General features: G+C 75.7%; 4 protein-coding genes. All 4 read left to right on the top strand.

Features of this window, described 5'->3' with window-relative positions; all coding sequences use genetic code 11:
- Nucleotides 1-33 precede the first annotated feature (33 nt).
- A complete protein-coding gene (locus tag ACFWIC_RS35010; protein WP_380520973.1) occupies nt 34-6,690 on the top strand; it encodes an SDR family NAD(P)-dependent oxidoreductase in 6,657 nt (2,218 codons plus the stop codon).
- A gap of 145 nt (nt 6,691-6,835) precedes the next feature.
- The gene (locus ACFWIC_RS35005; protein WP_380520971.1) at nt 6,836-21,565 is read left to right on the top strand and encodes a type I polyketide synthase; all 14,730 of its coding nucleotides are present in this window, start codon (nt 6,836-6,838) and stop codon (nt 21,563-21,565) included.
- Between the two features lie 29 nt (nt 21,566-21,594).
- Nucleotides 21,595-41,928: an SDR family NAD(P)-dependent oxidoreductase gene (locus ACFWIC_RS35000; protein ID WP_380520969.1), complete on the top strand. Its 20,334-nt coding sequence runs from the start codon at nt 21,595-21,597 to the stop codon at nt 41,926-41,928.
- Nucleotides 41,929-42,007: 79 nt separating this feature from the next.
- Nucleotides 42,008-43,781 (top strand): type I polyketide synthase (locus ACFWIC_RS34995; RefSeq protein ID WP_380520968.1); only part of this gene is annotated, 1,774 nt, incomplete at its 3' end.

Here is a 43,781-nt window from a genome sequence, read left to right as displayed (position 1 = left end):
GTGGCGCTGGAGCAGTGCGCTCCGGACGCGGGGGTGTGGGGGACGCTGCGCCGGGGCGAGGACGGCCCGGCCGGGCAGATCCGCGCGCTCGGCGACGCCTGGACGCGGGGCGTCCGCGTCGACTGGTCCCCGTGGTTCTCCGGCCTGCGCCCGCTGCCCGACCTGCCGACCTACCCCTTCCAGCGCCGCCGGCACTGGCTGACGCCCGAGGAGCAGCGCCGCGACCAGGGCGGCGACCCGGAGTTCTGGAACGCCGTCGAGGGCGGCGCCGAGTCGCTCGCCGACGAACTCGGCCTGACCGCCGACGCCGTCGAACCGGTGCTCGACGGGCTGGCGTCCTGGCGGGCGCGCCGGAAGCTGGCGTCCACGATCGACGGTTGGCGGTACGCGGTCGGCTGGGTCCCGCTGCCCGTCCCCACCCCCACCCCCGCCTCCGCGCCCGCCTCCGGACCGGGGCGCCCCGAGGGCCGGTGGCTGCTCGTCAGGCCCGAGGGCGTCGACACCCCCGTGCCGGACGGCCTCCTCCCGGACGCCGACGTGCTGGTCCTGGACGCCGCCGCCGACCGGGCCGCGATGGCCGCCGCCCTGCCCTCCGGGCCGTACGACGGCGTGGTGTCGCTGCTGGCCCTCGACGAGAGGCCGGTGCCGGACCACCCCCTGGTCGCACGCGCCGTCGCCGGCTCGCTGACGCTGCTCCAGGCACTCGGCGACGCCGGGATCGACGCCCCCGCCTGGGTCCTCACCCGGGGCGCGGTCGGCGTCGGCGGCGCCCCGCTCAGCCTCGCCCAGGCCGAGGTCTGGGGCCTGGGCCGGATCGCCGGGCTCGAACTGCCCGGCCGCTGGGGCGGACTGGTCGACCTGCCCGAGACGCCGGACGCCCGCTCCGAGGAGATCCTCGCCGCCGTCCTCGCCGGCGCCCTGGGCGCGGAGGACCAGCTCGCGATCCGCGCCGACGGACTGTGGACCCGCCGGATCACCCCGGCGCCGGCCCGCCGGGGCGGGGAGGGCTGGCGGCCCCGGGGCACCGTCCTGGTCACCGGCGGCACCGGCGCGCTCGGCTCCCGGATCGCCCGATGGGCCGCCGCGAACGGCGCCGAACGGATCGTCCTGACCAGCCGGCGCGGCCCCGGGGCGCCCGGCGCCGCCCGGCTGGGCGACGACCTGGCCGCGCTCTGCCCCGAGGTCCGGATCGTCGCGTGCGACCTGGCCGACCGGGCCTCCGTCGAGGCGCTGCTGGCCGAGGCCGGCCCCGTCGACGCCGTCGTGCACGCGGCCGGGACCGGCGCGAACGTGCCGTTCGACGAGACCGACGTCGCCCTCGTCGAGCGCCTGCTCGCGGGGAAGGTCGCCGGCGCCGTCCACCTCGACGCCCTGGTCGGCGACGTGGACGCGTTCGTCACCTTCTCGTCCATGTCCGGCGTCTGGGGCAGTCAGGCGCACGCCGCCTACGCGGCCGCCAACGCCGCCCTGGACGCGCTCGCCGAGCAGCGGCGGGCCCGCGGCGGCAGGATGACCGCCGTCGCCTGGGGCTCGTGGGACGAGGCCGGGATGGCCTCGGCCGAGGTCGGGGCCCAGCTGCGCCGGCGCGGCATCGTCCAGATGGCGCCGGAACTCGCGATCGAGGCGCTGCGCCGCGCGGTCGCCCAGGACGACACCACGATCTGCGTGGCCGACGTCGACTGGCCGCGCTTCACCGAACTCTTCACCGCCGAGCGGCCCCGGCCGCTGATCGGCGACATCCCCGCCGTCCGGGACGCGCTGGCGCAGGCGGCGGAGCCCACCGGGGACGGGTCAGGTCTCGCCGCCCGCCTGGCGGGCCTGCCCGTCGCCGAGCAGGAACGGATCGTCCTCGCCTGCGTCCGGTCCGGCGCCGCCGCCGTGCTCGGCCACCCCTCCGTCGACGACATCGCACCCCGCAGGCCGTTCCGCGAGCTGGGCTTCGACTCGCTGACCGCCGTCGACCTGCGCAACCGGCTGCGCGCCGAGACCGGCCTGCCGTTGTCGGCCACGGTCGTCTTCGACCACCCGAACGCCGCCGCGCTGGCCGCGCACCTGCTGGCCCGGGCCGGCGGCACCGCCGCCCCCGCACCCGCCGTCGCCGTCACCACGGCCGACCGGGGCGAGCCCCTGGCGATCACCGCGATGAGCTGCCGCTTCCCGGGCGGCGTCGGCTCGCCGGAGGACCTGTGGCGACTGGTGACCGACGGCGTCGACGCGATGTCACCGTTCCCCACCGACCGCGGCTGGTACCTCGGGGACCTGGTCAACGCGGACTCGGCGGTGCGCGGCACCACCTACACCAGCGAGGGCGGGTTCCTCGACGACGTCGCCGGCTTCGACGCCCGCCTGTTCGGGATCACGCCGCGCGAGGCCGTCGCGATGGACCCGCAGCAGCGGCTGCTGCTGGAGTGCGCCTGGGAGGCCCTGGAACGCGGCGGCCTGGACCCGCTGGGCCTGCACGGCACCCGGACCGGCATGTTCGCCGGAACGAACGGCTCGGACTACCTGTGGTCGATGGGCGTCTTCCCCAGCGAGCTGGAGGGCCACCTCGGCACCGGCAACGCGGCCAGCGTCCTGTCCGGGCGGGTCTCGTACACGTTCGGCCTCGAAGGCCCCGCGATGACCGTCGACACCGGCTGCTCCTCGTCGCTGGTCGCGCTGCACCTGGCCGGGCAGGCGCTGCGGGCCGGTGAGTGCGACCTCGCGCTGGTGGGCGGCGTCACGGTCATGTCGACGCCCGGCCCGTTCGTCGAGTTCAGCCGGAAGGGCGGGCTGGCCGGCGACGGCCGCTGCAAGTCCTTCGCCGCCGCCGCGGACGGCACCGGCTGGGGCGAGGGCGTCGGCGTGCTGGTGGTCGAGCGGCTCTCGGACGCGCAGCGACTGGGTCACCCGGTCCTCGCCGTGGTCCGGGGCAGCGCGGTCAACCAGGACGGTGCGTCCAACGGCCTGACCGCGCCGAGCGGCCCCTCCCAGCAGAAGGTCATCCTCCGGGCGCTGGCCGACGCGCGCCTCGAACCCGCCGACATCGACGCGGTCGAGGCGCACGGGACGGGCACCACGCTGGGCGACCCGATCGAGGCCAACGCGCTGCTGGCCACCTACGGAGCCGGCCGCACCGGCGACCCGCTCTGGCTCGGGTCGGTGAAGTCGAACATCGGCCACACCCAGGCGGCGGCCGGCATGGCCGGGCTGATGAAGACGGTGATGGCGATGCGGCACGGCGTGCTGCCGAAGACGCTGCACGTCGACGAGCCCTCCCCGCACATCGACTGGGCGCTGGGCGGCGTCGAGCTGCTCACCGAGGCCCGCCCCTGGCCGAGGACCGGCCGGCCGCGCCGGGCCGGGGTGTCAGCGTTCGGCGTCAGCGGGACGAACTCGCACGTCATCCTCGAAGAAGCACCGGAGGCGTCCCGGCCCCGGCCCGAGGCCGGGACGCAGCCCGAGCCGAAGTCCGAGCCGAAGTCCGGGTCGCAGTCCGGGTCGCAGGGGGAGCCCGAGCCGGGCCGGCCGGTACCGCTGCCGCTGTCCGGCGCCGACGACGGCGCGGTCCGCGCCCAGGCCCTGGCGCTGCGGGACGTCCTCACCGCCGGGGCTTCCCCGGCCGACGTCGGAGCGACGCTGGTGGGCCGGGCGGCGCTCCCGGTGCGGGCGGTGGCGTGGGACGCGGAGGGTCTGGAGGCGGTGGCCGCGGGTCTGGGCCCGGTCGCCGGGTCGCCGTCGGGCAGCTCGGACGTGGTGTTCGTGTATCCGGGTCAGGGTGGTCAGTGGCTGGGTATGGCGGTGGGGCTGCTGGAGTCGCGAGCGTTCGCGGATCGTCTGCGGGAGTGTGATGCGGCGCTGTTGCCGTTGACGGGGTTCTCGGTGGAGGCGGTGCTGCGGGGCGGGGACGACTGGTTGGCGCGGGTGGAGGTGGTGCAGCCGGTGCTGTGGGCGGTGGGTGTCGCCCTCACGGCGTGGTGGGAGTCGTACGGCGTGGTGCCCGCCGCGGTGGTGGGTCACTCGCAGGGTGAGGTGGTCGCCGCGGTGGTGGCGGGGGCGCTCACGATCGAGGACGGGGCGCGGGTGGTCGCGGCGCGTTCCGGGGCGCTGGTCGGACTGGACGGGCACGGCGGCATGGCCTCCGTCGGCGCCACGCCCGACGACGTCGCGGACTGGCTGGCGGGCCCGGAGTGGGCCGGCCTGGTGGTGGCCGCCGTGAACTCCCCGTCGCAGGTGGTGGTGGCGGGCGAGCGGCCGCTCGTCGAGGCGTTCGTGCCCTGGTGCGAGAGCCGCGCAGTCCGGGCCCGGCTGGTCGGCGTCGGGTACGCGTCGCACTCGCCGCAGGTGGAGCCCGCGCGTGAGGCCGTGTCGGCCGCACTGGGCGAGGTGCGCGGCGCGGCCCCGCGCATCCCGTGGTACTCGACGGTGACGGGGGAGCAGGTCACCGAACCGGTGGACGCCGCCTACTGGTGGTCGAACCTGCGGGAACAGGTCCGCTTCGCGCCGGTCGTGGAGAAGCTGGCGGCGAACGGCTTCCGGCTGTTCGCCGAGGTCTCCGGGCACCCGGTGCTCACCATGGCCCTGGAGCAGTGCGCCCCCGACGCCGGGATCTGGGGGACGCTCCGCCGGGGCGAGGACGGCCCGGCCGGGCGGATCCGCGCACTCGGCGAGGCGTGGGTCCGCGGGATCGAGGTCGACTGGCGGGCCTGGCCCACCGACGGCCGCCGCCTGCCCGACCTGCCCACCTACCCCTTCCAGCACCGCCGCTACTGGCTCTCGCCGGACCACGCGGGCGAGCCCCTCACCCGGGACACCGGCCTGCGCCACACCGTCGGCTGGGCCCCCGTGACGCCCGGCGCCGGTGCCCGGCTCACCGGCCGCTGGCTGGTCGTCGCACCCGCCGTACCCCACCCGCTCGTGGCGGCCGTCACGGCGCACCTGGCCTCGGCCGGTGCGGACGTGGTGACCGCCGGCGCGGGCGACGACGTCCCGCCCGGCGGGACCGCGGGCGTCGTGTCCCTGCTGGCGCTCGACGAGCGCCCGCATCCCGACCACCCGGCCGTACCGCGCGGCCTCGCGGACACCGTCTCCCTGGTGCAGATGCTGGACGGCGTGGACGCCCCGCTGTGGATCGTCACCAGCGGCGCCGTCGCCGTCGGCGGCGAACCGGTGCGCAGCCTCGCGCAGGCCCAGGTCTGGGGCCTCGGCCGGGTCGCCGCACTCGAACACCCCGGCCGGTGGGGCGGCCTGGTCGACCTGCCCGAGGCCGGCGCCGACGGGCTCACCGCGACGGGCCCCGCCGCCGACGGGCTCGCCGCGCTCCTCGCCACGACGGGCGGCGAGGACCAGATCGCGCTCCGCGACGGGCAGCCCTGGGGCCGCCGCCTGCGGCCCGCCCCGGCGACGGCCGAAGCCGGCTGGCGTCCGCGCGGAACCGTCCTGATCACCGGCGGCACCGGCGCACTGGGCGGGCACACCGCCCGCTGGGCCGTCCGCAACGGCGCGACCGGCGTGGTCCTGGCCGGGCTCCGGGGCCCGGACGCCCCCGGAGCCGAAGCCCTTCGCGCGGAACTCGCCGAGACCGGCGCGCAGGTGACCGTCGTCGCCTGCGACCTCACCGTCCGGGAGCAGGTGGACTCGCTCGTCGCCGGCCTCCCCGCCGACCTCAGCGCCGTCGTGCACGCGGCGGGCGTCGCCCAGGACACCCCCGTCGCCGACCTGACAGCGGCCGAGACCGCGGCCGTGACGGGCGCCCGCGTCACCGGGGCGCTCCTCCTGGACGAGCTCCTGGCCGGCACCGAGCTGGACGCGTTCGTCGTCTTCACGTCCGTGGCCGGCGTCTGGGGCACCGCCCGGCACCCCGCCTACGCGGCCGCCGACGCCTTCCTCGACGCGTTCGCCGACCGGCGCCGCGCCCAGGGCCGGCCGGCCACGGCCGTCGCCTGGTCACCGTGGGCGGGCGGCGGGATCGCCGCCACGGCGGCGGCGGACGGCTCGCTGCTCCGGCTCGGCATCCGGCCGCTGGACCCCGGCCGGGCGGTGGCCGAACTGGCCGCCGCACCGGCGTCGCTGGTCGTCGCGGACGTCGACTGGGCCCGGTTCCTGCCGGCGTTCGGCCTGGCCCGGACCGGCCGCCTCCTGAGCGAGCTGGAGGCCGCCGCCGACCGCGGCCCGGACCGGCCCGAGGACACCGACGCCGCCGCCGCGCTCCGCGACCGCCTGGCCGCCCTGCCGCCCGAGGACGCCGAGCGCGAACTGGTCGACCTGCTGTGGGGACACATCGCGGCCGTCATCGGCATTTCCCGCGCCGACAGGATTCCGCCGGACCGTGCTTTCCGGGAAATCGGATTCGACTCGGTCACGGCCGTCGAGCTGCGCAACCGGGTGAATGCGTCGACCGGGTTGCGGTGCCCGGCGACACTGGTCTTCGACCATCCCACGCCCGCCGCACTCGCGGCGTATCTGCGAATTCACATGGTTCCGGACAATTCCCGTTCGGTCCTCGACGAACTCGACGGCATAGAGCAGCGGCTCACCGGATCCACCCCGGACACGATCACCGGGACCAAGCTGCGGATCAAACTCCGTTCGCTGCTGTCCCTGCTGGACGCGGGGGGTTCCGAGGCGTCCGCGGCGGCGCCGGGGACGCCCTCCGGGGATTCCGACGACGACCTGCTGAAGTTCATCGACTCGCAGCTCGGACGGGCCTGAGCGGGCAGGCCCCTAGGGGAGCGCTAGGGGTTCCGGGTGGCAATCCGGAGCTCCTAGCCTCAGCGTCGGGCTGCTTTTCGAGGCCTTCGATTTCGGACGTCGCTCGATTCGACGTGCGTTCGGTCATCCGCAGAGGTGAAGCTGAATGGCAACTGAGGAAACCCTTCGCGATTACCTCAAGTTGGTGAGCGCGGACCTGGCCCAGACCCGCCGGCGCCTCACCGAGCTGGAATCCGCGGAACAGGAGCCGATCGCCGTCGTGGCGATGGGGTGCCGGTACCCCGGCGGGGTGTCCTCCCCCGAGGACCTCTGGGCCTTGGTGGACGAGGGCCGGGACGCCGTCTCCGGGTTTCCCACGGACCGGGGCTGGGAGGGCTGGTTCGCCCCGGCCGCGGCGGCCGAGGACGACGTCCGCACCGGCGGTTTCCTCCACGACGCCGGCGACTTCGACCCCGCGTTCTTCGGGATCAGCCCGCGCGAGGCGCTGGCGATGGACCCGCAGCAGCGGGTCCTGCTCGAAGTGGCCTGGGAGACCTTCGAGAACGCCCGGATCGACCCGGCGACGCTGCGCGGCACCCAGGCCGGCGTCTTCGTCGGCGGCAGCTACCTGGGGTACAGCTCGTACGTCGAGGACCTGCCCGACGGCGTCCTCGGCCACCTGCTCACCGGCACCGCCCCGGCCGTCCTCTCCGGCCGGCTGGCCTACACGTTCGGCCTGGAGGGCCCGGCCGTCACCATCGACACCGCCTGCTCCTCCTCGCTGGTCGCCCTGCACCTGGCCTGTCGCGCCCTGCGCAGCCGGGAGTGCTCGATCGCACTCACCGGCGGCGTGGCGGTCATGTCGACCCCGGACTCCTTCGGCCAGTTCGCCAAGCAGGGCGGTCTCGCCGCCGACGGCCGGTGCAAGTCCTTCGCGGAGGGCGCGGACGGCACCGGCTGGGGCGAGGGCGTCGGCATGCTGCTGGTCGAGCGCCTCTCGGACGCGCAGCGCCTGGGGCACCCCGTCCTCGCGGTGATCCGGGGCAGCGCGGTCAACCAGGACGGCGCGTCCAACGGCCTGACCGCGCCGAACGGTGGCGCCCAGCAGCGCGCCATCCTCCAGGCCCTGGTGTCGGCCGGTCTCTCCCCGGCCGACGTGGACGCGGTGGAGGCGCACGGCACGGGGACCCGGCTGGGCGACCCGATCGAGGCCCAGGCGCTGCTGGCGACGTACGGCCAGGACCGGGCCGGCGGCGAGCCGCTCCGCCTGGGGTCGCTGAAGTCGAACATCGGGCACACGCAGGCGGCGGCCGGTGTCGCCGGGATCATCAAGATGGTGCAGTCGATGCGGCACGGGGTCCTTCCCCGGACGCTGCACGTGGACGCGCCGTCGTCCCAGGTCGATTGGTCGGCCGGGTCGGTGGAGCTGCTGACGGAGGCACGGCCCTGGCCGGCGGGCGAGCGGCCCCGCCGTGCCGGTGTGTCGTCCTTCGGGATCAGCGGGACCAACGCGCACGTGATCGTGGAGGAGGCACCCGCGCCGGTGCCGGCGGGCGAGCCGGTGGCGGCGACCCCGCTGCCGGTGGTGCCGCTGGTGGTGACCGCACGCTCCGCCGATTCGCTGGAGGCCCAGGTCCGGCGGGTGCGGGCGCTGACCGCGGATCCGTCGGACATCGGGGTGGCCCTGACCGCGCGGCCGGTGCAGGAGCAGCGGGCCGTGCTGCTGGGCGACGCGGTGGTGCGGGGCACGGCGGTCGAGGGCCGGCTGGCGGTGGTGTTCACCGGTCAGGGGTCGCAGCGGGTTGGCATGGGTCGCGGGTTGTCGGAGGCGTTCCCGGTGTTCGCGACCGCCTATGACGAGGCGTGCGAGGCGCTGGGGCTGAGGCTGCACGGGCTGGACGCGGAGTCGCTGGACCGGACGGGTTCGGCGCAGCCGGCGATCTTCGCGGTGGAGGTGGCGCTGCTGGCGCTGGTCCGTTCGTGGGGTGTGACGCCGGATGTCGTGGCGGGTCACTCGGTGGGTGAGATCACGGCCGCCCACGCTGCCGGGGTTCTTTCCCTGGCGGATGCGGCGAAGCTGGTGGCGGCGCGGGGCCGGTTGATGCAGGCGCTGCCGTCGGGTGGCGCGATGCTGGCCGTCGGGGCGTCGGAGGCCGAGGTGTGCGGGGCGTTCCCGGACATCGACCTCGCGGCGGTCAACGGCCCGGCCGCGGTGGTCGTGTCGGGCGCCGAGGACGAGATCGTGCGGATCGCCGGACTCGCTGCCGAGCGGGGTTGGAAGACGTCGAGGCTGCGGACGAGTCACGCGTTCCACTCCCGGCTGATGGAGCCGATGCTGGCGGAGTTCCGGGCCGTGGTGAGCGGTCTGGCCTTCCACGACCCGGTGCTTCCCGCCGTCTCGACGGTGACGGGCGAGGCCGTGACGCCCGGTCAGTGGTCGGACCCGGAGTACTGGGTCGACCAGGTCCGCCGCCCGGTCCGCTTCGCCGACGCCGTCACCGCCCTCGACGCGGACCGGGTCCTCGAACTCGGCCCCGACGGCGTCCTGACCGCGCTGATCGCCCGCGAGAGCGGCCCCGACACGGTCGCTGTCGCCGCCCTGCGCCGCGACCGCGACGAGGCCACCACGCTGCTCACCGCCGTCGCCGAATTGTTCGTCCACGGGCAGCCCGTCACCTGGCGGGTCCTCTTCGACGGCACCGGCGCCCGCCCGACCGACCTGCCCACCTACCCCTTCTCCCACCAGCGGTACTGGCTCCGTCCGACCCCCCGCGAGGCCGTCGCAGCGACGGACGCGGACGCCGGCTTCTGGGCCGCGATCGACTCCGCCGACCTCAGCGTCGTCGCCAACGAGCTGCGCATCGACGCCGAGGCCCACCGGGAGACACTCGGCGCGCTCGTCCCGGCGCTCTCCTCCTGGCGCCGCCGCAAGCAGCAGCGGGACGTGGCCGACGGCTGGTGCTACCGGGAGACCTGGACGGCGCTGCCCGACCCGACCTCCCGGCCCCTCACCGGCACCTGGGTCCTGGTCGCGCCCGCCGCCACCGATGCCGCCGCCACCGATGCCGCCGACGGCGTCGAGGAGGTCCTCACCCGGGCCGGCGCCGCCGTCGTGACCGTCCCCGCCGCCGACCGGGCCACGCTCGCGGCCCGGCTGCGCGAGCTCGACGGCGTCACCGGCGTCGTCTCGCTGCTCGCGCTGGGCGACGCCTCGGAGACGGCCGACGAGGACGGCGTCCCCGCGGCGCTGTCCGGCACGCTCGCCCTCGCCCAGGCCGTCGAGGACGCCGCCGTCACCGCCCCCCTGTGGATCCTCACCCGCGGCGCGGTCAGCACCGGGCCCGACGACCGCGTCACCGGTGTCGCCCGGGTCGAGACCTGGGCGCTGGGCCGGGTGGTCGGCCTGGAGTACCCGGACCGCTGGGGCGGCCTGCTGGACCTCCCCGACACCCTCGACCCGCGCGCCGCCGACCGGCTCGTCACGGTCCTCGCCGGCGGCCTCGACGCCGAGGACCAGATCGCGATCCGCCCGGCCGGCCTGTTCGTCCGCCGCCTCGCGCACGCCGCGGCCGGGCCCGACGAGGGCTGGCAGCCGCGCGGCACCGTCCTCGTCACCGGCGGCACCGGCGCGCTCGGCGGTCAGGTGGCCCGCTGGGCCGCCGCCCAGGGCGCCGCCCACCTCGTCCTCGCCGGCCGGCGCGGGCCTGACGCGCCCGGTGCCCACGAGCTGGCCGACGAGATCCGCGCCACCGGCGCGCGCGTCACCCTCGTCGCCACCGACCTGGCCGACCGCGCCGCGGTCGCCGCCCTCCTCGACCTCGCCGGCGCCGACCCGCAGGCCCCGCTCACCGCGGTCGTCCACGCCGCGGGCATCGCGCACGGCGCGCCCCTGGCCGACCTCGACGCGGCCGCGCTCGCCCCGGTGCTCGCCGGGAAGACCGCCGGGGCCCTGCACCTCGACGAACTCCTCGGCGACACGGAGCTCGACGCGTTCGTCCTGTTCTCCTCGATCGCCGCCACCTGGGGCAGCGGCTGGGGCGGCGCCTACGCGGCCGCCAACGCCGGCCTCGACGCCCTGGCGCTGCGCCGCCGGGCCCGCGGCCTGGCCGCCACCTCGCTCGCCTGGGGCCCGTGGGCCGAGGCGGGCATGGCCACCGAGGGCGACACCGGCGCCGCGCTGAGCCGGCGCGGACTGGCCCCGATGGCCCCCGACCTGGCGATCGACGTCCTGCGGCGGGCCGCCGCAGGAGTCGCGCCGCTGCTCACCGTCGCCGACGTCGACTGGGCGTCCTTCGTCGAGACGTTCGCCGCCGCCCGCCGCCGGCCCCTGCTGGAGGACCTGCCGGAGGTCGCCGGCCTGGCCGGCGACGTGCCGGTGGCCGAGACGGGCTGGCGCTCCCGGCTGGCCGACCTGCCCCCGGCGCAGCGCGAGGCCGCCCTGGTGGACCTGGTCCGGGGCCACGCCGCGCACGTCCTGGGCTACCCGTCCGCCGACGCGATCGCGGTCAAGCGCCCGTTCCGCGAGCTGGGCTTCGACTCGCTCACCGCGGTCGAGCTCCGCAACGCGCTGGCCGCCGAGACCGGGCTGCGCCTCTCCCCGACCCTCGCGTTCGACTACCCGACGCCGCTGGCGCTCGCCCGGTACCTCCGCGAGGAGGTCTCCGGCGTCGAGGCCGCCCCGGCGGTCGCCGCGTCGGTGGCCGTACCCGCCGACGACGACCCGATCGTGCTCACCGCGATGGCCTGCCGCTTCCCCGGCGGCGTCGGCACGCCCGACGAGCTGTGGGACCTGGTCGCGGCGGAGACCGACGCGATCGGCCCGTTCCCGGCCGACCGCGGGTGGGACCTCGACGGCCTCTACGACCCCGACGCCGACCGGGCCGACCGGTCGGGCACCTCCTACACCGTCAACGGCGGCTTCGTCCGCGACGCCGACCGCTTCGACCCGGGCCTGTTCGGCATCAGCCCGCGCGAGGCCCTCGCGATGGACCCCCAGCAGCGGCTGCTGCTGGAGACCGCGTGGGAGACGTTCGAACGGGCCGGCCTCGACCCGCTCGCGCTCCGCGGCCGACAGGTCGGCGTCTTCGTCGGCACCACCCACCAGGGGTACGTCTCCCTGCTGGAGGAGAGCGCCGAGGACCTGAGCGGGTACCTCGGCACCGGCAGCGCCGGCAGCGTCGCCTCCGGGCGGATCGCCTACACCTTCGGCCTCGAAGGGCCGGCCGTCTCCGTCGACACCGCCTGCTCGTCCTCGCTGGTCGCCCTGCACCTCGCCGCGCAGGCACTCCGCCAGGGCGAGTGCGGCATGGCACTGGTCGGCGGCGTGACGATCATGGCCACCCCCGGCACGTTCACCGAGTTCTCCCGCCAGCGCGGGCTGGCCACCGACGGCCGGTGCAAGTCCTTCGCCGCCGCCGCCGACGGCACCGGCTGGGCCGAGGGCGTCGGCATGCTGCTCGTCGAGCGGCTGTCCTCGGCGAGGGCCGCCGGGCGCGAGGTGCTGGCCGTCGTGCGCGGCAGTGCGGTCAACCAGGACGGCGCCTCGAACGGCCTCACCGCCCCCAACGGCCCGTCCCAGCAGCGCGTCATCCGCCAGGCCCTGGCGAACGCCGGCCTGACGCCGCAGGACGTCGACGCCGTCGAGGCGCACGGCACCGGGACGACACTCGGCGACCCGATCGAGGCCCAGGCGCTGCTGGCCACCTACGGCCAGGAGCGGGACGGCGAGCCGCTCTGGCTCGGCTCGGTGAAGTCCAACATCGGCCACACCCAGTCCGCCGCCGGTGCGGCCGGCATCATCAAGATGGTCCTCGCCATGCGGCACGGGCGGCTGCCCAGGACGCTGCACGTCGACGCGCCGACCCCGCAGGCCGACTGGAGCTCCGGCGCCGTCGCGCTGCTGACCGAGGCCCGGCCCTGGGCCGCCGGGCCGAAGCCCCGCCGGGCGGGCGTGTCCGCGTTCGGCGTCAGCGGCACCAACGCCCACGTCATCCTGGAGGAGCCGCCCGCCGTCGTCGAGCAGGACGAACGCCCGCGCGGCCGCAGCACGCTGCCGGTGCTGCCGGTCGTCGTCTCCGCGGCCACCGAGGCCGGCCTCGACGCGCAGACCGAACGCCTCCGCGACTGGCTCGACTCCCGCCCGGACACCGACCTCCTCGACCTCGCCCGGACCACCGCGGGCCGGGCCGCACTCACCCACCGGGCCGCCTACCTGGCGCCCAACCGGGCCCAGCTGCTCCGCGCGCTCAAGCGGCGGGAGACCGCGGCCCGGGGTGAGGCGGGCGACGGCAGGCTCGCCCTGCTCTTCACCGGCCAGGGCGCGCAGCGCCTCGCCATGGGCGAACAGCTCTACGCGGCCTTCCCGGTCTTCGCGACCGCGTTCGACGACGTCTGCGCGCACCTCGACCCGCTGCTCGACGAGCCGCTGCGGCTGGTCGTCTTCGCCGACCCGGACGCGCTCGACCGGACCGCGTACGCGCAGCCCGCCCTGTTCGCGGTCGAGACGGCGCTGCTGGCCCTGCTCCGGCACTGGGGCGTGACGCCCGACGTCGTCGCCGGTCACTCGATCGGCGAGATCACCGCCGCCCACGCCGCGGGGGTCCTCACCCTGCCCGACGCGGCGGTGCTGGTCGCGGCCCGGGGCCGGCTCATGCAGGCGCTGCCCCCGGGTGGCGCGATGCTCGCGGTCGGCGCGTCCGAGGCCGAGGTGCGCGCGGCGTTCCCGGACGTCGACGTCGCCGCGGTGAACGGGCCGGACGCGGTCGTGCTCTCCGGCGCCGCCGAGGACATCGCCCGGATCACCGGTCCGGCCGCGGAACGCGGCTGGAAGACCGGCCGCCTGCGGACGAGCCACGCCTTCCACTCCCGGCTCATGGAGCCGATGCTGGACGCGTTCCGCGCGGTCGTCCGCGGGCTCGATCTCGCCGCGCCGCAGCTCGCCGCGGTCTCCACCGTCGAACCCGGGGAACCGCTGCGCTGGACCGACCCCGAGTACTGGGTCGACCAGGTCCGCCGCCCGGTCCGCTTCGCCGACGCCGTCACCGCGCTGACCGCGCAGGGCGTCACCCGCTTCCTGGAGGTCGGCCCGGACGGCGTGCTGACCGCCCTGGTCGGCGCCAACGCGCCGGACGCGCTCGCCGTCCCGACCCTGCGCCGCGACCGGGACGAGGTCACCACCCTGCTGACCGGCGTCGCGACGGTGTTCACCCGGGGCGCCGAGGTCGACTGGACGGGCGTCCTCGACGGCGCCGGCGCCCCGCTGTCCGACCTGCCGACCTACGCCTTCCAGCGGCAGCGCTACTGGCCGCAGGCCACCACCGGCGCGGGCACCGACCCGGCGAGCCTCGGCCTGGGCCCGGCCGATCACCCGCTCCTCGGGGCGGCGGTGCCGCTGGCCGGCGGCGAGGGCACCGTCCTCACCGGCCGCCTCTCGCTGCGCGCACAGCCCTGGCTGGCCGACCACACGATCCTGGGCACCGTCCTGGTGCCGGGCACGGCGCTGCTCGAACTCGCCCTCGCCGCGGGCGCCGTGGTCGGCGCCCCCGCCGTCGACGAGCTGGTGCTCCGGCAGCCGCTCCGGCTCGGCGCCGCGGACAGCGTCGCCGTGCAGGTCAGCGTCGGCGCCGAGGACGGGACCGGCCGTCGCCCGGTCACCGTCCACTCCCACCCGGGCGAGCCCGCCGCCGGGACCGAGGACGCCTGGACCGTCCACGCCACCGGCTTCGTCGGCGCGGCCCGGACGGCCGGCGAGGCGTTCGGCTGGCCGCCGGCCGGGGCGACCCGCCTGCCCACCGAGGACCTCTACGACCGGCTGGCCGTCGCCGGCTACACGTACGGGCCGGCCTTCCGGGGCCTGCGCGAGGTCTGGCGACAGGGCGACGACCTCTTCGTCGAGGCGGAACTGACCGGCGAACCCGACGGGTTCGGCGTGCACCCCGCGCTGCTCGACGCCGTCCTGCACGGCCTGAGCACCGGCGAGGACACCGAGGCCGCCGCCGACGGCGAAACCCGCCTGCCCTTCGCGTTCACGGGCGTCACCGTGCACGCCGACGGTGCCGGACTGCTGCGCGCCCGGCTCCGGCCGTCCGGCGAGAGCGTCCGGGTCGACGCGGTCGACGCCGCCGGCGCTCCCGTGGCCACCGTCGAGGGTCTCGTCTTCCGCCCGGTCGGCGCGGACGGGACCACGGCCGGTCGCACCGAGGCGGCCCGCTCGCTGTTCACCGTCGAGTGGACCGCGCAGGACCCGGCCGCCCCGGCCACGCTCCCGACCGGCTCCCCGGCCGACCGTCCGGTCGTGATCGCGCTCGGCGAGCCGCTGCCGGCCCCCGCGCCGGTGCTCGCCGTGGACGCGACGGCGCCCGGCGCCGCCCGCGACCGGGCCGCCGACCTGCTGACGCTGCTGCAGGACTGGCTGGCCGACCCCGCCTGGTCGGACTCCCGGCTGGTGGTGCGCACCTTCGGCGCCGTCGGCGAGGAGATCACCGACCCCGACGGCGCCGCCCTGTGGGGCCTGGTGCGGTCGGCCCAGGCCGAACACCCGGACCGCATCCACCTGCTGGACGCGGCCGAGACCGCGTTCCACCCGCTGCCGCAGGCACTGGTCCGCGACGGCGCGGTCAAGGTGCCGCGCCTGGCCCGGCTGCACGCCGAGGGCCGCGCGGAGTTCGGCGACGGCGTCGTGGTGGTCACCGGCGCCACCGGCACACTCGGCGGCCTCGTCGCCCGCCACCTGGTGCGGGCCCACGGCGTCGGCCGGCTGCTCCTGCTCACCCGCTCCGGCGGGGGCATCGAGATCGAGGGCGCGGAGGTGCGCTCGCTCGCCTGCGACCTGTCCGACCCCGACGCGGTCGCCGCGGCGCTCCGGGACGAGCCGGTCACCGCCGTCGTCCACGCCGCCGGCGCCATCGACGACGGCCTGCTCACCGACCTCACCCCGGAGCGGCTCGACGCCGTCTTCCGGGCGAAGGTCGACGCCGCCCGCAACCTCGCCGCCGCGACGAAGGACAGGACGCTCGGCACCTTCGTCCTCTACTCCTCCGCGGCCGGCCTGTTCGGCAACGCCGGCCAGGCCAACTACGCCGCCGCCAACGCCTTCCTGGACGCCTACGCGACCGAACTGCGCGCACAGGGAGTCCCCGCGACCTCCCTCGCCTGGGGCCTGTGGGACGCCGGCCTCGGGGCCGCGCTCTCCGAGGCGGACCTGCGCAGGCTGGCCCGGGGCGGCTTCGGCGCGCTGGACGCCGAAGCCGGCCTCGCGCTCTTCGACGCCGCCCTCGCCGCCGACCGCCCGGTCGCCGTCCCGCTCCGGCTCGACCTGGCCGTGCTCCGCGGCGCCGAGGGCCTGCCCCCGCTGCTGCACGGCCTGGTCCCGAACGCCGGGCGCCGGCGCGCCGCCACGGCCGGGACCGCGACCGGCGGCGGCACCCTGGCCCGCCACCTCGCCGGACTGGCGGACGCCGAACGGGTCCAGGCCGCCCTGGCCACCGTCCGCACCCAGGCCGCCGCCGTCCTCGGCTACCCCGGCCCCGACGCCGTCCCCGTCGCCCGGGCCTTCCGCGAGCTGGGCTTCGACTCGCTCACCGCCGTCGAGCTGCGCAACGCGCTCACCGCCGAGACCGGGCTGCGGCTCCCCGCGACCCTGATCTTCGACTACCCGAACGCCACCGCCCTCGCCGAGTTCCTCACCACCGAACTGTCCGGCGCGGCCCCGGCCCCGGTCACGGCCCCCGCCCCGACCGCCACCACCCCGGCCGACGACGACCCCGTCGTGATCGTCGGGATGGCCTGCCGCTACCCGGGCGGGATCACCACTCCGGACGAGCTGTGGAAGCTGGTGGACGAGGGCCGGGACGGCATCGGCCTGTTCCCGACCGACCGCGGCTGGGACGTCGAGGGGCTCTACCACCCCGACCCGGACCACCCCGGCACCTCCTACGCCCGCGAAGGCGGATTCCTCTACGAGGCCGCGCACTTCGACCCGGGCCTGTTCGGGATCAGCCCCCGCGAGGGCATGGCGATGGACCCGCAGCAGCGCCTGCTGCTCGAATCCTCCTGGGAGACCCTGGAGCACGCCGGCGTCGACCCGCTGCGCCTGCGCGGCTCCCGCACCGGTGTCTTCGTCGGGCTGATGTACCACGACTACCTCGGCCGGCTGACCGCCGTACCCGAGGAGGTCGAGGGCTTCCTCGGCACCGGCAACTCCGGCAGCGTCGCCTCCGGCCGGATCTCCTACACGCTCGGCCTGGAGGGCCCGGCGGTCACGGTCGACACCGCGTGCTCCTCCTCGCTGGTCGCCCTGCACCTCGCCGCGCAGGCGCTGCGCTCCGGCGAGTGCGACCTCGCGCTGGCCGGCGGCGTGACCGTGATGGCCACCCCGGACACCTTCGTCGGGTTCTCGCGGCAGCGGGGGCTGGCGGCCGACGGCCGGTGCAAGTCCTTCGCGGCGGGTGCGGACGGCACCGGCTGGGGCGAGGGCGTCGGCATGGTGCTCGTCGAGCGGCTCTCCGACGCCCGGCGCCTCGGCCACCGTGTGCTCGCGGTCGTCCGGGGCACCGCCGTGAACCAGGACGGTGCCTCGAACGGCCTCACCGCCCCCAACGGCCCGTCCCAGCAGCGCGTCATCCGCCAGGCGCTGGCGAACGCCGGCCTGACGCCGCAGGACGTCGACGCCGTCGAGGCGCACGGCACCGGCACGACACTCGGCGACCCCATCGAGGCCCAGGCGCTGCTGGCGACGTACGGGCGGGACCGGGACGGCGGCGAGCCGCTCTGGCTCGGGTCGATCAAGTCGAACCTCGGGCACACCCAGGCGGCGGCCGGGGCGGCCGGCATCATCAAGATGGTCCAGGCGATGCGGCACGGCGTGCTGCCCCGCACGCTGCACGTCGACGCGCCCACCCCCCAGGTCGACTGGGCGTCCGGGGACGTGGAACTGCTCACCGAGGCCCGCCCCTGGCCGCGCGCCGCGCACCCCCGCCGGGCCGGGGTCTCCTCCTTCGGCATCAGCGGCACCAACGCCCACGTCATCCTGGAGGAACCCCCCGCCCAGGAGGTCGCGCCGCGCCCGACCGTGACCCGCACGGTGCCGCTGGTGGTGTCGGCCAACGACCCGGCGGCGCTGGCCGAACTGGTCGAGCGGACACCGGCCCTGCTCCGCGACCGCCCGGACCTCCGGCCCGGGGACCTCGGGCACGCGCTGACCGGCCGCGCCGTGCTGCCGCACCGCGCGGTGCTGCTGAGCCCCGGCACCGGGGAACCGGTGGCGATCGGCCGCGCCGCCGAGGGCCGGCTGGCGGTGGTGTTCACCGGCCAGGGGTCCCAGCGGGTCGGCATGGGCCGGGAGTTGTCCGAGGCGTTCCCGGTGTTCGCGACGGCCTTCGACGAGGTGTGTGCGGCGCTGGACCTTCCGCTGCGGGAGGTCCTGGGCGACCGGGAACGGTTGGACCGGACCGCGTGGGCGCAGCCGGCGATCTTCGCGGTGGAGGTGGCGTTGCTCGCACTCGTGCGCTCGTGGGGTGTGACCCCGGACGTGGTCGCCGGTCACTCGGTGGGTGAGATCACGGCCGCGTACGCCGCCGGGGTCCTCTCCCTGGCGGACGCGGCGAAGTTGGTGGCGGCGCGGGGCCGGTTGATGCAGGCGCTGCCCGCGGGCGGCGCGATGCTGGCCGTCGGGGCGTCGGAGGGGGAGGTGTGCGGGGCGTTCCCGGACATCGACCTCGCGGCGGTCAACGGCCCGGCCGCGGTGGTCGTGTCCGGTGCCGAGGACGAGATCGTGCGGATCGCCGAACTCGCTGCCGAGCGGGGCTGGAAGACGTCCCGCCTGCGGACCAGTCACGCGTTCCACTCCCGCCTGATGGAGCCGATGCTCGACGAGTTCCGCGCGGTCGTCGGGACGCTCGGCCTCGCCGACCCGGCGGTCCCCGCGGTCTCCACGGTGACCGGCGCCCCGGTGGCGCCCGGTCAGTGGTCGGACCCGGCGTACTGGGTGCGACAGGTCCGTGAGCCGGTCCGCTTCGCCGACGCCGTCACCGCCCTCGACGCGGGCCGGATCCTGGAGGTCGGCCCGGACGCCGTCCTCACCGCACTCGTGCAGGACACCGACCCCGAGCGGACCGCCGTCGCGACCCTGCGCCGCGACCGCGGCGAGGTCGAGACGCTGCTCACCGCGGCGGCCCGGCTCTTCGCCGCCGGCCAGGACGTCGACTGGGCCGCCACGTTCGGCCCCGCCCCGGCGCCGGTGCTCGACCTACCCACCTACCCGTTCCAGCACCAGCGGCTCTGGATCGACGTCGTCGACCCGGTCGGGGACCTGGCCGGCATCGGCCTGCACGAGGCCGAACACCCGCTGCTCGGCGCGGCCGTGACGCTCCCGGAGGGCGACGCGCTGCTGTTCACCGGGCGGCTCGCGGCCGGGTCGCCGGGCTGGCTGGCCGACCACACCGTCTTCGGCGTCACGGTCCTCCCCGGCGCCGCCCTGATCGACATCGCCCTCGCCGCCGGTGCCCGGTCCGGAACCCCCGTCCTCGACGAACTGCTGCTCCAGGTGCCGCTCTCGCTGCCGGCCACCGGTGGCGTCGCGCTGCGGGTCACGGTCGGGGCCCCCGGCGACGACGGACGCCGCGCCTTGGCCGTCTACGCGCAGCCCGACGGCGCCGAGGGCTGGACCACGCACGCCACCGGCCACCTCGCCACCGACGACCTCACCACCGACGACCGCGGCACCGGCACCGGGGCGCCGTCGTCGCTCCCCGCGCAGCCGCCGGGCGCCGAACCCGTCCCGCTCGACGGCCTGTACGAACGGCTGGCCGACGCGGGCCTGTCGTACGGCCCCACGTTCCGGGGCCTGGTCGGCGCGGTGCGCGACGGCGACCGGGTGGTCGCCGAGGTGCGGCCGGACGCCGTGGATCCCGACGGGTTCGGCGTGCACCCGGCCCTGCTCGACGCGGCCCTGCACGCGATCGGCGCGACCGGACTGTTCGACGGGACCGTCCGCCTGCCGTTCGCGATCAGCGGCGCACGACTGCACGCCGTCGGCGCCGTCGCGCTCCGCGTCCACCTCACCCTGGTGGGCGACAGCGCGGTCCGGCTGGTCGCCCTCGACAGCACCGGTGCGCCGGTGCTCACCATCGACGAACTGGCCTTCCGCCCCGTCACCGCGGAGCAGGTCGGCACCGTCCGGACGGGCCTCCGGTCGCTGTTCGGGCTGGACTGGGTGGTGCGGGAGGTCTCCGCGTCGGACGCGGCCACGGCCGTGATGGCGCTGGGCGATCCGCTGCCTGCCCCGGCCCCCGTGCTGATCGTGGACGCGACGGCGGCGGGTGCGGCCCGGGAGCGGGCGGCCCGGTTGCTGGTGCTGCTCCAGTCGTGGCTGGCCGACGCGGCGTGGTCCGAATCACGCCTGGTGGTCCGCACGTTCGGTGCGGCGGGCGCGGAGATCACCGACGCCGACGGCGCCGCGCTGTGGGGTCTGGTGCGGTCGGCGCAGGCCGAGCACCCGGACCGGCTCCACCTGGTGGACGCGGCCGAGGACGTGTTCCACCCGCTGCCGCAGGCGGTCGTGCGCGACGGGGTGATCACCGTGCCGCGCCTGGTCCGCGTCGACGGTGCGCGGGCAGTGGAGTTCGGGGACGGCACGGTCGTGGTGACCGGTGCGACCGGCACCCTGGGGCGGCTGGTCGCCCGGCATCTGGTCGAGAACCACGGTGTCCGTGACCTGGTGCTGCTCTCCCGTTCCGGTGGGGACGCCGGACTCGCGCAGGAGCTCGCTCCGGCGAAGGTCCGGGCGGTGGCCTGCGACGTGGCGGACGCGGAAGCCGTCGCCGAGGCCCTGTGGGACGTGCCGGTGACCGCGGTGATCCACGCCGCCGGTGTGCTGGACGACGGGACACTGGAGTCCCTCACCCCGGAGCGGCTCGACGCCGTCCTCCGGGCGAAGGTCGACGCAGCCCGCAACCTCGCCGCCGCGACGAAGGACAGGACGCTCGACGCCTTCGTCCTCTACTCCTCGGCATCCGGCCTGTTCGGCAACGCCGGCCAGGCCAACTACGCCGCCGCCAACACGTTCCTGGACGCCTACGCGACCGAACTGCGGGCCCAGGGCGTCCCGGCGACGTCGATCGCCTGGGGCCTGTGGGACGCCGGAATGGGCGAGACCCTCACCGACGCCGACCGGGACCGCCTGTCCCGCACCGGCTTCGGCGCCCTCACCTCCGCCGACGGCCTCGCCGCCTTCGACGCCGCCCTCGCCGCCGGGCGGCCCCTGGCGGTGCCGATCGCACTCGACCTGGGCGCGGTCCGGGCCGCGGCGGGCGACGCCCCCGTCCACGAGCTGCTGAGTGGGCTCGTCACCGTGCCCCGCCGGGCCACCGACACCGCGCCCGCCCCGACGCTCGCGGCCAGGCTCGCCCCGCTGAACGACGCGGAGCGCGACCGGACCCTGCTCGACCTGGTCCGGGCCCGCACCGCCGGCATCCTCGGGTACGCGTCGCCCAAGGACGTCGAGCCCACCCGCGGGTTCCTCGAACTCGGCTTCGACTCGCTGACCGTGGTGGAGCTCCGCAACCGGCTCCACACCGAGACCGGACTGCGCCTGAGCGCGACCCTGCTCTTCGACCACCCGTCGCCGACCGCACTCGCCCGGCACCTCGGCGAGCTGCTCCGCCCCGACCAGGCACCCGGGGCCGGTCCCGCCGACGCCCTCTACGCCGAGATCGCCGGCCTGGAGGCCCGCCTCAAGGCCGCGGCCCTCGACGACGGGCACCGCGAAGCGGTCGGGCAGCGGCTGCGCACCCTCGCCGCCGCCTGGACCGCGTCCGTGGACGGCGCCGGTACCGACGACATCGAGTCGGCGACCGCCGACGAGATCTTCGACCTCCTCGACGAGCTCGGCACCCAGTGAGCCGGCCCAACCCCGAAGGCGGCTCCGCCGTGACATCCGTAAGCGACTCCGCCGGGACCGAAGAGAAGTACCTCGACTACCTCAAGCGCGCGGCGGCGAACCTGCGTGCCGCCCGCCAGCGGGTGGAGGAGCTGGAGTACCGGAACAGCGAGCCCCTGGCGATCATCGCCATGAGCTGTCGCTACCCCGGCGGGGTCGACGGCCCCGAGGACCTGTGGCGGCTGGTCGCCACCGGCTCCGACGCGATCGGCGCTCCGCCGACCGACCGGGGCTGGGACGTCGAGGGCCTCTACGACCACGAGAGCGGCGAACTCGACCGGGAGGCCCGGCTCCGGGGCGGCTTCCTGCACGAGGCGGCCGGCTTCGACCCCGAGCTGTTCGGGATCTCGCCGCGCGAGGCGCTGGCGATGGACCCGCAGCAGCGGCTGCTGCTGGAAGCGACCTGGGAGGCGTTCGAGCGGGCGGGCCTCGACCCCACGGCGGCGTCGTTCCCCCGCACCGGGGTGTTCGCCGGGATCATGTACCACGACTACGGCTCGCGGCCCCTGGAACTGCCGGACGGCGTCGCCGGCTACCTGGGGAACGGTAACGCGGGCAGCGTCGCCTCGGGGCGGATCTCCTACACCTTCGGCCTGGAGGGCCCGGCGGTCACGGTCGACACCGCGTGCTCCTCGTCGCTGGTCGCCCTGCACCTCGCCGCGCAGGCGCTGCGCAACGGCGAGTGCGACCTGGCACTGGCCGGCGGCGTGACGGTGATGGCCACGCCGACCACGTTCGTCGAGTTCAGCCGCCAGGGCGGGTTGGCCGCCGACGGCCGGTGCAAGTCCTTCGCCGAGGGCGCGGACGGCACCGGGTGGGGCGAGGGCGTCGGCATGCTGCTGGTCGAGCGCCTCTCGGACGCGCAGCGCCTGGGACACCCGGTCCTGGCGGTGGTGCGGGGCACGGCGGTGAACCAGGACGGTGCCTCCAGCGGTCTGACGGCGCCGAACGGCCCGTCGCAGCAGCGGGTGATCCGCGCCGCCCTCGCCCAGGCCGGGCTGGCGGCGTCCGAGGTGGACGCGGTGGAGGCGCACGGCACGGGGACCCGGCTGGGCGACCCGATCGAGGCCCAGGCGCTGCTGGCGACATACGGCCAGGACCGGGCCGGCGGCGAGCCGCTCTGGCTGGGTTCGGTGAAGTCCAACCTCGGGCACACGCAGGCGGCGGCCGGTGTCGCCGGGATCATCAAGATGGTGCAGTCGATGCGGCACGGGCTGCTGCCCGGCACGCTGCACGTGGACGCGCCGTCGTCGCAGGTCGATTGGTCGGCCGGGTCGGTGGAGCTGCTGACGGAGGCACGGCCGTGGCCGGCCACCGGTCGGCCGCGGCGGGCGGGCGTGTCGTCCTTCGGGATCAGCGGGACCAACGCGCACGTGATCGTGGAGGAGGCGCCCGCGCCGGTGCCGGCGGCCGAGCCGGAAGGGTCGGGCGAGCCGGTGGTGGCAGCCCCGCTGCCGGTGGTGCCGCTGGTGGTGACCGCACGGTCGGCGGGCTCCCTGGAGACGCAGATGCAGCGGGTGCGGGCGCTGACCGCGGATCCGCTGGACATCGGGGTGGCCCTGACCTCGCGCGCGGTGCTGGAGCAGCGGGCCGTGCTGCTGGGCGACGCGGTGGTGCGGGGCACGGCGGTCGAGGGCCGGCTGGCGGTGGTGTTCACCGGTCAGGGGTCGCAGCGGGTCGGCATGGGCCGGGAGTTGTCCGAGGCGTTCCCGGTGTTCGCGACGGCCTTCGACGAGGTGTGTGCGGCGCTGGATCTTCCGCTGCGGGAGGTCCTGGAGGACCGGGAGCGGCTTGACCTGACCGGCTGGGCGCAGCCGGCGATCTTCGCGGTGGAGGTGGCGCTGCTGGCGCTGGTCCGCTCGTGGGGTGTGACGCCGGATGTCGTGGCGGGTCACTCGGTGGGTGAGATCGCCGCGGCTCATGCGGCGGGTGTGTTGTCGCTCCCGCATGCGGCGAAGTTGGTGGCGGCGCGGGGCCGGTTGATGCAGGCGCTGCCCCCGGGTGGCGCGATGCTGGCGGTCGGGGCGTCGGAGGCCGAGGTGTGCGGGGCGTTCCCGGACATCGACCTCGCGGCGGTCAACGGCCCGGCCGCGGTGGTCGTCTCCGGTGCCGAGGACGAGATCGTGCGAATCGCCGGACTCGCTGCCGAGCGGGGCTGGAAGACGTCGAGGCTGCGGACGAGTCACGCGTTCCACTCCCGGCTGATGGAGCCGATGCTGGCGGAGTTCCGGGCCGTGGTGAGCGGTCTGACCTTCCACGACCCGGTGCTTCCCGCCGTCTCGACGGTGACGGGCGAGGCCGTGACGCCCGGTCAGTGGTCGGACCCGGAGTACTGGGTCGACCAGGTCCGCCGCCCGGTCCGCTTCGCCGACGCCGTCACCGCCCTCGACGCGGACCGGGTCCTCGAACTCGGCCCCGACGGCGTCCTGACCGCGCTGATCGCCCGCGAGAGCGGCCCCGACACGGTCGCCGTCGCCGCCCTGCGCCGCGACCGCGACGAGGCCACCACGCTGCTCACCGCCGTCGCCGAGCTGTTCGTCCACGGGCAGCCCGTCACCTGGCGGGTCCTCTTCGACGGCACCGGCGCCCGCCCGACCGACCTGCCCACCTACCCGTTCCAGCGCCGGCGGTACTGGCTGGAGACCGCCGCCGGGACCGGCGACGTCACCTCGGTCGGTCTCTACGCGTCCGACCACCCGCTGCTCGGCGCCGCGATGCTGCTCGCCGACGGCGACGGCGCCCTGCTCACCGGCCGGCTGGCCGCGGGGACTCCCGGCTGGCTCGCCGACCACCAGGTGTTCGGCTCCGTGCTCGTCCCGGGGACCGCTCTGCTGGACCTCGTCCTCGCCGCCGGACGACGGGTGGGCGCGAACGGTGTCGACGAGCTGATCCTGCGTGAGCCCCTGGTGATCCCGCCGCAGGGCGGCGTCCGGTTGCAGGTCCGGGTCGGGCCCGCCGCCGACGCGGACCGCCGCACGGTCACCGTCTACAGCCAGCCCGAGGACGGCGACGCCGAGACCTGGACCACCCACGCCGAGGGCACGCTCGCCCCGGCCGCCGGGGTCGACGCCGACCTCAGCCTGGTCGCCTGGCCCCCGAGCGGTGCCGACGAGATCGCGATCGACGGGCTGTACGAGGCGTTCGCCGACGCGGGTCTGTCCTACGGTCCGGCGTTCCGGGGTCTGCGCCGGGCCTGGCGGGCCGGCGGGACGGTGTTCGCGGAGGTTGCGGTCGACCAGCCGACCGACGGGTACGGCATGCACCCGGCACTGTTCGACGCGGCGTTGCACGCGATCGGCGCGGGGGAACTGCTGCCGGACGGGGAGGTGCGGCTGCCGTTCGCCTTCACCGGTGTGCGGATCACCGGAACGGCTTCCCGGGAGCTGCGCGTCCGCCTCTCCCGGGGGGACGGCACCGACGAGGTGCGCCTCCTGCTCGCGGACGGGACCGGGATCCCGGTCGCCGAGGTGGACGCGCTCCGGCTCCGACCCGTGACGGCCGGTCAGCTGGCGCGTGGTGCGGCGGACCGTGTGTTGTTCGGGCTGGACTGGGTGGTGCGGGAGGTGTCCGCGTCGGACGCGGCCACGGCCGTGATGGCGCTGGGCGATCCGCTGCCGGCCCCGGCCCCCGTGCTGATCGTGGATGCGACGGCGGCGGGTGCGGCCCGGGAGCGGGCGGCCCGGTTGCTGGTGCTGCTCCAGTCGTGGCTGGCCGACGCGGCGTGGTCCGAATCGCGCCTGGTGGTGCGGACGTTCGGCGCGGAAGGTACGGAGATCACCGACGCCGATGGCGCCGCGCTGTGGGGTCTGGTGCGGTCGGCGCAGGCCGAGCACCCGGACCGGCTCCATCTGGTGGACGCGGCCGAGGACGTGTTCTATCCGCTGCCGCAGGCCGTCGTTCGTGAGGGCGTGGTCACTGTGCCGCGTCTGGTGCGCCTGTCGGGTTCCGTGTCCGCGCCGGTGGGGTTCGGTGACGGCACGGTGGTGGTGACGGGTGCGACCGGCACGCTCGGTGGCCTGGTGGTCCGGCATCTGGTCGAGACGCACGGTGTCCGTGACCTGCTGTTGCTGTCCCGTTCCGGTGGGGATGCCGGGCTCGTCGAGGAGCTCGCTTCGGCGAAGGTGCGGGCGGTGGCCTGTGACGTGGCCGATGCCGGGGCGGTGGCCGAGGCGTTGCGGGGCGAGCCGGTGACGGCGGTGGTTCACGCGGCCGGTGTGTTGGACGACGGGATGGTGGAGTCCCTGACCCCGGAGCGCCTGGATGTGGTGTTCCGGGTCAAGGTCGACGCGGCGCGCAACCTTGCCGCCGCGACGGAGGGCCGGACGCTGAGTGCCTTTGTCCTGTACTCCTCGGTGGCGGGTCTGTTCGGCAACGCGGGCCAGGCCAACTACGCCGCTGCGAACACGTTCCTGGACGCGTACGCGTCGGAGCTGCGGTCGCGGGGTGTGCCGGCGACGTCGCTCGCCTGGGGTCTGTGGGACGCGGGGATGGGTGAGACGCTCACCGACGCGGACCGGGAGCGGATGCGGCGCGGCGGCGTCCTGCCGCTGACCGCCGAGCAGGGGCTCGCGGCCTTCGACGCGGCGCTTTCCGGTGGACGGCCGCTGGTCGCTGCGCTCGCGGTCGACACCGCGGTACTCCGCGAGGCCGTCGGTGCCCCGGCGCTGCTGCGCGGGCTGGTCCGCACCCCGGGCGGCCCGGCCGCCGGTACCTCCCTGGGCCTGCGGCTGGCCGGCCTGCCCGTCGAGCAGCGCGTCACGGCGGTGCTCGGGTTGATCCGGGCCCAGGTGTCGGACGTCCTCGGCTACGACCGGGCCGAGGACGTCGATCCGAAGCGGGCCTTCAACGAACTGGGCTTCGACTCGCTCACGGCCGTCGAGCTGCGCAACCGCCTCGCCGTCGCGACCGGGCTGCGGCTGCCGTCCACGCTGGTCTTCGACTACCCGAACGCCACCCTGCTGGCCGGTCACGTCGGCGCGGAGCTGGCCGGCGCCGCCCCCGCCGTGGTCGCGCCGGTGCAGGCCGTCCGCGTGGACGAGCCGATCGCGATCGTCGGGATGGCCTGCCGGTTCCCCGGGGGCGTCGCCTCGCCGGAGGACCTGTGGGAGCTGGTCGCGTCCGGGCGGGACGGGATCGTGCCGTTCCCCGAGGACCGTGGCTGGGACATCGAGAACCTCTACCACCCAGACCCGGACCACCCCGGCACCTCCTACGCCCGCGACGGCGGATTCCTCACCGGCGCGGCCGACTTCGACCCCGGGCTGTTCGGGATCTCGCCGCGTGAGGCGCTGGCGATGGACCCGCAGCACCGGCTGCTGCTGGAGACCTCGTGGGAGGCGTTCGAGCAGGCCGGGATCGACCCCCGGAGCCTGCGCGGATCCCGCACCGGCGTGTTCGCGGGCATCATGTACGGCGACTACGCGACCGTCCTGGAGCAGGCCGAGGCGCAGGTCGAGGGCTTCATGGGGACCGGCGGGAGCATCGCGTCGGGCCGGGTATCGTACACCTTCGGTCTGGAGGGTCCGGCGGTCACGGTCGACACGGCGTGCTCGTCCTCGTTGGTCGCTCTGCACCTGGCGGTGCAGGCGCTGCGCAGCGGGGAGTGCGAGCTGGCGTTGGCCGGTGGCGTGACGGTGATGGCGACGCCGGGGACGTTCGTCGGGTTCTCGCGGCAGCGGGGCCTCGCGGCCGACGGTCGGTGCAAGTCCTTCGCGGAGGGCGCGGACGGTACCGGGTGGGGCGAGGGTGTCGGCATGCTGCTGGTCGAGCGGTTGTCGGACGCGCAGCGTCTGGGGCACCCGGTCCTGGCGGTGGTGCGGGGCAGTGCGGTGAACCAGGACGGTGCGTCCAACGGTCTGACCGCGCCGAACGGTCCGTCGCAGCAGCGGGTGATCCGCCAGGCGTTGGAGTCGGCGGGTCTGTCGGCGCGGGACGTGGACGCGGTGGAGGCGCACGGGACGGGCACCTCGCTCGGTGACCCGATCGAGGCCCAGGCGCTCCTCGCCACCTACGGCCAGGACCGTGCGGAGAACGAGCCGCTGTGGCTGGGTTCGGTGAAGTCGAACCTCGGTCACACGCAGGCGGCGGCCGGTGTCGCGGGCATCATCAAGATGGTGCAGTCGATGCGCCACGGGATCCTCCCGGGCACGCTGCACGTGGACGCGCCGTCCTCGCAGGTGGACTGGTCCGCCGGTGCGGTCGAGCTGCTGACCGAGGCCCGCGACTGGCCCGCGACCGACCGGCCGCGCCGGGCCGCGGTGTCCTCGTTCGGCATCAGCGGCACCAACGCCCACGTCATCCTCGAAGCCCCGTCGGGCGCACCGGCTTCCGCGACCGCGTCGGACGAGGCACCGCTCCCGGCGCTTCCGATGACCCCGGTCGTCCTCACCGCCGCGAGCGAGCGGGCCCTCACCGGGCAGGTCGAGCGGCTCCACAGCTACCTGCTGGCACACCCGGACGCCTCGGTGCCCGATGTCGCCTGGACGCTCGCCCACCGGACGACGTTGCCCCGGCGCACGGTGGTGCTGGCCGCCGACCGCGACGAGCTGCTCACGGGGCTCGCCGCCGCGCAGCCCGCGGCCGAGGTCCGGCCCACCTCTCTGGCGGTGGTGTTCACCGGTCAGGGGTCGCAGCGGGTCGGCATGGGCCGGGAGCTGTACGACACCTTCCCGGTGTTCGCGACCGCCTATGACGAGGCGTGCGAGGCGCTGGGGCTGACGCTGCACGGGCTGGACGCGGAGTCGCTGGACCGGACGGGTTCGGCGCAGCCGGCGATCTTCGCGGTGGAGGTGGCGCTGCTCGCGCTCGTGCGCTCCTGGGGCGTGCAGCCGGACGTCGTCGCCGGTCACTCGGTCGGCGAGATCAGTGCCGCCCACGCTGCCGGGGTCCTCACTCTGGCGGATGCGGCGAAGTTGGTGGCGGCGCGGGGCCGGTTGATGCAGGCGCTGCCGTCGGGTGGGGCGATGCTGGCGGTCGGGGCGTCGGAGGGGGAGGTGTGCGGGGCGTTCCCGGACATCGACCTGGCGGCGGTCAACGGGCCGGCCGCGGTGGTCGTCTCCGGTGCCGAGGACGAGATCGTGCGGATCGCCGGACTCGCTGCCGAGCGGGGCTGGAAGACCAACCGCCTGCGGACCAGCCACGCGTTCCACTCCCGGCTGATGGAGCCGATGCTGGCGGAGTTCCGGGCCGTGGTGAGCGGTCTGGCCTTCCACGACCCGGTGCTTCCCGCCGTCTCGACGGTGACGGGCGAGGCCGTGGCGCCCGGTCAGTGGTCGGACCCGGAGTACTGGGTCGACCAGGTCCGCCGCCCGGTCCGCTTCGCCGACGCGGCCGTCGCTCTGGGCACGGCCGCCGTCCTCGAACTCGGTCCGGACAGCGTGCTCACCTCGCTCGTCGTGGACGCGAACCCCGACACGACGACGGCTGTCGCCGCGCTGCGCCGCGACCGCGACGAGGCCACCACCCTGCTCACCTCGCTCGCCGAACTGCACGCGGCCGGCCTCACGGTCGACTGGAAGGCCGTGCTCGGCGGTGGGTCGCGTCTGGACCTGCCCGGCTACGCCTTCGACCACCGGCACTTCTGGCCCCGCCGCCGGACCCCGCAGACGGCCGATGCCGCGGGCCTCGGTCTGACCGACACCGGCCACCCGCTGCTCGGAGCGACGATCGCGCTCCCGGACGCGCCGGAGAGCGTGCTCACCGGACGTCTGTCGCTCGCGACCCACCCGTGGCTGGCCGACCACTCGGTCTTCGGCACCACGGTCGTGCCGGGCACGGCCCTGGTCGAGATGGCGCTCGCCGGCGGTGTCCGGGCCGGGGTGCCGGTCCTGGACGAACTGCTGCTCCAGGCCCCGCTGACGCTGTCCGCCTCCGGTGGTGCGCAGATCCGCACGACGATCGGTGCACCGGACGCCGACGGACGGCGCCCGGTCGCGGTCCACGCCCGGAGTGACGACGAGGCTTCCTGGGAGCTGCACGCGACCGGCGTTCTCTCCTCTGACCCCGCCGAAGCTGCCCATGACGCCCATGACGCCGGTGACACGGATCTGGTCGTGTGGCCGCCGACCGGCGCGGAGGAGCTCGAACTGGGCGGCCTGTACGAGGCGTTCGCCGACGCGGGTCTGTCCTACGGCCCCGCGTTCCAAGGTCTGCGCCGGGCCTGGAAGACCGGCGGGACGGTGTTCGCCGAGGTTGCGGTCGACCAGCCGACCGACGGGTACGGCATGCACCCGGCGCTGTTCGACGCGGCGTTGCACGCGATCGGCGTGGGCGGAGCCCTGCTGCCGTCGGCCGACGGTGCGCAGTTGCCCTTCGCCTTCTCGGGCGTGCGCGTCCTGGGAACGGCCGCCGACACACTGCGGGTCCGGCTCACGGCCGGGAGCTCCGCCGAGTCGGTGCGGCTGCTGTTCGCCGACGGGACGGGTCTGCCGGTCGCCCGGGTCGAGGCGCTGACGCTGCGTCCGGTGACGGCCGGGCAGCTGGCGCGTGGTGCGGCGGACCGTGTGCTGTTCGGTGTGGAGTGGGCCTCGCAGGAGGTGGCGGGTGAGGTGCCGGGTGCGGTGATCCGTCTCGGTGACGCGTTGCCGTCGCCGGTGCCGGTGCTGTTGGTGGATGCGACGGCGGCGGGTGCGGCCCGGGAGCGGGCGGCTCGGTTGCTGGTGCTGCTCCAGTCGTGGCTGGCCGACGCGGCGTGGTCGGATTCGCGCCTGGTGGTGCGGACGTTCGGTGCGGAAGGTGCGGAGATCGCCGATGCGGACGGTGCCGCGTTGTGGGGTCTGGTGCGGTCGGCGCAGGCCGAGCACCCGGACCGGCTCCATCTGCTGGACGCGGCTGAGGACGTGTTCTATCCGCTGCCGCAGGCCGTCGTTCGCGAGGGCGTGGTCACTGCGCCGCGTCTGGTGCGCCTGTCGGGTTCCGCGTCCGCGCCGGTGGAGTTCGGTGACGGCACGGTGGTGGTGACCGGTGCGACCGGCACCCTGGGGCGGCTGGTGGCCCGGCATCTGGTCGAGACGCACGGTGTCCGTGATCTGCTGTTGCTGTCCCGTTCCGGTGGGGATGCCGGGCTCGTCGAGGAGCTGGCTTCGGCGAAGGTGCGGGCGGTGGCCTGTGACGTGGCGGACGCGGAAGCGGTGGCCGGGGCGTTGCGGGGCGTGCCGGTGACGGCGGTGGTTCACGCGGCCGGTGTGTTGGACGACGGGATGGTGGAGTCCCTGACCCCGGAGCGCCTGGACGTGGTGTTCCGGGCGAAGGTCGACGCGGCGCGCAACCTTGCCGCCGCGACGGAGGGCCGGGCGCTGAGTGCCTTTGTCCTGTACTCCTCGGTGGCGGGTCTGTTCGGCAACGCGGGTCAGGCCAACTACGCCGCTGCGAACACGTTCCTGGACGCGTACGCGTCGGAGCTGCGGTCGCGGGGTGTGCCGGCGACGTCGCTGGCGTGGGGTCTGTGGGACGCGGGGATGGGTGAGACGCTCACCGATGCGGACCGGGAGCGGATGCGGCGTGGTGGTGTCCTGCCGCTGACCGCCGAGCAGGGGCTCGCGGCCTTCGACGCGGCGCTTTCCGGTGGACGGCCGCTGGTCGCTGCGCTCGCGGTCGACACCGCGGTACTCCGTGCCGCAGAGGCCGTGCCGCCGCTGCTGGCCGGCCTCGTGCCAGGCCGCGTCGTGGTCGCCCCGGCCGGCAGCCCGCTGGCCCGACGGCTGTCCGCGCTTCCCGGGCACGAGCGGTCCCGGGCACTGCTCGCCCTGGTCGGTGGCCAGGTCGCCGCCGTGCTCGGGTACGCGTCGTCCGACCACCTGGACCCCGAGCGGGCCTTCAGCGAGCTGGGATTCGACTCGCTCACCGCGGTCGAACTGCGCAACCGGCTGAACGCGGTGACCGGGCTGCGGCTGCCGTCCACGCTGGTCTTCGACTACCCGAACGCCACCCTGCTGGCCGCGTCCCTCGACGAGCGGATGTCCGACGAGCACGGCCCGGCCGCCACGCCTGCCCGGCGCGTCCGGGTGGACGACGAGCCGATCGCGATCGTGGGGATGGCGTGCCGGTTCCCCGGGGGCGTCGCCTCACCGGAGGACCTGTGGGAGCTGGTGGCGTCCGGGCGGGACGGGATCGGGTTCTTCCCCGAGGACCGTGGCTGGGACGTGGAGAACCTCTACCACCCCGACCCGGACCACCCCGGTACCTCGTACACGCGTGAAGGTGGATTCCTCTACGGCGCGGGGGACTTCGACCCGGGGCTGTTCGGGATCTCGCCGCGTGAGGCGCTGGCGATGGACCCGCAGCAGCGCCTGCTGCTGGAGGCGTCGTGGGAGGCGTTCGAGCGGGCGGGGATCGACCCGTTGGGGCTGCGCGGTTCGCGGACCGGGGTGTTCGCCGGTGTCATGTACCACGACTACGGTTCGCAGACCGCCGAGGTGCCGCCCGGTGTGGAGGGTTTCCTCAGCACGGGCAGCTCCGGCAGTGTCGCGTCGGGCCGGGTGTCGTACACCTTCGGTCTGGAGGGTCCGGCGGTCACGGTCGACACGGCGTGCTCGTCCTCGCTGGTCGCTCTGCACCTGGCGGTGCAGGCGTTGCGCAGCGGGGAGTGTGACGCGGCGCTGGCGGGTGGTGTCACCGTGATGGCGACGCCGAACACCTTTGTGGGGTTCTCGCGGCAGCGGGGTCTCGCGGCCGACGGCCGGTGCAAGTCGTTCGCCGAGGGCGCGGACGGTACCGGGTGGGGCGAGGGTGTCGGCATGCTGCTCGTGGAGCGGCTGGCTGATGCCGAGCGTCTTGGTCACCCGGTTCTCGCGGTGGTGCGGGGCAGTGCGGTGAACCAGGACGGTGCGTCGAACGGTCTGACGGCGCCGAACGGTCCGTCGCAGCAGCGGGTGATCCGGCAGGCGTTGGAGTCGGCGGGTCTGTCGGCGCAGGATGTGGACGCGGTGGAGGCGCACGGGACGGGTACCGCGCTCGGTGACCCGATCGAGGCCCAGGCGCTCCTCGCCACCTACGGCCAGGACCGTGCGGAGAACGAGCCGCTGTGGCTGGGTTCGGTGAAGTCGAACCTCGGGCACACGCAGGCGGCGGCCGGTGTCGCGGGCATCATCAAGATGGTGCAGTCGATGCGCCACGGGATCCTCCCGGGCACGCTGCACGTGGACGCGCCGTCGTCCCAGGTGGACTGGTCCGCCGGTGCGGTGGAGTTGCTGACCGAGGCCCGCGACTGGCCCGCGACCGACCGGCCGCGCCGGGCCGGGGTGTCCTCGTTCGGCATCAGCGGCACCAACGCCCACGTCATCCTCGAAGCGCCGTCGGGCGCACCGGTTCCCGCGACCGGCGCCGAGTCGCCGGCCGTCGTTCCGATCGTGCTCAGCGCCGCCGAGCCGGAGGCGTTGCGGGAGGCTGCCGAGCGGATCCGGCAGGGCCTCGCCGCCGACACGTCCCCGGGCCGGGTCGGACGGGCGCTGGCGACCCGCGCGCGGTTGCGCCACCGGGCGGTGCTCCTCGCGAGCGACCGCACCGCACTGGACGCGGGCCTGGCGGCGGTGGCCGCCGGGACCCACCCGCTCACGGGGGTCGCCGGGCCGGACCGGCTGGCGGTGGTGTTCACCGGTCAGGGGTCCCAGCGGGCCGGTATGGGCCGGGAGTTGTACGAGGCGTTCCCGGTGTTCGCCGCGTCCTTCGACGAGGCGTGTGCGGCACTGGATCTCCCGCTGCACGAGGTCCTGGACGACCGGGAGCGGCTGGACCTGACCGGCTGGGCGCAGCCGGCGATCTTCGCGGTCGAGGTGGCGCTGCTCGCCCTCGTCCGCTCGTGGGGCGTGACCCCGGACGTGGTCGCCGGTCACTCGGTCGGTGAGATCGCCGCCGCCCACGCCGCCGGGGTCCTGACCCTGGCCGACGCGGCGAAGCTCGTCGCCGCCCGGGGCCGGCTGATGCAGGCGCTGCCGGCCGGCGGCGCGATGCTGGCTGTCGGGGCCTCGGAGGCCGAGGTGCGCGAGGCGTTCCCCGACATCGACGTCGCCGTGGTGAACGGACCGGATGCCGTGGTCGTGTCCGGTGCGGAGGGCGACATCGCGCGGATCGCCGAACTGGCTTTGGACCGCGGCTGGAAGACGTCCCGGCTGCGGACCAGCCACGCGTTCCACTCCCGCCTGATGGAGCCGATGCTCGACGAGTTCCGCGCGGTCGTGGGGGCCCTGACGTTCGCCGAGCCGACCCTCGCCGCCGTGTCGACGGTGACCGGCGCCGCCGTGACGCCGGGGGAGTGGACCGACCCGGAGTACTGGGTGCGGCAGGTCCGCGAGCCGGTCCGGTTCGCCGACGCCGTCACCGCTCTCGACGCCGGCCGTGTGCTCGAACTGGGTCCGGACGGCGTCCTCACCGCGCTGATCGGCGAGGCGGGCGGCCCGGACACGGTCGCCGTCGCCGCGCTGCGCCGCGACCGGGACGAGGTCATGGCGCTGCTCACCGCCGTGGCCGAGCTGTTCGTCCATGGGCAGCGCGTCGAGTGGCGGGCGCTGCTCGGCGACGGCGCCCGGGCCGACCTGCCCACCTACCCGTTCCGGCACCAGAGGTTCTGGCTGGATCCGACACCGCCGACCGGCGACGTGACCGCGGCCGGTCTTGACGCCCCGGACCACCCGCTGCTCGCGGCCTCGGTCGAACTCCCGGACTCCGGAGCGCTGTTGTTCACCGGCACCCTTGCCTCCGGAACCCGGCCCTGGCTCGCCGACCACCGGGTGCACGGCACGTCCGTGCTGCCGGGCACCGCACTGGTCGAACTGGCTCTGGCAGCGGGCGTCCGGGCCGGAACCCCGGTGGTGGACGAGTTGGTCCTGCGGGATCCGCTGACGCTGCCCGACGGGGTGACCGTCCGGCTGCGCGTCCTGGTCGCCGCGCCCGACGACGCCGGACGGCGCGCGTTGAGCGTCTACTCCCGCCCCGACGACGAGTCCACGGCCTGGACCGTGCACGCCACCGGCTTGCTCACCGCCGAGGCCGAGGCCGAGGCCGGGTCAGGGTCCGTCGACGACGGCGCGGATCTGGTCGTGTGGCCGCCGGCGGGTGCGGAGGAGGTCGAACTGGACGGCCTCTACGAGGCGTTCGCGGACGCGGGCCTGGGCTACGGTCCTTCGTTCCGGGGCCTGCGGCGGGTCTGGCGTCGTGGCGGGACGGTGTTCGCCGAGGTCACGACCGGCGAGTCGGTCGACGGGTTCGGCGTGCACCCGGCGCTGTTCGACGCGGCGTTGCACGCGATCGGTGTCGGCGGGCTGATCACCGCCGACGGGGCCCACCTGCCCTTCACCTTCTCCGGTGTCCGGTGGGAGCGGCCCGCGGGCGCCGCGCTGCGGGTGCGGCTGGAGGCCGGTGCTACCGCGGGTGCGGTGCGGATCGCCGTGGCCGACGCCTCCGGACTCCCGGTGGCCGTGGTCGACGGCCTGGTCCTGCGTCCCGTGGCGGCCGGCCGGCCGACGAGTTCCGCGAACCGGTTCCTGTTCGGCCCGGGTTGGGTGGTGCAGGAGGTGTCCGCCTCGGCGGACGCCCCGGTGGTCGTGGACCTGGGCGATCCGCTGCCCGTCCCGGCCGCCCCCGTGCTGGTCGTGGACGCGGCTGCACCGGGCGCCGCACTCGACCGGGCCGGTGCGCTGCTCTCCCTGCTCCAGGAGTGGCTGGCCGATCCCGCGTGGGCCGAGTCCCGCCTGGTGGTGCGGACGTTCGGCGCGGCCGGGGACACCGTCACCGATGCGGACGGTGCCGCGCTCTGGGGCCTCGTACGGTCGGCGCAGTCGGAGCACCCGGACCGGATCCATCTGCTGGACGCGGACGCGAACGCGCTGTACCCGGTGCCGCAGGCAGTGGTGCGGGACGGCGTGGTGCGGGTTCCGCAGCTCGTGAGGCTCGACGGGGCGCGGGCGGCGGATTCCGCCGCCGGGCCCGTGGAGTTCGGTGACGGCGTCGTGGTGGTGACGGGTGCGACCGGCACGCTGGGACGGCTGGTCGTCCGGCACCTGGTCGAGGCCCACGGTGTGCGGCGCCTGGTGCTGCTGTCCCGGTCGGGTGCGGGCGTGGAGGTCGACGGGGCGCAGGTGCGGGCGGTGGCCTGCGACGTGGCGGACGCGGAGGCCGTGGCCGAGGCGTTGCGGGACGAGCCGGTGTCGGCGGTGATCCACGCCGCCGGTGTGCTGGACGACGCACTGCTGACCGATCTGACGCCCGAGCGACTCGACACGGTGTTCCGGGTCAAGGTCGACGCGGCGCGCAACCTTGCCGCCGCGACGGAGGGCCGGGCGCTCAGCGCCTTCGTCCTGTACTCCTCGGTGGCGGGTCTGTTCGGCAACGCGGGCCAGGCCAACTACGCCGCTGCGAACACGTTCCTGGACGCGTACGCGTCGGAGCTGCGGTCGCGGGGTGTGCCGGCGACGTCGCTCGCCTGGGGCCTGTGGGACGCGGGGATGGGTGAGACGCTCACCGACGCGGACCGGGACCGGATGCGGCGCGGCGGCGTCCTGCCGCTCACGGCGGAGCAGGGCCTTGCGGCCTTCGACGCCGCGCTCGGCACCGGCGAGCCGGTGGTCGCGCCTCTGGCGATCGACATCACCGCGCTGCGCAACGCTCCCGTCGTGCCGCCGATCCTGCACGGCCTCGCCCCGGCCCGGGCCGGGGCCCGGACCACGAACGGGTTCGGGCGACGGCTCGCGGCGCTGCCCCGGGCCGAACGCGACCACGCCGTGCTCGGCCTGGTCCGGACGCAGGTCGCCGAGGTGCTCGGGTTCTCCTCCGCCGACCAGGTCGGGGCCCGCCGTGCCTTCAACGAGCTGGGCTTCGACTCGCTCACCGCGGTCGAGTTGCGCAACCGCCTCGCCGCCGCGACCGGGCTGCGGCTGCCGTCCACGCTGGTCTTCGACTACCCGACGGTGGAGACCCTGGCGGGCTTCGTCTCCGGGGAAATCGCCGGCCGGGACGCCCCCACCGCGGTCGCCGCCGCGACGACCGACCCCGACGAGCCGATCGCGATCGTGGGGATGGCGTGCCGTTACCCCGGGGGCGTCGCCTCGCCGGAGGACCTGTGGGAGCTGGTGGCGTCCGGGCGGGACGGGATCGTGCCGTTCCCCGAGGACCGTGGCTGGGACGTCGAGAACCTGTACCACCCCGACCCGGACCACCCCGGTACCTCGTACACGCGGGAGGGTGGATTCCTCTACGGGGCCGCGGACTTCGATCCTGAGGTGTTCGGGATCTCGCCGCGTGAGGCGTTGGCGATGGACCCGCAGCACCGGCTGCTGCTGGAGACGTCGTGGGAGGCGTTCGAGCGGGCGGGGATCGATCCGCTGGGCCTGCGCGGTTCGCGGACCGGGGTGTTCGCGGGCGTGATGTACAACGACTACGGGCTGGTCCTCGACCGGTCCACCGACAACGCCGAGGGCTTCCTCGGCACGAGCGGCAGTGTCGCGTCGGGCCGGGTGTCGTACACCTTCGGTCTGGAGGGTCCGGCGGTCACGGTCGACACGGCGTGCTCGTCCTCGCTGGTGGCGCTGCACCTGGCGGTGCAGGCGCTGCGCAGTGGGGAGTGCGAGCTGGCGTTGGCGGGTGGCGTGACGGTGATGGCGACGCCGGGGACGTTCGTCGGGTTCTCGCGGCAGCGGGGCCTCGCGGCCGACGGTCGGTGCAAGTCCTTCGCCGAGGGCGCGGACGGTACCGGGTGGGGCGAGGGTGTCGGCATGCTGCTGGTCGAGCGGCTGGCCGATGCCGAGCGTCTGGGGCACCCGGTCCTGGCGGTGGTGCGGGGCAGTGCGGTGAACCAGGACGGTGCGTCGAACGGTCTGACCGCGCCGAACGGTCCGTCGCAGCAGCGGGTGATCCGCCAGGCGTTGGAGTCGGCGGGTCTGTCGGCGCAGGACGTGGACGCGGTGGAGGCGCACGGGACGGGCACCTCGCTCGGTGACCCGATCGAGGCCCAGGCGCTCCTCGCCACCTACGGTCAGGGTCGTCACGGCGTTCCGCTGTGGCTGGGTTCGGTGAAGTCGAACCTCGGGCACACGCAGGCGGCGGCCGGTGTCGCGGGCATCATCAAGATGGTGCAGTCGATGCGCCACGGGATCCTCCCGGGCACGCTGCACGTGGACGCGCCGTCCTCGCAGGTGGACTGGTCCGCCGGTGCGGTCGAGCTGCTGACCGAGGCCCGCGACTGGCCCGCGACCGACCGGCCGCGCCGGGCCGCGGTGTCCTCGTTCGGCATCAGCGGAACCAACGCCCACGTCATCCTCGAAGCGCCGTCGGGCGCACCGGTTCCCGCGACGGCGTCGGACGAGGCACCGCTCCCGGCGCTTCCGGTCACTCCGGTCGTGCTCGCGGCGGCCGACGAGGACGCCCTGCGCGTGCTGGCGGGTCGGATCGCCGAGCACCGTGAGCTCCCGCTCGACCAGCTCGCGGCGGGCCTGGCGGGCCGGGCCGCGCTGCCGCAGCGCGCGGTGCTCCTCGCCGAGGACCGCTCCGCGCTGGAGGATTCCCTGAGCGCGTTCACCGATCGGGCCGTCACCGACCGGGCCGTCATCGACCGGATCGTCACCGGCACGGCGGTCGAGGGCCGGCTGGCGGTGGTGTTCACCGGTCAGGGGTCGCAGCGGGTCGGGATGGGTCGGGAGGTGTACGACACCTTCCCGGTGTTCGCGACCGCCTATGACGAGGCGTGCGAGGCACTGGGGCTGACGCTGCACGGGCTGGACGCGGAGTCGCTGGACCGGACGGGTTCGGCGCAGCCGGCGATCTTCGCGGTCGAGGTGGCGCTGCTCGCGCTCGTGCGCTCCTGGGGCGTGACCCCGGACGTGGTCGCCGGTCACTCGGTCGGCGAGATCACCGCCGCGTACGCCGCCGGGGTCCTGACCCTGGCGGATGCGGCGAAGCTGGTGGCGGCGCGGGGCCGGTTGATGCAGGCGCTGCCCTCGGGTGGCGCGATGCTGGCCGTCGGGGCGTCGGAGGCCGAGGTTCGGGAGGCGTTCCCGGACATCGACCTCGCGGCGGTCAACGGCCCGGCCGCGGTGGTCGTGTCGGGGACCGAGGACGACATCGTGGCGATCGCCGAGCTGGTGACCGAGCGGGGTTGGAAGACCAACCGCCTGCGGACCAGCCACGCGTTCCACTCCCGGCTGATGGAGCCGATGCTGGCGGACTTCCGGGCCGTCGTGAGCGGCCTGGCCTTCCACGACCCGGTGCTCCCCGCCGTCTCGACGGTGACCGGCACTCCGGTGACGCCCGGTCAGTGGTCGGACCCGGAGTACTGGGTCGACCAGGTCCGGCGCCCGGTGCGTTTCGCCGAGGCCGTCACCGCCCTCGATGCCCGTCGGGTGCTGGAACTCGGCCCGGACGGCGTCCTCACCGGGCTGATCGGCCACGTCGATCCCGAGCTCACCGCGGTCACCGCGTTGCGCCGGGACCGGTCCGAGCCGCACACGCTGCTCCGGGCGGTCGCCGAGCTGTTCGTCCACGGCCAGCCCGTCGACTGGAGCGCGCTGGTCGGGCGCCGGGCCGACGCGGACCTGCCGACCTACCCGTTCCGGCACCGGCGGTTCTGGCCGCGGCCCCGGACCGGTGTCGACGGGGACGTCACCGGGCTCGGCCTGACCGGGACCGGCCACCCGATCCTCGGTGCGGCGGCGGAGGTCCCGGGTTCCGGGCTGGTGCTGTTCACCGGTTCGCTGTCCGGGGCGACCCACCCGTGGGCGGTCGACCACACGGTTCACGGCCGCACGGTCGTGCCGGGCGCCGCGTTGTTCGAGATGGTCCTGGCGGCGGGCTCCCGGGTGGGGGCCCCGGTGCTGGAGGAACTGCTGCTGAAGGCTCCGCTCGTCCTGCCGGGCCGCGAGACCGTCCAGGTCCGGGTCACGGTCGGGGCGCCGGACGACGAGGCCGGTCGGCCGGTGACCGTCCACTCGCGGACCGGTGCCGAGGCGCCCTGGACCGAGCACGCCACGGGCCTGCTGTCGGAGCGGACCGGCGGCGACCCGGCCGCCGTCACGGTGCCGGCGGGGGCCGAGGAGATCGACCTCACGGGCTTCTATCCGGCGATGGAGGCTGCGGGCCTGGGCTACGGGCCGGCGTTCCAGGGCCTGCGCAGGGCCTGGAAGTCCGGGGACGAGGTCTTCGCCGAGGTCGAGGTCGCGGAGCCGCCCGCCGGCTTCGCGCTGCACCCGGCCCTGCTGGACAGCGCGTTGCACGCGGTCGCCGTTGGCGGTCTGGTCACCGGGACGGACGTCCACCTGCCCTTCGCGGTGTCCGGTGTCCGGCTGGTGTCCGGCGGCGCGACCGCGCTGCTGGTCCGGCTGACCCCGGACGGGCCCGGCGGTGTGCGCCTGGTGATCGCGGACGGTGCCGGGCTGCCGGTGGCCGAGATCGAGCGGCTCGCGCTGCGGCCGGTCGGTGCGGCCCCGGCGGCCGACGCGGCCGGGCTCTACACGGTGGAGTGGCGGCCTTCGCCCGTGGCGGTCGGCGGCGGGGACACCGCAGGCTGGGTCGGCCTGCCGCTCGGCGAGCCGATGCCCGCCCTGCCCGGCGCCCCGGTCGTCCTGGTCGACGCCACGGCCTCGCCCGAGGCCGGTCCGGCCGAGGTGCGGCGGGCACTCGAAACCGCCCTGGGCACGCTCCAGGCGTGGCTCGCCGACCCGGCCGGTGCCGGTCACCTGGTGGTGCTGACCTCGGGTGCGGTGGCCACGGGCCCGGCGGACCCGGTGACGGGGCTGGCGCATTCCGCGCTCTGGGGTCTGGTCCGCGTCGCCCAGACGGAGAACCCCGGCCGGATCACCCTGATCGACACCGACACCGACACCGACAGCGACACCGCCACCGCCGGTGCCGCCGACGGCCGCGCGCTCGTCGCGGGCATCGTCGAGGCGGGGCTCGCGCAGGCGGCGGTCCGCTCCGGCGCGGTGCTGGTCCCGCGCCTGGTCGCGGCGCAGCCTCCTGCGGCCGTGACCGGCGGCCCGGCCGACGGCGCGCCGGTCGCGTCCGCCCTCGGTGACGGGACGGTCGTGCTCACCGGCGCCACCGGGGCGCTCGGCGCGGCCCTGGCCCGTCACCTGGTCGCCGCCCACGGGGTCAAGGACCTGCTGCTGGTCAGCCGGCGCGGCCCCGACGCGCCCGGGGCCGCGGCCCTGGTCGACGAACTGACCGGCGCCGGGGCGGCGGTGCGGCTCGCGGCCTGCGACCTGGCCGACCCGGACGCCGTCCGGCGTCTGCTCGGTCCCGTCGAGGTCGGCGCCGTGGTGCACGCCGCCGGCGTCACGGACGACGCGGTGCTCACCCGGTTGACGCCCGACCGGCTCGCGGCCGTCCTGGCGGCCAAGGTGGACGCGGCGGTCAACCTGCGCGCGGCCACCGCCGGCCGGCCGCTCGCGGCGTTCGTGCTGTTCTCCTCCGTCGCCGGCGTTCTCGGCAACGCCGGCCAGGCCAACTACGCCGCGGCCAACACCTTCCTGGACGCCTACGCCGCCCGTCTGCGGTCCGAGGGGGTTCCCGCCACCTCGCTGGCGTGGGGGCTGTGGGAGACCGGTCTCGGCGCCGCCCTGACGGACGGTCTCCGCGACCGGCTCCGGGGCGGCGGGATCGTGCCGCTGCCCACCGGGGACGCGCTCGCCCTGTTCGACGCCGCCCTCCGCGCGGACGTCGCCCTGGTCGCCCCGGTCGGGCTCGACCTGGCCGCGCTCCGGCCGGCGGCCGCGGCCGGACGGCTCCCGGAGCTGTTCGCCGGTCTGGTACCGGCGCCGGCCCGGCCGGGGGTCCGCGCGGAGGCCCGGCCTGCCGTCGCCGCAGGCCGGGACCGCGCACTGACCGCGCAGCTGGCCCCGATGACCGCCGCCGAACGGACCCGCACGCTGCTCGGCCTGGTCCGTACCCACGCGGTCGCCGTGCTCGGCCACACCGGCCCGGCGGGGATCGGCGACGGCCGTGTCTTCGGCGAGCTGGGCTTCGACTCGCTCACCGCGGTCGAGTTCCGCAACCGTCTGGCCGCCGACACCGGTCTGCGGCTCGCGCCGACGCTGATCTTCGACCACCCGACGCCGCTGGCGCTGGCCGAGGCCCTCCGCGACCGGCTCGCCCCGGCGGCCGTCGAGGGTGACGCGGCGCTCCTGGCCGAGCTCGCCGTTCTGGAGGCGAGCCTGGCGGCGAGCAGCCCGAGCGAGGCGATCCGGACCGCCGTCGGGCTCCGGCTGCGGGCGATGCTCGCAGGCTGGGCGAGCACCGACGGGCCGGGCGACGGCCCGTCGGACTCCGACACCAATGCGGACATCGCCGCCGCCGACGACGCCGAGCTGTTCAGCCTGCTCGACGACGAACTCGGCATCAACTGACCCTCCGCGCGGTCGGCGCGAACCGACCCTCCGCTTAATCGGCGCGAACTGACCCACAAGCAACTGGAGTTGGCGAGACATGGACACCGAAGCGAAGCTCCGCGACTACCTCAAGCGGGCGACCGCCGACCTTCGTCAGGCCCGTCGCGACCTCGTCGACGTCCAGGAGAAGGCCGCCGAACCGATCGCGATCATCGGCATGGCCTGCCGCTACCCCGGTGGGGTGCGCACGCCCGGTCAGCTCTGGGACCTGCTGGACGCCGGCCGCGACGCGATCACCGGCTTCCCCCAGGACCGGGGCTGGGCGGTGGAGGAGGGCGACTTCGCCCAGGAGGGCGGATTCCTCGAGGAGGCGGGCGCGTTCGACCCCGCCGTCTTCGGCATCTCCCCGCGCGAGGCCCTGGCGATGGACCCGCAGCAGCGGCTGCTGCTGGAGTGCGCGTGGGAGACCTTCGAGCGCGCCGGGCTGGACCCGCTCGGCGTCAAGGGTTCCCGCACCGGCGTGTTCGCCGGCGTGATGTACCACGACTACGCCGCCCAGCTCACCACGCTGCCGGACGGCGTCGAGGGCTACCTGGCCACCGGCACCTCCGGGAGCATCATCTCCGGCCGCGTCGCCTACACCTTCGGGCTGGAGGGTCCTGCCCTCACCATCGACACGGCCTGCTCGTCGTCGCTGGTCGCGCTGCACCTGGCGGTGCAGTCGCTGCGCCGGGGCGAGTGCGCGATGGCGCTGGCGGGCGGTGTCACCGTGATGGCCGGTCCGAGCACGTTCGTCGAGTTCGCCCGGCAGGGCGGCCTGGCCGCCGACGGCCGCTGCAAGCCCTTCGCCGCCGCCGCCGACGGCACCGGCTGGGCCGAGGGTGCCGGTCTGCTGCTGGTCGAGCGGCTCTCGGACGCCCTGCGCCTGGGCCACCCGGTCCTCGCCGTCGTCCGGGGCAGCGCGGTCAACCAGGACGGTGCGTCCAACGGTCTGACCGCGCCGAACGGCCCCTCCCAGCAGCGGGTGGTCCTCGACGCGCTGGCCGACGCCCGGCTGACCCCGGCCCAGGTCGACGCGGTGGAGGCGCACGGCACGGGGACGCGCCTGGGTGACCCGATCGAGGCCCAGGCGCTGCTGGCGACGTACGGCCAGGACCGGGCCGAGGGCGAGCCGCTCCGGCTGGGCTCGCTGAAGTCGAACCTCGGGCACACCCAGGCGGCGGCGGGCGTCGGCGGCATCATCAAGATGGTCGAGGCCATGCGCCGCGGCGTGCTGCCGAAGACGCTGCACGTCGACGAGCCCTCCCCGCACATCGACTGGTCCTCGGGCGCGCTGGAGCTGCTCACCTCCGCGCAGCCCTGGCCGCAGGCCGGGGACACCCCCCGCCGGGCCGCGGTCTCCTCCTTCGGGTTCAGCGGCACCAACGCCCACGTCGTCCTCGAACAGGCGCCGGCCGAGGCCGTCGCACCGGCGGGCACCACGCCCGTCGTTCCGCTGCCGCTGGCGGGGGCCGACGAGGCGGGGCTGCGCGCCCAGGCCGCCGTGGTCCGCGACCACCTGGACACCGCAGGGGCCTCCCTGGCGGACACCGGCGCGACGCTGGTGGGCCGGGCGGCGCTCCCGGTGCGGGCGGTGGCGTGGGACGCGGAGGGTCTGGAGGCGGTGGCCGCGGGTCTGGGACAGATCGCGGGGTCGCCGTTGGGCAGCTCGGACGTGGTGTTCGTGTATCCGGGTCAGGGTGGTCAGTGGCTGGGTATGGCGGTGGGTCTGCTGGGGTCGCGAGCGTTCGCGGAGCGGTTGCGGGAGTGTGATGCGGCGCTGTTGCCGTTGACGGGGTTCTCGGTGGAGGCGGTGCTGCGGGGCGGGGACG

The sequence above is a fragment of the Kitasatospora sp. NPDC127035 genome (assembly GCF_042726075.1).
Lineage (GTDB): Bacteria > Actinomycetota > Actinomycetes > Streptomycetales > Streptomycetaceae > Kitasatospora.
The sequence above is the reverse complement of the archived record's forward strand: the minus strand, read 5'-3'. Positions and strand labels throughout refer to the sequence as shown.

Bases quoted from the DNA above. Each gene is read 5' to 3' on its own strand.
- ACFWIC_RS35005 (WP_380520971.1), top strand. From the start codon at position 6,836: ATGGCAACTGAGGAAACCCTTCGCGATTACCTCAAGTTGGTGAGCGCG.